This is a genomic window from Campylobacter sp. B0100352/1 (assembly GCF_020135855.1).
GTDB classification, from domain to species: Bacteria; Campylobacterota; Campylobacteria; order Campylobacterales; family Campylobacteraceae; genus Campylobacter_D; species Campylobacter_D taeniopygiae.
Window position 1 is genome coordinate 57672 of record NZ_JACHTP010000002.1, and the last position, 57671, is coordinate 115342.

The 57671-nt window shown below is 30.1% G+C and carries 63 protein-coding genes (2 of these 63 cut by a window edge); 9 read left to right on the forward strand and 54 right to left on the reverse strand.

What is annotated here, in order from left to right; translation table 11 throughout:
- From H2279_RS01075 to H2279_RS01105, 7 genes are all read right to left on the reverse strand, one after another.
- Positions 1 to 526, reverse strand: partial view of a cation diffusion facilitator family transporter gene (locus H2279_RS01075; protein WP_337195310.1) — the 5' portion only. 431 nt of this gene lie to the left of the window's left edge; the window shows 526 of its 957 coding nt (coding positions 1–526); its start codon is at positions 524 to 526; its stop codon lies off the left edge, out of view.
- An 82-nt stretch (positions 527 to 608) separates the two neighbouring features.
- Entirely contained in the window at positions 609 to 1103 is a 495-nt protein-coding gene (locus H2279_RS01080; protein ID WP_137623503.1) for a threonine/serine exporter family protein, read from the reverse strand.
- Positions 1100 to 1876: a threonine/serine ThrE exporter family protein gene (locus H2279_RS01085; protein ID WP_337195311.1), complete on the reverse strand. Its 777-nt coding sequence runs from the start codon at positions 1874 to 1876 to the stop codon at positions 1100 to 1102. The genes H2279_RS01080 and H2279_RS01085 overlap by 4 nt, the downstream gene beginning before the upstream one ends.
- Before the next feature lie 129 nt (positions 1877 to 2005).
- On the reverse strand, positions 2006 to 2233 hold the full coding sequence (locus H2279_RS01090) for a hypothetical protein (RefSeq protein ID WP_137623505.1): 228 nt from the start codon (positions 2231 to 2233) through the stop codon (positions 2006 to 2008).
- A 12-nt stretch (positions 2234 to 2245) separates the two neighbouring features.
- A complete protein-coding gene (gene omp50, locus H2279_RS01095) occupies positions 2246 to 3673 on the reverse strand; it encodes an outer membrane tyrosine kinase (protein WP_337195312.1) in 1428 nt (475 codons plus the stop codon).
- Between the two features lie 81 nt (positions 3674 to 3754).
- Positions 3755 to 4237 carry a peptidylprolyl isomerase gene (locus H2279_RS01100; RefSeq protein ID WP_337195313.1) on the reverse strand — a complete coding sequence of 161 codons (483 nt, stop codon included), beginning with the start codon at positions 4235 to 4237 and terminating at the stop codon, positions 3755 to 3757.
- Between the two features lie 9 nt (positions 4238 to 4246).
- Complete coding sequence (locus H2279_RS01105) at positions 4247 to 4954, reverse strand: YebC/PmpR family DNA-binding transcriptional regulator (protein WP_337195314.1); 708 nt, start codon at positions 4952 to 4954, stop codon at positions 4247 to 4249.
- A 108-nt stretch (positions 4955 to 5062) separates the two neighbouring features.
- Here H2279_RS01105 and H2279_RS01110 point away from each other — a divergent pair, with 108 nt between their 5' ends.
- Together H2279_RS01110 and H2279_RS01115 are read left to right on the forward strand one after the other, a co-directional pair.
- The gene (locus H2279_RS01110; RefSeq protein WP_337195315.1) at positions 5063 to 5404 is read left to right on the forward strand and encodes a DMT family transporter; all 342 of its coding nucleotides are present in this window, start codon (positions 5063 to 5065) and stop codon (positions 5402 to 5404) included.
- Complete coding sequence (locus H2279_RS01115) at positions 5401 to 5715, forward strand: DMT family transporter (RefSeq protein WP_442862182.1); 315 nt, start codon at positions 5401 to 5403, stop codon at positions 5713 to 5715. The genes H2279_RS01110 and H2279_RS01115 overlap by 4 nt, the downstream gene beginning before the upstream one ends.
- Before the next feature lie 7 nt (positions 5716 to 5722).
- Here the strand turns inward: H2279_RS01115 and argS are convergent, their stop codons facing one another.
- The 17 genes from argS to cetC all read right to left on the reverse strand — a co-directional run bounded on the left by argS (position 5723) and on the right by cetC (position 23101).
- The gene (gene argS, locus H2279_RS01120) at positions 5723 to 7315 is read right to left on the reverse strand and encodes an arginine--tRNA ligase (protein ID WP_337195316.1); all 1593 of its coding nucleotides are present in this window, start codon (positions 7313 to 7315) and stop codon (positions 5723 to 5725) included.
- A gap of 9 nt (positions 7316 to 7324) precedes the next feature.
- Entirely contained in the window at positions 7325 to 7564 is a 240-nt protein-coding gene (locus tag H2279_RS01125; protein ID WP_337195317.1) for a Sec-independent protein translocase subunit TatA/TatB, read from the reverse strand.
- 1 nt (position 7565) lies between these two features.
- Positions 7566 to 8183 carry a guanylate kinase gene (gene gmk / locus H2279_RS01130; protein WP_137623512.1) on the reverse strand — a complete coding sequence of 206 codons (618 nt, stop codon included), beginning with the start codon at positions 8181 to 8183 and terminating at the stop codon, positions 7566 to 7568.
- A 3-nt stretch (positions 8184 to 8186) separates the two neighbouring features.
- Entirely contained in the window at positions 8187 to 9695 is a 1509-nt protein-coding gene (locus tag H2279_RS01135; RefSeq protein WP_337195318.1) for a hypothetical protein, read from the reverse strand.
- A gap of 53 nt (positions 9696 to 9748) precedes the next feature.
- Entirely contained in the window at positions 9749 to 10516 is a 768-nt protein-coding gene (gene fliR / locus H2279_RS01140; RefSeq protein WP_137623514.1) for a flagellar biosynthetic protein FliR, read from the reverse strand.
- Positions 10503 to 11138, reverse strand: a complete 636-nt coding sequence (locus H2279_RS01145) for an ABC transporter ATP-binding protein (protein ID WP_137623515.1) — start codon at positions 11136 to 11138, stop codon at positions 10503 to 10505. The genes fliR and H2279_RS01145 overlap by 14 nt, the downstream gene beginning before the upstream one ends.
- An 11-nt stretch (positions 11139 to 11149) precedes the next feature.
- The gene (gene tsf, locus H2279_RS01150) at positions 11150 to 12223 is read right to left on the reverse strand and encodes a translation elongation factor Ts (RefSeq protein WP_137623516.1); all 1074 of its coding nucleotides are present in this window, start codon (positions 12221 to 12223) and stop codon (positions 11150 to 11152) included.
- Positions 12223 to 13014 (reverse strand): 30S ribosomal protein S2, encoded by a 792-nt coding sequence (rpsB, locus tag H2279_RS01155; RefSeq protein ID WP_137623517.1) that lies wholly within the window; start codon positions 13012 to 13014, stop codon positions 12223 to 12225. Before rpsB ends, tsf begins: the two co-directional genes overlap by 1 nt.
- A 115-nt stretch (positions 13015 to 13129) precedes the next feature.
- The gene (locus H2279_RS01160; protein WP_137623518.1) at positions 13130 to 14293 is read right to left on the reverse strand and encodes an SAM-dependent methyltransferase; all 1164 of its coding nucleotides are present in this window, start codon (positions 14291 to 14293) and stop codon (positions 13130 to 13132) included.
- A 122-nt stretch (positions 14294 to 14415) separates the two neighbouring features.
- Positions 14416 to 15528, reverse strand: coding sequence for a c-type cytochrome (locus tag H2279_RS01165; RefSeq protein ID WP_337195319.1), 1113 nt, complete (start codon positions 15526 to 15528; stop codon positions 14416 to 14418).
- The gene (locus H2279_RS01170) at positions 15528 to 16775 is read right to left on the reverse strand and encodes a cytochrome b (RefSeq protein ID WP_337195320.1); all 1248 of its coding nucleotides are present in this window, start codon (positions 16773 to 16775) and stop codon (positions 15528 to 15530) included. The genes H2279_RS01165 and H2279_RS01170 overlap by 1 nt, the downstream gene beginning before the upstream one ends.
- A gap of 2 nt (positions 16776 to 16777) precedes the next feature.
- Positions 16778 to 17281, reverse strand: coding sequence for a ubiquinol-cytochrome c reductase iron-sulfur subunit (gene petA, locus H2279_RS01175; RefSeq protein WP_137623521.1), 504 nt, complete (start codon positions 17279 to 17281; stop codon positions 16778 to 16780).
- 88 nt (positions 17282 to 17369) lie between these two features.
- The gene (locus tag H2279_RS01180; protein WP_337195321.1) at positions 17370 to 18635 is read right to left on the reverse strand and encodes an arsenic transporter; all 1266 of its coding nucleotides are present in this window, start codon (positions 18633 to 18635) and stop codon (positions 17370 to 17372) included.
- Complete coding sequence (gene mnmG / locus H2279_RS01185; protein WP_337195322.1) at positions 18635 to 20494, reverse strand: tRNA uridine-5-carboxymethylaminomethyl(34) synthesis enzyme MnmG; 1860 nt, start codon at positions 20492 to 20494, stop codon at positions 18635 to 18637. Before mnmG ends, H2279_RS01180 begins: the two co-directional genes overlap by 1 nt.
- A 96-nt stretch (positions 20495 to 20590) precedes the next feature.
- The gene (gene cetB / locus H2279_RS01190; RefSeq protein ID WP_137623524.1) at positions 20591 to 21085 is read right to left on the reverse strand and encodes a bipartate energy taxis response protein CetB; all 495 of its coding nucleotides are present in this window, start codon (positions 21083 to 21085) and stop codon (positions 20591 to 20593) included.
- 10 nt (positions 21086 to 21095) lie between these two features.
- Complete coding sequence (gene cetA / locus H2279_RS01195; RefSeq protein ID WP_337195323.1) at positions 21096 to 22472, reverse strand: bipartate energy taxis response protein CetA; 1377 nt, start codon at positions 22470 to 22472, stop codon at positions 21096 to 21098.
- Between the two features lie 134 nt (positions 22473 to 22606).
- Positions 22607 to 23101, reverse strand: a complete 495-nt coding sequence (cetC, locus tag H2279_RS01200; RefSeq protein WP_137623526.1) for an energy taxis response protein CetC — start codon at positions 23099 to 23101, stop codon at positions 22607 to 22609.
- Between the two features lie 244 nt (positions 23102 to 23345).
- On the opposite strand from cetC, the gene H2279_RS01205 reads away from it, so the two are divergent.
- Positions 23346 to 24722 (forward strand): cation:dicarboxylate symporter family transporter, encoded by a 1377-nt coding sequence (locus H2279_RS01205; protein ID WP_337195324.1) that lies wholly within the window; start codon positions 23346 to 23348, stop codon positions 24720 to 24722.
- Here the strand turns inward: H2279_RS01205 and H2279_RS01210 are convergent.
- Positions 24719 to 25498, reverse strand: a complete 780-nt coding sequence (locus H2279_RS01210; protein ID WP_337195325.1) for an inverse autotransporter beta domain-containing protein — start codon at positions 25496 to 25498, stop codon at positions 24719 to 24721. The two genes, H2279_RS01205 and H2279_RS01210, sit on opposite strands and share 4 nt — an antisense overlap.
- 150 nt (positions 25499 to 25648) lie before the next feature.
- On the opposite strand from H2279_RS01210, the gene H2279_RS01215 reads away from it, so the two are divergent.
- Entirely contained in the window at positions 25649 to 27175 is a 1527-nt protein-coding gene (locus H2279_RS01215; protein ID WP_337195326.1) for an inorganic phosphate transporter, read from the forward strand.
- A 42-nt stretch (positions 27176 to 27217) separates the two neighbouring features.
- Here the strand turns inward: H2279_RS01215 and H2279_RS01220 are convergent, their stop codons facing one another.
- The 23 genes from H2279_RS01220 to H2279_RS01330 all read right to left on the reverse strand — a co-directional run bounded on the left by H2279_RS01220 (position 27218) and on the right by H2279_RS01330 (position 49513).
- Positions 27218 to 28387 (reverse strand): metal-dependent hydrolase, encoded by a 1170-nt coding sequence (locus tag H2279_RS01220; protein WP_337195327.1) that lies wholly within the window; start codon positions 28385 to 28387, stop codon positions 27218 to 27220.
- Positions 28388 to 28395: 8 nt separating this feature from the next.
- The gene (locus tag H2279_RS01225; RefSeq protein ID WP_337195328.1) at positions 28396 to 29292 is read right to left on the reverse strand and encodes an NAD(P)H-dependent glycerol-3-phosphate dehydrogenase; all 897 of its coding nucleotides are present in this window, start codon (positions 29290 to 29292) and stop codon (positions 28396 to 28398) included.
- Positions 29292 to 30710, reverse strand: a complete 1419-nt coding sequence (gatB, locus tag H2279_RS01230) for an Asp-tRNA(Asn)/Glu-tRNA(Gln) amidotransferase subunit GatB (RefSeq protein WP_137623532.1) — start codon at positions 30708 to 30710, stop codon at positions 29292 to 29294. The genes H2279_RS01225 and gatB overlap by 1 nt, the downstream gene beginning before the upstream one ends.
- 92 nt (positions 30711 to 30802) lie before the next feature.
- The gene (locus H2279_RS01235; RefSeq protein WP_337195329.1) at positions 30803 to 31000 is read right to left on the reverse strand and encodes a hypothetical protein; all 198 of its coding nucleotides are present in this window, start codon (positions 30998 to 31000) and stop codon (positions 30803 to 30805) included.
- Entirely contained in the window at positions 30997 to 31677 is a 681-nt protein-coding gene (locus tag H2279_RS01240) for a F0F1 ATP synthase subunit A (protein ID WP_137623534.1), read from the reverse strand. Before H2279_RS01240 ends, H2279_RS01235 begins: the two co-directional genes overlap by 4 nt.
- Before the next feature lie 88 nt (positions 31678 to 31765).
- Positions 31766 to 32041 (reverse strand): hypothetical protein, encoded by a 276-nt coding sequence (locus H2279_RS01245; protein WP_137623535.1) that lies wholly within the window; start codon positions 32039 to 32041, stop codon positions 31766 to 31768.
- Positions 32025 to 32408, reverse strand: a complete 384-nt coding sequence (fliS, locus tag H2279_RS01250; RefSeq protein WP_137623536.1) for a flagellar export chaperone FliS — start codon at positions 32406 to 32408, stop codon at positions 32025 to 32027. Before fliS ends, H2279_RS01245 begins: the two co-directional genes overlap by 17 nt.
- A gap of 11 nt (positions 32409 to 32419) precedes the next feature.
- The gene (fliD, locus tag H2279_RS01255; protein ID WP_337195330.1) at positions 32420 to 34411 is read right to left on the reverse strand and encodes a flagellar filament capping protein FliD; all 1992 of its coding nucleotides are present in this window, start codon (positions 34409 to 34411) and stop codon (positions 32420 to 32422) included.
- A gap of 2 nt (positions 34412 to 34413) precedes the next feature.
- A complete protein-coding gene (locus tag H2279_RS01260; RefSeq protein ID WP_137623538.1) occupies positions 34414 to 34776 on the reverse strand; it encodes a FlaG family protein in 363 nt (120 codons plus the stop codon).
- Between the two features lie 155 nt (positions 34777 to 34931).
- The gene (locus H2279_RS01265; protein ID WP_337195331.1) at positions 34932 to 36737 is read right to left on the reverse strand and encodes a menaquinone biosynthesis decarboxylase; all 1806 of its coding nucleotides are present in this window, start codon (positions 36735 to 36737) and stop codon (positions 34932 to 34934) included.
- Positions 36734 to 37660 carry a hydroxymethylbilane synthase gene (gene hemC, locus H2279_RS01270; protein ID WP_337195332.1) on the reverse strand — a complete coding sequence of 309 codons (927 nt, stop codon included), beginning with the start codon at positions 37658 to 37660 and terminating at the stop codon, positions 36734 to 36736. The genes H2279_RS01265 and hemC overlap by 4 nt, the downstream gene beginning before the upstream one ends.
- Positions 37657 to 38040, reverse strand: a complete 384-nt coding sequence (locus H2279_RS01275; RefSeq protein WP_337195333.1) for an integral memnbrane protein — start codon at positions 38038 to 38040, stop codon at positions 37657 to 37659. The genes hemC and H2279_RS01275 overlap by 4 nt, the downstream gene beginning before the upstream one ends.
- Positions 38037 to 39746: a proline--tRNA ligase gene (locus H2279_RS01280; RefSeq protein WP_137623542.1), complete on the reverse strand. Its 1710-nt coding sequence runs from the start codon at positions 39744 to 39746 to the stop codon at positions 38037 to 38039. The genes H2279_RS01275 and H2279_RS01280 overlap by 4 nt, the downstream gene beginning before the upstream one ends.
- On the reverse strand, positions 39733 to 41028 hold the full coding sequence (gene hemA, locus H2279_RS01285) for a glutamyl-tRNA reductase (RefSeq protein ID WP_337195334.1): 1296 nt from the start codon (positions 41026 to 41028) through the stop codon (positions 39733 to 39735). Before hemA ends, H2279_RS01280 begins: the two co-directional genes overlap by 14 nt.
- Entirely contained in the window at positions 41028 to 41921 is an 894-nt protein-coding gene (locus H2279_RS01290) for a polyprenyl synthetase family protein (protein WP_137623544.1), read from the reverse strand. Before H2279_RS01290 ends, hemA begins: the two co-directional genes overlap by 1 nt.
- 18 nt (positions 41922 to 41939) lie before the next feature.
- The gene (locus H2279_RS01295; protein ID WP_337195335.1) at positions 41940 to 42470 is read right to left on the reverse strand and encodes an exporting protein; all 531 of its coding nucleotides are present in this window, start codon (positions 42468 to 42470) and stop codon (positions 41940 to 41942) included.
- Complete coding sequence (locus tag H2279_RS01300; protein WP_137623546.1) at positions 42470 to 42733, reverse strand: DUF2018 family protein; 264 nt, start codon at positions 42731 to 42733, stop codon at positions 42470 to 42472. The genes H2279_RS01295 and H2279_RS01300 overlap by 1 nt, the downstream gene beginning before the upstream one ends.
- A 107-nt stretch (positions 42734 to 42840) precedes the next feature.
- Complete coding sequence (locus H2279_RS01305; RefSeq protein WP_337195336.1) at positions 42841 to 43401, reverse strand: 2-oxoacid:acceptor oxidoreductase family protein; 561 nt, start codon at positions 43399 to 43401, stop codon at positions 42841 to 42843.
- Complete coding sequence (locus H2279_RS01310) at positions 43398 to 44243, reverse strand: 2-oxoglutarate ferredoxin oxidoreductase subunit beta (RefSeq protein WP_337195337.1); 846 nt, start codon at positions 44241 to 44243, stop codon at positions 43398 to 43400. The genes H2279_RS01305 and H2279_RS01310 overlap by 4 nt, the downstream gene beginning before the upstream one ends.
- Complete coding sequence (locus H2279_RS01315; protein WP_337195338.1) at positions 44244 to 45368, reverse strand: 2-oxoglutarate synthase subunit alpha; 1125 nt, start codon at positions 45366 to 45368, stop codon at positions 44244 to 44246. It abuts the gene before it with no gap.
- Between the two features lie 9 nt (positions 45369 to 45377).
- Complete coding sequence (locus H2279_RS01320; RefSeq protein WP_137623550.1) at positions 45378 to 45689, reverse strand: 4Fe-4S binding protein; 312 nt, start codon at positions 45687 to 45689, stop codon at positions 45378 to 45380.
- 89 nt (positions 45690 to 45778) lie between these two features.
- Positions 45779 to 46678: a malate dehydrogenase gene (locus H2279_RS01325; protein ID WP_137623551.1), complete on the reverse strand. Its 900-nt coding sequence runs from the start codon at positions 46676 to 46678 to the stop codon at positions 45779 to 45781.
- Positions 46679 to 46966: 288 nt separating this feature from the next.
- Positions 46967 to 49513 carry a YhdP family protein gene (locus H2279_RS01330; RefSeq protein ID WP_137623552.1) on the reverse strand — a complete coding sequence of 849 codons (2547 nt, stop codon included), beginning with the start codon at positions 49511 to 49513 and terminating at the stop codon, positions 46967 to 46969.
- On the opposite strand from H2279_RS01330, the gene mltG reads away from it, so the two are divergent.
- The 5 genes from mltG (at position 49428) to H2279_RS01355 (ending at position 53549) form a co-directional block, all read left to right on the forward strand.
- Positions 49428 to 50429, forward strand: a complete 1002-nt coding sequence (gene mltG / locus H2279_RS01335) for an endolytic transglycosylase MltG (RefSeq protein ID WP_337195339.1) — start codon at positions 49428 to 49430, stop codon at positions 50427 to 50429. The genes H2279_RS01330 and mltG overlap by 86 nt on opposite strands.
- Before the next feature lie 66 nt (positions 50430 to 50495).
- The gene (gene flgB / locus H2279_RS01340) at positions 50496 to 50927 is read left to right on the forward strand and encodes a flagellar basal body rod protein FlgB (RefSeq protein WP_137623554.1); all 432 of its coding nucleotides are present in this window, start codon (positions 50496 to 50498) and stop codon (positions 50925 to 50927) included.
- Between the two features lie 9 nt (positions 50928 to 50936).
- Complete coding sequence (flgC, locus tag H2279_RS01345) at positions 50937 to 51431, forward strand: flagellar basal body rod protein FlgC (protein ID WP_137623555.1); 495 nt, start codon at positions 50937 to 50939, stop codon at positions 51429 to 51431.
- 6 nt (positions 51432 to 51437) lie between these two features.
- The gene (fliE, locus tag H2279_RS01350; protein WP_137623556.1) at positions 51438 to 51737 is read left to right on the forward strand and encodes a flagellar hook-basal body complex protein FliE; all 300 of its coding nucleotides are present in this window, start codon (positions 51438 to 51440) and stop codon (positions 51735 to 51737) included.
- Positions 51738 to 51743: 6 nt separating this feature from the next.
- Positions 51744 to 53549, forward strand: coding sequence for a peptidoglycan D,D-transpeptidase FtsI family protein (locus H2279_RS01355; RefSeq protein WP_337195340.1), 1806 nt, complete (start codon positions 51744 to 51746; stop codon positions 53547 to 53549).
- On the opposite strand, the gene H2279_RS01360 is transcribed toward H2279_RS01355, so the two are convergent.
- From H2279_RS01360 to H2279_RS01385, 6 genes are all read right to left on the reverse strand, one after another.
- Positions 53546 to 53986, reverse strand: coding sequence for a hypothetical protein (locus tag H2279_RS01360; RefSeq protein WP_337195341.1), 441 nt, complete (start codon positions 53984 to 53986; stop codon positions 53546 to 53548). The genes H2279_RS01355 and H2279_RS01360 overlap by 4 nt on opposite strands.
- An 8-nt stretch (positions 53987 to 53994) precedes the next feature.
- Positions 53995 to 54303, reverse strand: coding sequence for a rhodanese-like domain-containing protein (locus H2279_RS01365; protein WP_137623559.1), 309 nt, complete (start codon positions 54301 to 54303; stop codon positions 53995 to 53997).
- The gene (gene htpG / locus H2279_RS01370) at positions 54300 to 56129 is read right to left on the reverse strand and encodes a molecular chaperone HtpG (RefSeq protein WP_337195342.1); all 1830 of its coding nucleotides are present in this window, start codon (positions 56127 to 56129) and stop codon (positions 54300 to 54302) included. Before htpG ends, H2279_RS01365 begins: the two co-directional genes overlap by 4 nt.
- 63 nt (positions 56130 to 56192) lie before the next feature.
- Positions 56193 to 56561 carry a fluoride efflux transporter CrcB gene (gene crcB / locus H2279_RS01375; protein ID WP_337195343.1) on the reverse strand — a complete coding sequence of 123 codons (369 nt, stop codon included), beginning with the start codon at positions 56559 to 56561 and terminating at the stop codon, positions 56193 to 56195.
- Complete coding sequence (locus H2279_RS01380; RefSeq protein ID WP_337195344.1) at positions 56549 to 57253, reverse strand: lysophospholipid acyltransferase family protein; 705 nt, start codon at positions 57251 to 57253, stop codon at positions 56549 to 56551. The genes crcB and H2279_RS01380 overlap by 13 nt, the downstream gene beginning before the upstream one ends.
- Positions 57231 to 57671: the 3' portion of an SH3 domain-containing protein gene (locus tag H2279_RS01385; RefSeq protein WP_337195345.1), read on the reverse strand. Its footprint extends 756 nt past the window's final position; only the last 441 of its 1197 coding nucleotides appear in the window; its start codon lies beyond the right edge, outside the window; its stop codon occupies positions 57231 to 57233. The genes H2279_RS01380 and H2279_RS01385 overlap by 23 nt, the downstream gene beginning before the upstream one ends.

The following is a 57671-nucleotide window of genomic DNA, read 5'->3' on the forward strand; positions in this document are numbered from 1 at the left end:
ACTTCATATTGACATTATCTAAATTTGCACCCTTAAACATCAAAAAAGTATTAAAAGCATTGACTAAAAAACCTAAAATTGCAACTACAATCATAGTTTTTGCATCTATATTTACTGGATAAAATAATTTTTCTATACTTTCATAAATAATAAAAATTGCAGATAATATAATCGTTAAAGCATTGATAAAAGCCACTAAAATTTCTAATCTAAAATAACCAAAGGTTTTTTGCTTGTCTTTAAATTTTTCAATCGCAATGATCGCAAAAAAACTAAGGGCTAAAGCAAAAACATCGGAAAACATATGCAAAGTATCGCTTAATAATGCTAAAGAATTTGAAAGTATAGAATACACAAATTGCACAAGCATCATTAAAAAAGTCATAATAAGGGATATTTTTAAAATTTTCTTATCCACATTACGCACATCCGAATGATCATGATGATCATGATGATGGTGGTGGTGATCGTGATGATGATCGTGGCATTTTTTAACTAGAGGTTTGTGCGATAGATACTTTTGCATTTTTATCCTTTTTATTTTTATTGTATAATAAAAGAATAAAAATTTAAGAAAAAACAAGCCTTTTGCAATTATTTTTTAAAATTTAATCCTGATTTGCGTGTCTTGTCATCATGAAACTTTGCTCAAAAAAGATAAGCAAAGTCACACTCACCCCTATAGCCAAAGCTAAAGTTACAGAAACAGTAGTTAAAAAATAATCAAAAAATTGCACCAAAAAATCAGTTTTAGCTTGAAGATCTTCACTGCGTATAAAAGAAATCAGATGCAAAATTGCCTTATAAGCATAAATTCCTGGGATCATCGGTATAAGTGCAGGAAATGCGATAATTTCTGCAGGAGTTTTCATAATCTTAGCCAAAATTATACCCAAACAACCTATACAAAAAGAGGCCATAAAAGTTGCTATTGCTAAAGTTTGAAAGTGAAAGTATTCTGTTAAAACAAAACGAAAGCCATGGGCAATAGCCGCTAAGAACGCAGAAGCGATCAACGTTTTTAAAGGAGGATTACAAGCATAGGCAAATCCAAAACCAGCCAAAGCAGCAAAAAACATATCTTTTAAAACAAATTCTATCATTTTAAAATTCCAAAATTTGATAAACTAAGCGTCATGTAAATTCCAAGAGCGATACAAGAAATCAAGATCGCAACGCTAATAATACGACTTACACCCATTAAAATATGATCTTTAAGTATATCAATAACTGAATTAATAAAAAAAACACCAGGGATAAGATACAAAATGCTAGAACCTAAAGCCACATCAGATGTATTAGTATAGCCCATATTAAGCCCTAAAAAAACAAAACCCGAAGAAACAAAAGAGCAAATGATGTATTGAATTCTTAAATCTATTTTGATTTTTGTCAATAAAAATCTTAAAATTAAACCCAAAAAAGTTCCAAAACACACCAAAACACCCGAACCAAAATCCCCTCCAAAAAGCCTACAAAAAGCCGAATTTGCAATAGAAACCAAAATAAGATTAACTATAAAAGAACGCTTTTCTTGATGAGTAACTTGATCAAATATAGCTTTTGCTTTTTCAAGATCATATTTATGATCATATATAGCCCAACTTAAAGCACTCAAATCCAAAATGATTTTGAAATTAATATAAGCATGATGATTAGGGATAACATAAGTTCTATGCAAAGAATTATCACTTTTATCAACAATATTTAAAGTGATGTGGTGAAAAAAGAAATTGATATTGATCTCATAACCATAAACTTCAGCGATCCTTCCTACACATTTAGCCACCCTAGATGTATAAGTTCCAGCTCCTAATAAAGTTTTAGTATAGACTATAAGAAAGTTAGTTAAACTTTGTATATCAGGCTTTTGCATATATATTTCTTTGTGATTAAAATTGATCTATTATAACAAATTTTTAAAATAAAAAATATAAATTGTAAGAAAATTTCTAAAATTTAAAGAAGTTAAAAAAAAGATAAAAGCGGCTTTAAACCGCTTTTATTATTTACCAGCAACTGAAACTTGATTTGGATTATCTGCTGCACGAGCAACCATACACTCTTTTAAAACAGCAGCGTCATTTGCATCTTTAACTTTTTTATTGATCCAACGTTCAATTTGTTTCATTGTTTTTGATTCTGGTTCTGGAGCTTCATACTTTGCCATTAAGCTAGCACAATCAGCTAAAGCAATGATAGGCAATAAACCCAAAAAAAGTAATTTTTTCATATCACTCACCCCTTAAAATTTCACATTATACATTAACATAACATTATCAGCTCTTGATTTTTCTTTCTTAGCTCCACCAAGTGGCAATCCACGATTTCCCCATTTGTTTTGGATATTGGTATAGCTTAATCTTAAGAATTGATATCTATCAAGCTGATAAATCACATAGAAGTCATTTGCTATACCTCTAGTCATTCTTATATTAAGTGGATCGTTGATGCTTGGACGGCTCATAGTATACCAGTATCTGCTTCCCCAGAAGAACTCATAACCCACTTTTAAAGCCTTAGTAAAGTCATAGCGTCCGCCTACATGCACCGCATAACCATCTTTTTCGTTAAATGCTAAAGAACTAGCCTTTCCATTTTGATTTAAAGCAGCAGGCCACCAAGCATTCGCATTAGCTCCATTGTAATACCCTAAAGACGCAAACCAGTTAAAGTCAGTTCCGAAAGCATTGTAGTTTTCAAAATGGATATTGGCAATAGTTGCATCACCTAGATTTTTAACACCTGCTCCACCGATTAAATTATTCATTATAGAATTACCAAGATCAATTGGTAAAGAGAAATCAGTCATACGTGCTATATTGAAAATAATCAAGTTATTTCCCATGCTACCCAAAGGAAGTTCTCCTTCTACAGCTGCATAGTAAAGATTTGCATCCGCATCTTGTTGATCACTCATCCAATCTCTTACTTTTCCTTCTTCATCCCATTGATAAGTCTTACCATAAGCAGCACGGATAGCTACTTTATAATCTTGTAAGCTTTCAGGTTTGTAAGTGATAACCGCAGCATCACCTAAGGCATTGATCGCTAAAGCTGGATAGGTTGATTGTCTTAAAGCATTGTTTCTAAGATTTGTTCCAGGGCCATCAGTTCCAGGTTGTCTTCCTATAGTTGCAATCCACTCAGGTGTAATGTAATAATCAAGATAAGCTCTATCTACATAAAGGATAGGACCACTTGTTCTTGTGTTTCTTCCTGCATCTAAATCATAAGGAGTTCCACCCCATCCCATTTGAGACCAGTTTTTAGCCATAGACAAGCGACCATAGAATTTAGTTTTTTCATTGATGTCTGCATTCATATTTAAATGAAGTTCCATCATCCACTTGTTATTTGCATGATAACTTGTGGTAGGAAGTTTGTAGTTTGTGTTTGAAACGGCATTTGAGAATTCAAGTCCGAATTTAACTTTGCTTAAAGCAGCTTGGAATTCATTATCATCTGCTCTATCGTTAAGATCAGCAAGTTCAGCATTAACTTCTTTGTTTTGCTTAGCTTGTGCTTCTCTTTCTTTTCTGATTTCTTTTAATTCGGCTTGAATTTTTGCAAGCTGTTTTTGAAGCTTAGTGATTTCATCATCTGTAGTTTGTGCAAAAAGTGATGATGAAAGAATACAAGCACTCAAAATAATTGAAAACTTAGTTTTCATAATAATAACTCCTTGTAAATATTTCATTGAAATAAAAAGGGTTATTTTAAGAAAAAAAAGCTTTAATTTAGATTATATTAATCATTTTTTGCTAGTAATTTCTATATCTAAAATTTTATCGCCTTGGCGTATTGAGTCTAGCACCTCTAAACTTTCTTCATCTTCTAAGTCAATTTGTCCAAACACAGTATGCACTCCATCTAAGTGAGGTTGTGGGCTATGACAAATAAAAAATTGCGATCCACCGGTATCTCTTCCTGCGTGTGCCATTGATAAAGTTCCGCGTAAATGCTTATGCTTTTGATCATCGCATTCGCAAGGAATTTCATAACCAGGCCCGCCTATGCCATTACCATAAGGACAGCCTCCTTGCACAACAAAATTTGGAATCACTCTATGAAAGGTTAGATCTTTGTAAAATCCTTCATTGGCTAGATTAGCAAAATTGCAAACCGTTTGAGGAGCTTCATCTGCAAAAAGCTCGAGTTTCATTGTGCCTTTTTCTGTTTTGATTAAAGCAAATTTATATTTGTCTGCATTAGTAGTATCGATTTGCTTAAGCATTTTTTCTCCTTATTCTATATTGGTATAAACAGCTTGAACGTCATCGTCTTCTTCAAGTTTATCTAAAAGCTTTTCTATATCGTTAAGTTGCTCTTCGCTAAAACTTAAAGGATTGTTAGCGATGTATTCAAGTCCGGCTTTTTTAAGCACCAAACCTTTAGCCTCTATAGCCGAGCTTAATTCTCCAAAGGCAGTATAATCTCCACTGATAACTAATTCTTCTTCATTTTGTTCTAATTCTTCAAGACCAGCATCGATTAGATCAAGTTCTAATTCCTCTAAATCTCCTGTAAATTTTTCAAGATGAAAAACCGCTTTTCGATTAAACATAAAGCCTAAGGATCCATTTTGCAAAATTTCTCCACCATTTTTACTAAAAATTGCTTTTACATTTGCCACTGTTCTAGTAGGATTATCTGTCATGCATTCAACGATCACTAAAACCCCATGCGCTGCTTTTCCTTCATAATGGATATTTTTTATATCCACACTATCTTTACCACTCGCACGTTTAATCGCCGCATCAATGTTATCTTTAGGCATATTATTAGCTTTAGCAGTCGCTATAGCACTTCTTAATTTTGGATTCATATCAGGATCAGGCCCGCCTTCTTTGGCTGCTACTTGTATAGCCTTAGCAAGCTTAGGAAAAAGCTTACTCATCTTATCCCATCTAGCCTCCTTAGAAGCTCTTCGGTATTCGAACGCTCGTCCCATAAGTTTCTCACTTTCTTAAAGATTTTTACGCTTGAAAGTATAAAACAAAAAGGCTGATTAAAGCTTTAAATGATATGATTTCAGCACTTAATTTTAAAAAGGATTGAAGTGATTGCAGAAAAAAAGGGACTTTTAAAAGCTTGGTTTTTTTTAATATGTGCTATTGTTTTTGAAGTTTTGGGCACAAGTTTTTTAAAAATGGAAAACGTGATTTTGGGTTATTTTTTTATGGCTATGTTTATTGGTTTTTCTTATTTTTTTCTAAGCAAAGCCATCACAAAAATTCAAATTGGGATCGCTTATGCGATTTGGGAATTACTAGGCGTGATTCTTATCCTTTTAGTTTCTTTTATCGTTTTTAAAGAGAATTTAACCTTGACTCAAATTTTAGGCATTGTTTGTTCTATTGCTGGGATTATTATGATTAATATCGGAGAAATTAAAGAGTGAAATTTTATTTTTTAATTATTATTTTATCTGCATTTTTAGACATCTTTGCAAATTTATTACTTAAAAAATCTAATGGCTTTAAACATAAATTTTGGGGAGTTGCTGCTATTTTTAGTGCTATCTTAGCCTTTTTTCTACTCTCTTTTGCTTTAAAATACGTGCCTTTAAGTATTGCTTATTCGACTTGGGGTGCTATAGGGATTATCGGAACGTGTGCTGGAGGATGGATTTTATATAAAGAAAAATTAAATAAAATAGGAATTTGTGGCGTTTTTTTAACTATAGTGGCTGTGATTTTGCTCAATTTTTAGAATGGATTTAATGATCCATTCTATTTTTTGCTTCAATCCCCATCAAAGCAAAAGCAGTTCTTATGCTTAAGGCAACCATAGCAAATAATTTTAATAAACTCTTCTCGTTTTCAGTGCCCACTACTTTATTTTCATTGTAAAATTTATGAAAACTTGCTGCTAAATTTTTTAGATAATCTGGAATTTTTTGCAAAGATCGACTCTCAAAAGCATCATTTAAAATCGCTTTTAAATTTAAAGCTTCAAAAAGCAAATTAGCCCCATCTTGGTTTAAACTTTCCAAATCAGCCTCAATCACATCTGCGACGCTTTTATTTGCCTTTGCAAAAACTTGATGAATTCTTGCATGGGCGTAATTGATATAAAAAACAGGATTGGAATTATCTTCCTTTTGTAGATCGCTCACATCAAATTCTAAATGAGTATCACATCTTTTACTTAAGAATATATAACGCAATGCATCTGCGCCAATTTCATTTAAAACATCACTCATTAAGATGAAATTTCCTGCTCTTTTACTCATCTTGTAAGGCTCACCATCTTTAAGCAAGGAAACCATCTGTGCTAAAATGATTTCAAGATCATCTGGATTAAAACCTAAATAATCCATAGCGGCTTTCATTCTAGGAATGTATCCGTGATGATCAGCTCCCCAAATATTGATACACTTATCATAAGATCGACTCATTTTATCTTTATGATACACTATATCAGCAGCTAAATAAGTTCCACGACCATCCTCGCGAATAATCACACGATCTTTTTCATCTCCTTTTAAAGAAGAAGCTAACCAAATTTTTCCCTCTTTTTCATAAATACCTTGATGCTCTTTTAAGGCTTCTAAAGTCGCATTTAAAGCATCATAATAAGATCTTTCGCTTACATAATTATCGATTTTGATTTTTGCTTGATCTAAATTTTGCTTGATTAGAATCAGCATTTTATCTTTTGCCCAATCTGATAAAGAAGGGATATTTTCTTCTTTAAAGAATTCTTTTCCAAATTCTTTATAAGCCTCTTCAGCCAAATCGCTGATATAATCGCCCTTGTAATATTGCTCTGGATACTCTACTTCTTCTTTTAAAATTTTCTCTTTTACACTCAATAAAACAGAAAGTCCAAGAAGATAAATTTGATTTCCCGCATCATTGACATAATACTCTGTATCAAATTTATAACCTAAATGCCTTGCTACTCTCGCTAAAGTATCACCAAAGATAGCTCCTCTTGCATGGCCTATATGCAAAGGACCTGTAGGATTTGCACTCACATATTCAAGTAAAAAAGTTTGAGTTTTACCCTCATCTTTGGCAAATTCATTTGGATTTTTTAAAGCTTGAGTTACAAGCTCATTTAAAAAGTTTTTTGAAATTCTAAAATTAAGATAACCATTGATGGCTTCAACTTTTTCAAAACAATGATGATTTTGAAATTTTTGTGCCAAATCATTAGCTATAATCATAGGAGATTTTTTTAACTCTTTAGCTAAAGAAAAAGCTAAAGGAGTGGCAAAATGTGCTAAGTTTTTATCCTTAGGATTTTCAAGAATAAAATCACATCCTAAAACTTTTTTAATTTCGTTAAAAATAATACTTTTCAAGAAAAAACCTTAAGCTTTTTTCGTTTCGTCTATATTTGCATCAATGCTTGTATTATTTTCTTTATTTTGCTTTTCTTCGATTTTTTGAGTATTTTTAGCTGTTTCATCATCGCTATTCATCTCATCTTTAAAGGTTTTTATACCCTTGCCTAAACCCTTTGCAAGTTCTGGAATTTTTTTCGCTCCAAAAAGCAATACAACAATTAATAAAATAATCAACCAATGACTAGGACTTGACCAACCACCCATTTTATTCTCCTTTATTCCAAGTATTTTGAATTTGATCTAGATCTTGCCCCTTTGTTCTTAACCTATGGGCGACTAAAATTGCTCGCAATGCTTCATAACTTTGATCGAGTTTATCATTGATGATCAAATAATCATACTCGCAAAGCTCTTTCATTTCATCGCTTGCATTCTCTAATCTTTTTTCTAGTTGTATTATTGTATCAGTATTTCGCTTAATAAGTCTTTTTTTTAATTCTTCTTTATCCTTTGTTGTGATAAAAACGGAAACAATTTTATCTTGCAACTTTTTTTTGGCTATTTTATATCCTTGCACATCTATATCAAGAACGACTATTTTTCCATTATTAAGCGCTTCTTGCGTGTATCGCAATGAAGTTCCATAAAAATTTTCATGCACCTTAGCCCATTCTAAAAAATAGTCATTTTTTATATCTTCTTGAAATTCTTCATGACTAACAAAATAATAATGCTCTCCGTGTCTTTCACCCTCTCTTGGAGATCTAGTTGTAGATGAAATTGAAAAATATAAATCTGACTTAAATTCTTCAAAAAGCTTTTTTAAAAGTGTGGATTTACCCGCTCCGCTAGGTCCTGACACTAATAAAATGAAATTTTTCAAATATTATTCCTCATTAAACGTAACATTAATGTTGATGTTCATATTCATACCCTTAAGAGCTGCTTTTAAGGTATTATCTTTAATACTTGAAGTGATCGCTCCTGCAATACTTTGACTCAATTCATTGACAATTTCTTCATTGTCCGTTTCTGACATCTTAGTATCTTGATCATTAGATGCTAATTCTTCGATCGTTTCTTCTTGCGTTATTGCTTCACCTAAAGCTTGTTGTATATCGCTTTCTTTAATACTATCTAATTCACTCACTGCTAAATTTGGAACCACGACTTCTTCCTCATCAATTTGTAATTCTTTTTCATCAAAAACAGGCTTGTCTTTAAAATCCTCTAAAATTTGAGGGCTATCATCTTCATCAATCTCATATTCAAGCTCATCAAGCTGGGCTAATTCTTCTTTTATCTGATCTTGAGTACTTAAATTTCCAAAATCATTGATTAAATCTTCTTCTGAAGTTTCTTCCTCTTCAATTACAGGTAAAATTTCCTCTTCTGATTCTTCTGCGTCTTCTTTGCTTTGTCCTAAAAATTCCGCATCTTCTGGAATATCATCAAAATCGACTTCTTTTTCTTGTTCTTCAACTATAGGCAATTCATCCTCAAAAGATTCTTCTTGAATATTGGTTTGTTCTGATTCTTCATCTAAATTTTCTTCTTGCGATGAAAGATCATCATCTTGTAAATTTTCATCATGATCTAAAATTTCATGATCTTTTAAAATTTCATTATCATCAATGTCACTTTCCTCTGATGTCTTTTCTTCTTCATCTAGTTCATCGATATTTTCTTCGAGTTTAAAATCATTATCGATTTCTAACTCATCTTGATTTTCTTGCGATACTTGAGAATCCTCTTTAATCTCTTCTGTTTTTTCGCTTGATTCTGCAATTTCATTTTCTTCAAGATTTTCAAAATTTTCTAATTCTTCATTTGAAGAATTTTCTTGTTCTTTAACTTCTTCAAGATCATCAAAATTTCCTAATTCTTCTTCGTTTATAGAATTTTCTTCCTTTGCTTCTTCAAGATTTAAATTTTCCTCACCTAAATTTTCCTCATCAAAATTCAAATCATCGATTTTAATTTCATCTTCACTAGATTCACTATGAGAATCTAAATTTAAATCGCCTATATCAAGTTCGTTTTTGCTAGTTTCATCATCAGAATCTTCAATAGCTGTTGTAGTAATGGTATCGTCGATTTTTAAATTTTCCCCATTTAATAAATTTAAAAAATCCGTAGGTAAAAAAGGCTTGTATAAAATTTGCGCATCAATATCAACATTTTGATTACGCGGTGCTAAAAATATCAATTTATCACATTTTTCTTTTAAAACCTTTAAGGGAGCTGGAATATCACTATCAACTACAATAACATCATAATGACCTAAATCTTCACTATAAGTATTAAGCTCTTCAAATTCATAAGACATTTTTTTAGCACTCAGACTTATCAATCTTGAAACTACAGAATTCTCATTTAAAAGTAAAATTTTCATCGCTTATCCTTAAAAATAATCACTATTCTACAAAATTTTCATTTATCCTTTGCTTAGACAAAAAAGAGAGTTTGCATATGAGTGATTGCTTCTAATATCAAATCCTTAAAATACTCCATCATCACAATTAAAATAACTATTAAAACAATAATCCCTAAAGCGATTTTAATAGGATAACCAATAACCAAAAGATTAAATTGTGGCATAGTTTTCATCAAAAGTCCAAAAATAGTATCAGTAAGCAAAGAAATTCCAAGTATAGGAAAACTCATGGTAAAACCTATAATAAAAATATTTAAAATACCCGAATTTAAATAATGCATTAAATTTTCTTGAGGATAAAAAGCCCCCAAATCAATATAACCCAAAGAATAACTTAAAAATAAAAGTATCAAATGATGTCCATTAAAAGCTAGAAAAAACAACAAAGCAATTAGATGTAAAATTTGAGATGTGATTGGCATATTTGTACCCGAGCTTGGATCTAAGACATTAGCCATTGTAAATCCCATGATAAAAGCGACTTGCTCACCAGCCATCATAATAATAGCAAAAATAATTTGCAGTATCAAACCTGCGATCATTCCAAAAATCACTTCGCTTAAAAGTTGGATCACAAAAAAAGCATCCAAATGCAAATTTTCAAGCTTTGCTAAAGGATATAAATACATAGTTAAAAATAAAGCTAAAGTTGTTTTAATAACTATAGGAATAGAATTATGAGAAAAAAAAGGAAAAAAAACTATAAGCCCACTCATTCTAGCAAAAAGAAGCATAAAAGTGGCTACATTTTTATCGCCTAGATAATTAACAAATTCCATTTGATTTTAAAGTATAGATTTGATCGCAAAATTTTGCAAGATTGTGATCATGAGTAACAAAAAATAAAGCCGCTTCATTTTCTTTAACATAACTAATTAAAAGTTCTATAACATTTTTAGCATTATCAAAATCTAAATTTCCAGTCGCTTCATCTGCAAAAATAATTTTAGGTTTTTTACAAAGCACTCTAGCTATGCTTACACGCTGTTGTTGCCCACCGCTTAATTTTCCTATTTTTTGATTTAAAAGCTTATCAATGCCTAGTTTTTCCAAAATTTTTTCATCCAATTTTTGGTGCGATAAAACACTAGCAAGTTCTATATTTTCTAAAGCAGAAAAACCCTTAAATAAATAATGTGTTTGAAAAATAATACCAAAATCATAACGACGAATTTTTAATCTTTCATTTTCATTTAAATGATAGAGGTTCTTATTTTTGTAAAAAACATCGCCTTTATTTGGCTGAAGTAAAGAAGAAAGGATATGCAAAAGAGTGGATTTTCCGCAACCACTACTCCCCTCTATAGCAATACAATCTTGAGTTTTTAAAGTTAAATTTAAATTTTCAAAGAGCGGATAATCAAAGCTATGACTTAAATTCTCCGCTCTTAAAAGTTCCATTATAATCGCTTTTAAAGTTGCGCAGCTACTTCAGCAGCAAAATCTTCAGTTTTCTTTTCTAAACCTTCGCCAACCTCAAAACGGATAAATTCCACGATTTTAATTTTACCGCCTAATTCTTTTTCCTTTTCAGCGATAACTTGCTCTATAGTTTTTTTATCGTCCATAACATAAAATTGTCCCATTAGGGTTAATTTACTATCAAGTTGAGAATTATCCGCTATAAAGCTGTTCATTTTTCCAGGAATGATATTGTCCCAAATTTTTTCAGGTTTTCCTTGTGCTTTAAGCTCAGCTTTAATATCTTCTTCTGCTTGTTTTAAAATTTCTTCACTAAGTTGTTTTCTACTTGCAAATTTAGGTATTTTAAGCTCTGGCTTATTTGGATCTTTTAATCTGCGTCTTTCTTCATTTTCTTTTTCAAGTTCAGCCACCAAAGCTTTATATTCACTCTCAACAAAAGAAAGATCTAATTCTTCATAACTTAAATAGCTTGGTTTCATCGCTGCTATATGCATACAAATTTGTTTTAAAAAATCTCTTGATTTAGAAGCGATTTCAGCACTATCACAAGCAGCAGCAATGATAACACCTATACGTCCATTTGTATGGATGTAACCATTAACAACGCCATTAGCACTTGATTTTAGAGTTGCAAATCTTCTTACAACCAAGTTTTCACCAATGGTTGCAATTTGACTTTTTAAATATTCTTCAAATTTTACCCCATTGATCATACTTGAATGAAGTTCTTCAACACTTTGTAAGCTATTGTTTTGAATATGTGCTGTTGTATCTTTAGTTAAAGAAATAAATTGATCATTCTTAGCTACAAAATCAGTTTCTGAATTGATCTCAGTGATGGTTACACTTGAAAAATCATCATTAACTTTAACACTCACTAAACCTTCAGCAGCAAGTCTATCAGCTTTTTTTGCAGCCTTGCCTAATCCTTTTTCTCTTAAAAGCTGAACTGCTTTGTCAAAATCTCCATCGGTTTCACTCAAAGCATTTTTACAATCCATCATCCCCGCGCCTGTACTTTCTCGGAGTTCTTTTACCATTGCAGCAGTAATTTCAGCCATTATTCTTGCTCCTCTTTAAAATCTTCTTCACTCATAGCTTCATCTAAAACTTCTTTTTTTTCTTCTTCTGTGATTTCTTGCTCTTGTGTAGCTGGAACTTCACCATCTTGTTCTCTTAAATTTTTTCCTTCATTGATAGCTTCAGCTATTTCTTGGCAGAAAAGTTGAACAGAACGAATTGCATCATCATTACCTGGAATAGGATAAGTTACTAAATCAGGATCACAATTTGTATCAAGAGGTGCTACAACAGGAATTCTTAATTTATTTGCTTCTTGAACAGCAATTTTTTCTTTAACTGTATCGATAACAAAAATCATATCTGGTTGAGTTTTTAAATGACGAATTCCTCCAAGATAAGCTAATAATTTTTCTTTTTTTCTTGTAAGCATCAAAGCTTCTTTTTTAGTTAAAAGTTTGATACTTCCATCTTCTTCCATTTTTTCTATAACTTCTAATTTTCTAATTGATTGACGAATAGTGCCAAAATTGGTCATCATACCGCCTAACCATCTGTGATTTACATAAGGCATACCGCATTTTTCAGCGTATTCTTTAATCGCTCCGCCAGCCTGTTTTTTTGTCCCAACAAAAAGTATAGTTTTTCCTTCAGCTGCAGCATCGCGAACGATATTGTAAGTGTATCTAAAATATCTCAAAGTTTTTTGTAGATCTATAACATAGATACCTTTTCTTTCACCAAAAATAAATTTCTTCATTTTTGGATTCCATCTTCTTGTTTGATGTCCAAAATGAACACCGCATTCTAATAAATCTCTCATGCTAACCATGATTTCTCCTTATAAATTTAGCTTTATTCCTCCGCACCCCTTAACTAAACAAGCTAAAAAGGAAGTTGGTGCGTGCGAAATGAAGTTTCGATTTTACCAAAATTAAGTTTAGTTTTTACTTATAAATATACTCTTTGGTTAGGCTTAATTCATTATTGATTTCTTTTGTAATTAGAAATTGAAACAAATCCACACTGCCCACACGAAAAGCTGAAGCACAAGATCTTAGATATAAATCCCACATTCTGATAAATTTTTCATCATATTTTTCTCTCACTTGTGGCAAAACTTGATTGAAATTTTGACTCCACATATCTAAAGTTTTAGCATAATGTATTCTTAAACTTTCTGCTAAAAGAAGGTGAAAATCCCATTCACTCATAATACTAATAACCTCTCTTAAAGAAGGTAAATATCCCCCTGGGAAAATATATTGATCAATCCAAGCATTAGTTTTTCCCTCAAACATAGATAAAATAGAATGCAAAAGCATCATTCCCCCTGGTTTCAACACTTGTTTAACTTTCATAAAATAAAGCCCTAAGTTTTCTTTACCTACATGCTCAAACATACCCACAGAGACAACCTTATCGAAATAATTTTCAAATTCTAAATCTTGGTAGTTTTGCAATCTTATTTCAACTTTATCTTCAAGATTAAATTCTTTCACTCTTTCTTTTGCTTTTTTATATTGCTCTTCAGAAATTGTAACTCCAACAACATTAACACCATATTGCTGTGCAGCCATAATGGAAAGCCATCCCCAACCACAACCTATATCTAAAAGCTTTTCTCCTTTTTTTAAATCAAGTTTTTTTAAAGTATGATTGATTTTGTTAATTTGCGCTTGATAAAGAGTATCATTTGGATTTTTAAAATAGGCACAAGAATAACTCATAGTTTCATCAAGCCATAATTTATAAAAGTCATTTCCCAAATCATAGTGGCTTTTGATATTTTTGCTCTCTTGTTTTTGTGTAATTTTGCTTAAAGCATCTTCCTTATTTTTTAAAAAATGTTTATTTGAAAAATAATACAATACCCTAGCTATCTCATCATAATTTCCTTCTATATCAAGCTTAGATTCCATATAATGTTTTGCAAAAACTAAACTTGTATCGTTAAATAAATCAAATAAAGGTATTTTCTCTTTAAAAATTAAGGTAAATTGAGAAGGTTTTTTTCCAATGATCAATTCCTCGTTATCCCAAAATATAACTTTAAAATCACCATAATTCCATTTTGAAAGAATCTTTTTAATTAATTTTTTTTCAAACATAAATACTCCAATTTAATAAAAATTATTAAACAGCAGTATTTCTCTTTTAAGTTTAAAATCTAATAAAATTGAAGATAAATTAAAAGATTTTCATCAAAGCCTGATGAAAATCTAAAAAAGGTTTAATGAAGTTTAGACCAAACTGAACGTTTCCAGCCTATAGCAAATACGCTTAAAATCGCGAAGAATATCATGATATAAATTCCTGTTTTTTCTCTTTCTTCTTTTTTGCTATCACCTACTTTTTCAATATAAGAAATAACCTTAGCTTGAGCAGATTCTGTTAAACCAACTCTTGGCATAGCAGTTCCTGGAAGTAGTTTTTGAGTATCATTGATAAAGTCGTGTAGATATTGTTCTCCACGAGATCTAATCATCATAGAAAGATCAGGCGGTATTGAGCCTAAATAAGTTTTCAAATCACTATGTTTTGAAGGAGTGAAGAAATTATCATATTTTACATCATGACAACGACCACAAGCTTCTATAAAAGTAGCCTTATCTTTAGCAAATGCAATGTCTTTATCTATTAAAGCAGTTTTTTCAGGACTATTTGCCATTTTTTGATATTTAGTTTCTATTTCTTTTTTAATTGCAGCATTTTCATTGGCTTCAAATTTAGTTCCCATTTCTTTAAGATAAGCAACCACGTTAGCCACATTAGCATTCATAACTTCTGGAGTATCTTGATAAGGAGGCATTGGGAAGGCATCTCCAAATTTATGATATACCTTTAAAGTTACAGATGGATTCATCACCAAAGCTGCTAAAAATTTATCATCAAAAATAGCCCCAGCAGAACTTAAATCAGGAGGAATAACTCCAAAAGTAGAAGAATCAGCAACTGGTGATGTGATATTGTCTTCTTTTAAGCCATGACAACCTGCACAATTTCCAGCAAAAAATTCTTTACCCTTAGCCGCATTACCTTTGCTAAGATCTATTTTTGCAACATTATCCCAAAGAGTTGTAACTTGATTTAAATCCTCTTTTGCTTTGTCAAGTTCTTTTTGAGCACTTTCTATTCTTTTAGCATCATTTGCCTTTTTAGCATCATTTAAAGCTGTTTCTTTTTGAGCTAAAATATTCTTAGCATAATTGATATCTTCTGCAGAAAAATCAAAATTAGCAGGAGCAACATGCGGTTTCATTACAGAATGAGCATAAGGTTCAACACCCCAATACACAATTCCTGCAAAAATTACTACTATTAAAAATATTTTAATTTCTCTCATTATCTAGCTCCTTTTCTTTCCATAATAGTAATTATAGGTAAGATGACTAGAAGTAATAATAAAAATACAACAGAAGCATAAAATCCTACCCAAGCATTTACACCCGTTGGAGGCAACTTGCCATAAATAGTCAAGACGATCATATCTACAAGTAAAATCCAAAACCAAATAAAAAATAAAGGTCTTTCATGAGCTGGTTTTACCACTTCACTTCTATCAAGCCAAGGAAGTAGGAAAAAGATCACTTGAGCCACACCAAAAGCCGCTAAACCGATACTAAAAGCTTTGATACCTGCTATATCAAAGAAAAATCCTCTTAAAACCTCATAACTCCATAAGAAATACCATTCTGGATAAATATGAGGTGGAGTTTTAAGCGCATCCGCTGGATCAAAATTGATAGGATCCATAGCAAATTCGAATTTAAAACAAACCAAATAAAAAAAGAAAATCATGAATAAACAAATATACATAAAGTCTTTAGATAAAAATCCTGGCCAAAAAGGAATTACTTTTGAATTTTTAGTATCGCCTGCCATATATTTTTCAGCTTCTAAATCAAAATCTAATTCTTCAGAAATTTCATTATTTACATGTGGAATTCTTAAAGAATAAAAATGGAAAGCAATGATTGAAATAATCACAATAGGAAGCAAACATACATGAAGCATAAAAAATCTTGTTAAAGTTGGATCAGAAACAGCATAATCCCCACGAATCCAAATTACAAGTTCAGGACCTATAAAAGGAATTCCTCCAAAAAGATTAGTGATAACTTGTGCAGCCCAGTAACTCATTTGTCCCCAAGGAAGCATATAACCACTAAAAGCTTCAGCTGAAAACACAACAAAAAGAAGCATACCGCTTACCCAAATCATCTCTCTGCCACGTTTATAAGAACCATAATAAATTCCAGTAAACATATGAATATAAATGATTAAAAAGATTACAGAAGCAGCTACACCATGCATATGACGCCATAACCAACCATAATCAACCTCTTGCATAATTGTTTTATTTACACTATTAAAAGCAAGAGCAGTATCAGGCTTATAATACATTACAAGTAAAAGACCTGTTACAAAAAGTACTGCAAAAAGCGTTGTTAAAATAACACCCATCGCCCAAAGAAAATTAATTTGTTTTGGGATCCAGTATTTTGCCATCAAAACATCAAATAATTTATTGACAGCTAATCTCTGATCAAGCCAATCTATTAAGCCATTTGCTTTTCTAATATGTGCCATAATTAAGCCTCCTTGGTCATTTGTTTATATTCTGGACCCTCTTCGCCTAAAACAAGTTTAGTTCCTTCAATTTTAAAAGGAGGGATATCAAGAGGTCTTGGAGGAGGTCCAAAGATATTTTTTCCACTTGTATCGAATTCCCCACCATGACAAGCACATTTAAAAATTTGCTCACTTGGATGATATGCAGGAATACAGCCTAAATGGGTACAAAGTCCTATAACAACAGTATATGCCGCATTATCAACAACAACATCACGCTTTGGATCTTTCGCCATACTAGCATCTTTTTTTAAAATAAAAATAGGTTTTTTTCTCCACTCTATCGTCCTAAGCTCTCCGGCTTGCATTCCTGATAAATCTACTGTAGTAAAACCTGCAGCTTTAACACTTGGAAGTGGATCCCAAGTTTTTTTCATTGCAACAAGCGAAAAAACACCGCCTACAGCAGCTACGGTTCCAAATGCAACTCCCATAAAGCTTCTTCTGCTTTCAGATGTAGCCATAACTCGTCCTTTCATTTTTATTTAAACAAATCATTAGTTTATCTAAAATAAAATAAATTTTTTCTTTGCTTATTAATCTCTTGTTTACTTATTTCAAAATAAGCCCCAAAAAAGAGAAAAAAAGAACGGGCAAAGTGATAAAAAAGCTAAATTTGCAATACTTTAAAAAAGAAATTTTAATACCTCTTTTTGTCAAAAGTTCTAACCAAAATAAAGTTGCTAAAGATCCTATAGGGGTAAGCTTTGAACCGATATTAACTCCTAAAAGATGTGCATATACCATATCTTTTGGAAAATCTTTCAACGCTAAATCACCGATTAAAGTCATAGGTAAATTATTAAAAATTGAAGATAATAAAGCTGAAATAAAACCTGTGCCAAAAATAGAATTGATTTCATTGTATTTCAAATTCTGATATAAATTGGATAAAATTTCACCTACTCCACATTTATGCAAAGCAAAAACAACGATATAAAGTCCAAAGCTAAAAATAAAAATACCCCAAGGCGCATGTTTAATTACTCTTAAAGCCTCTCTTTTTTTAATCCTATAAGCTATAAACCAAAAAAACAAAGATTCGCATAAAGCGATCAAGCTTTTATCCCATTGATATATTTGAGCGATAAAAAAGCTAAGTACAAATAAAATCAAATAACAAATACAAAAAAGAAAAAAAGAAGTAGAAAATTTTACCTCTTTGGCTAGTTTTATTTCAAGATAGCATGGTAGGGATCTTAAAAAAACAAAACAAACAATAAAAAGGGTAGAAAATAAAACAAACAAACTTGGTAAAAACATATTTTTTGCAAATTCTAAAAAATCAAGATTAAAATAATTAGCCGTGATTAAATTAGTTAAATTAGAAATAACCAAAGTATTAGAACTTGCATCACATAAAAAAGAAACACTCAATAAAAAAGTATTTATAATGATACTATCTTTTAAATTTTTAAAAGTGCTAAAAATCGCAATAACAATAGGAGTGATGATCAAAATAGCACCATCATTTCCTAAAAAGGCAGTGATAAAAAATACAAAAACAAGTAAAAAAAGCATTAATTTCTTAGTCGAAATTTTTTCATTTTTATTTTTAGAATAATCCAAAATTTTTCTAGCTATGAAGTCAAAAAAACCTAAAATTTCCAAAGCAAAAGAAAGTATCATAAGTGCTAAAAGAGTTAAAGAGCTTCCCCAAACAAGATCAAAAATAAAAACAATATCATTCCAATTTACAAGTTTAAAAAAATAAACAAAAAAAGCTCCGATTAAAGAAATTATCCATAAAGATAAATTCCAAGGCCTTAAAAAAATAAAAACTAAAGTGATTAAAAAAAATAAAACCGCAAGAAACATTAATTTTGTTTCTTTTGGATTTTTATATAAATTTGTAAAATATCTAAAGCCGCAGGAGTGATACCGCTAATCTGACTAGCAGCAAACAAGGTTAAAGGTCTATTAAGTTCAAGTTTTTCAATTACCTCATTGCTTAAACCACTCACACTTTTAAAATCAAAATCTTTAGGAATACGCATATCAATTAAATTTTTCATTTTTTCAACTTGTGCTTTTTGCATGATGATATAATGATAATATTTAGCTTCATTTAAAATTTCTCTTAAGGAATATTCATCCATAGTTTCAAAAATAGGATCTAGTTTTTTTAATTTTTCTATATTAAAGCTAGATCGTGCAACTATTTTTTGCAAATTAACAATAGAACTGATTTTTTCTTCACCCAAATGAGTCAAAAATTCATTATTTTGATTATTAGGTGTCAATTCTTTTTTCAAAAGAAATTTCAATCCTTTATCTAAATTTTCTTTAATATTTTCAATGAATTTATAATCCTCATCCCCTAAAAGTCCAAATTCCTTACCATATTTTCCAAGTCTAATTATGGCATTTTCTTCTCTTAAAAGTAATCTAAATTCAGCCCTTGAGGTAAACATTCTATAAGGTTCTTTTGTTCCTTTAACTACTAAATCATCGATTAAAACGCCTATATAAGCCTCATCTCGTCTTAAAATAAATGGTTCTTTTTCATCAAGAGCTAAAACAGCATTAATACCTGCCATAAAGCCTTGTGCTGCCGCTTCTTCATAACCTGTCGTTCCATTAATCTGTCCAGCGCAATAAAGATTTTTAATCTTTTTAGTTTCTAAAGTATGGTAAAGTTCTGTTGGATCAATATAATCATACTCGATTGCATAACCAAAACGTGTAATTTTAGCTTTTTCAAATCCTTTTATAGAAGAAAGCATTTCTTGTTGAACTTCATAAGGTAAAGAAGTAGAAAATCCATTGATATAATACTCAGTAGCATCAATGGTTTGAGGTTCTATAAAAAGATGATGGCTTTCTTTCTCTGCAAAACGATTGATTTTATCTTCTATAGATGGGCAATATCTTGGCCCCACTCCTTCAATTTGTCCCGTAAAAAGTGGAGCACGATAAAAATTATTTTTAATAATTTCATGAGTTTTTAAATTGGTTCTTGCTATATAACATGGTAATTGAGTGGGATTAAAATCTCTAGTTTTAAAACTAAAAGCCTTAGGGTTTTCATCTCCGTATTGAATTTCAAGGGCATTAAAATCGATAGTTTTTGCATCCACTCTAGGACAAGTTCCTGTTTTTAAACGTCCCATTTTCAAATTAGTATGAGATAAATTTTTTCCTAATTTTACAGAAGCAAGTTCTCCAACCCTCCCTGCTTCAAGTTTATTTTCTCCTATATGAATAAGTCCATTTAAAAAAGTTCCTGTTGTTAAAATAATTTTTTGAGCTTTGTATTCATTATTTAAGTTAGTTTTTACTCCAATAACTCTATCTTTGTCAAATATCAACTCGCAAACTTGTTCTTGTGAAATTTCTAAATTTTCAAGCTTTAAAAGTTTGTTACGTGCAACAATACGGTATTTATCCATATCAATTTGTGCTCTACTGCCCCTTACTGCTACACCTTTACTTTCATTTAAAATACGAAATTGTATGCCTGCGCTATCAGTAATTTCACCCATTAAACCACCCATGGCATCAAGTTCTTTAACCAAATGTCCCTTAGCAAGTCCTCCAATAGCTGGGTTGCAACTTGCCGCACCGATTTGTTCTATAAGGGTTGTTAAAAGTAAAGTTTTTTTGCCCATTTTAGCAGCAACAGCACTCGCTTCGATACCAGCATGTCCGCCACCTATGACAATAATATCGAACATATTTTTTCCTAAATAAATGAAGTTTTTTAAAAACAATGAATAGAGATTATATAACATCAAGACTTAAAACAAAGATTGTTTTAAGTCTATAAATTTTTATTTGTCTTCTTGAAGAGAGAATATTAATTCATTGTAGCTTTTACCCATGCTTTTACAGAAATCTTTTAACATTTCCACACCTTTATGAATGCTCTGTTTTTCAGCTCTTAATAAATCGTTATAAAGATTTTCTATAGTTTCTAACGCTTTACGATTTGGCATACGCCTAACAGAATAATATCCGATAATATTATTTCTAGTATCTAAAGAAGGTGTTACATTAGCAAAAACCCAATAATAATCATTATTTTTAGTTTTATTCTTTACATAAGCGAAGATTTCTTTGCCTTCTTTCATGTAATCCCATAAAAATTTGAAAACAGTTTTTGGCATATCTTGATGTCTTACTATATTATGCGGTTGATATAATACTTCTTTCATGGTATAATCCGCATATTTTAAAAAATCATCATTTGCATAAACTATTAAACCTTTTAAATCTGTTTTTGAAGTTATCAAACTATCTTTTTGTAAAAAAATTTCTTTTGACATTTAAACTTCCTTAAATTTTTAATTTATCTAAAATCTCAGTACTTTTGTGTTCTAAAACTTTTATATCATTGACAATAGTATCATATACTCTTTGATCAATATAACTTGCTTTTGATTCCTCTATAGCTTTTTTCGCATTTGATTTGATTAGTTGCTTTGTAGAATCTAATTCTTCATCCGATACAAAATGATTAATAATATTTTTGATTCTATCATCAAGACACAAATTAGAAATTGGATCCACGCTAGATAAGTCAAATTCTTGTGCTCCATTGAGATTTAAATATATATTTGATTTATATAAAATATGATCAAGTTTTATAACTGATAATGCTAATCTATTAGCAAGTTCTGAAAAATCTTTACCCAAAGTAGAACTATTTTCCTCTAAGCCTCTAAAAGCTTGAGAGAATTTTTGGATTCTTTCTTCTGATTGGCTTACGATATTAAAAACTTGCTCACTGCCATTTTGAATATTGATAAAATCTTGTTGCATAGTTTGAATTGCTATAGAAATTTCACTTGTAGATCTTTGAGTTCTTTCGGCTAATTTTCTAACTTCATCAGCAACCACCGCAAATCCTCGCCCATGCTCTCCTGCACGTGCGGCTTCTATTGCTGCATTGAGTGCAAGTAAATTTGTTTGATCAGCAATATCTCTAATTACCTCAACTACAGAAGTAATATTTTGAGAATTAGCAACAAAAGTTTGAACGGTTTCTTTACTTGAATTAACCACTTCCATTAAAGAAGCCATAGCATTTTGTAAAGAATCAACCTCGCTACCATTTTCTGTTGCTGTATGAGTGATAGAATTAACCACATCATGCACATCTTTCATAACATCAATATCTTTATTTAAAGAGACTGAAATTTGTGACATATCTTTATTTTGATTTCCAAGGCTAAGATCCATCAAAGCTCTTGATAAAGCATTTTTAAAGACAGATTTTGAAGTATTTTCCACATTAGCTAAAGCTTTATTGATAAATTCAATATTATGAGCAAAAATACCCTTAAGACCTTCAGGTAAAGCTTTACGATAAAATTCTCCTTTTTGCGAACAAGCTATAGAAGTGCTGATCTCTCTTAAATAAGCTTCAAGATTGTCTAAAGTATTATTAAGATTATCCGAAATTTCTGCGAATTTTTGACTTTTGGTTTTTATATAAACAACCCTATTTTCGAAATTTCCTTCTCTTAACTCCTTGCAAAGATCATATAGCTTATCTATCATTATTTGTTCATCTTTGTAATATATAAAAAGATAAATCATAAGCGCAATAGCAAGTAATATAATCACTGCTCCAACATAAGCATGAACAAAAATCGTTCCAAAGATACTTAAAATACCCAGAAAAATAGCCAAAAATAATCCATTTTTCATTGAATTAGGTCTCCCTTTCTTACAATAAATATTTATTTTTTATGATTTTAAATCAAAAAAAAGATAGAACTAACCTTTGTAAGATAAATTACAAAGATCTGATATATTCTACAATTATTAATATTAATTTGTCTTTAAATTTCATGCTGTAAATTAAAAATAAGTTCATTATAACTTATTTTATAAGAATTAACAATTTCCATTAAAGCTTTTACACCTGCTTGAATTCCACCTTTTTGTTCTTTTTCTCTTAAAATTTTATAAATTTCTTCTATCATAGGTAAAATTTTACGATTTGGAGCTCTGCGAACTGAATAATAATTAATAATATTACCATGTATGCCATAAGAAGGAGTTACATTAGTAAAAACCCAATAATACCTTCCATCTTTAGCTTTATTTTTAACAAAAGCAAAAATTTCATCGCCTCTTTGTATATAGTCCCATAGACATTTAAATACTGTTCTTGGCATATCTTCATGTCTTACGATACTATGGGGTCGATTTAATAACTCATCAATTGTATATCCTGCATATTTAGCAAAATCATTATTTGCATAAATAATATTCCCTCTAAGATCTGTTTTTGAAGTAATTAAAGCATTATTATCTACTATTATTTCTTCCATGACCCTAAACTCTTTCTATCACTTTTAAAAAACTTAAAAACAGCATTGGGATTTTAAAATAACCACCAAAGCATTATTTAATCTATGCTAACATAAATATATTTAATTTATTATAAAATGAGAAATTACGTAACATTATAACCCAAATGATTTTTTATAAAAGCCAAGAATTAAAATATTTAATTTCTATTTTATTCTTTGTTTGTTAAGATGTTACCAATTGAAATAAAATTAAGGAGTTTTTTTGGAAACTTTAAGTCAAACTTTTGCAGAGATAAAACCTCCCTTATACAAAAGAATCCTAAAAAGTTTAGGTTTTTGGGTAATTATAGGAATTATTGCCGGTGTTACACTTGGATATATTGATAAAGAATGGGCAATTGCAAGTAAGCCAGGTGTGGAATATTTTATAAAATCTTTAAAAGTTTTAATTGGACCTATTATATTTGTAACTTTAGTTTTAGGAATTATTAGCCTTGAAAGCTTAAAAAAGGTTGGAAGTATAGGAGCTAAGGCTGTGATATATTTTGAAGTTGTAAGCACCTTGGCTTTAGCTATAGGTATTTTTATGGCTAATGTAATGCAACCAGGCCACGGGATGAATCTAAATCCGGATCAATTAGATACTCAAAGTGTGCAAAAATATATTTCACAAACAACAGAAATTAGCGCTGGTTCAGAGATTATGCATATTTTAAAAGATGCTATGCCAACCGATATTATTACTCCTTTTACTGAAGGAAAAACCATACAAGTTTTAGTGATTGCTATTGTTACGGCTTTAATTATTTCTTTAATGAGAACAGAAGATAAACAAGCCATTCAAAGAGTTTTAGAAGTTCTTCAAAATTTTGTTTTTAAAATTCTACAAATTATAATGTATTTTAGCCCTATTGCCGCTTTTTCAGCTATGGCTGTTTTAATTGCACAATATGGCATTGGCTCTTTGATTAACCTTGCTTATTTACTTTTAGTTATGCTAATTTCTTGTTTAGTATTTATATTTGGTATTTTAGGAATAATTTGTTATTTTGCTAAGGTTAATATATTTAAATTTATGAGATTTATAGCTCGTGAAGTTTTAATCGTCTTTGCAACAAGTTCAAGCGAATCTGCACTCGCTCCTTTGATGAGAAAATTAGAAAAAGCGGGTCTTTCTAAAGCTACCGTTGGACTTGTTTTACCAACAGGCTATAGTTTTAATCTTGATTGCACTAATATTTATCTAGCTATGAGTTTGATTTTTTTAGCACAGGCCTTCAATGTTAATCTAAGTCTAGCACATGAAATCAGTATTTTAATCGTTCTTATGATAGCTTCAAAAGGTGCTGTTGGAGTAACAGGATCAGGGTTTATAGTTTTAGGTAGTACCCTAGCCGCTTTAGGAAATATGGAAATATCTGAAGCAAATGCTACTTTAGCAGAAGTTCTACCTGTTGCAGCTATAGGAATACTTTTAGGCGTTGATAAATTTATGTCAGAAATGAGAGCTGTGGGAAATCTTTGTGGAAATAGCGTTGCAGCCTTAATTGTTTCCATTTGGGATAAACAAATTGATTGGGAAAAATTCCGTTATGCTATGGATAATCCAGAAAAATTCCATAATGCAGGGATGAATTAATAAATTCTCTCCAAGAAATCATAACGATTGATTTCTTGGAAAATATTATCTTGTTTATGAAGTTGTCTTGAGAAACTTTTATCAAAACTAAAATTAAATCCGATTTGAACTGCGATATCATTTTCATTTGTATTAGCATTAAAAATGCGACGAGATATATTCAAATTTAAAATACTATAAGGAGAATAAATTAACTGGTAATTAGTTTTTTCTTCATCTTTGATCACATCAAATGTAAATTTATTATAAGCAGGATCAATAAAACTAATTCCTAATTGAAAACTTTTATTAATTTCATCTAAAACATAATAATTACTATAAGCTTTAACAAAGTCACCATAACCAAATTCGGCTCCAAAACTTTTAGCATTTTTTTGCTCTTCTTGTTTATCTACAAACCCATTAAAACCAAATAAAAAATTATCTTTTTTATAACGATTGATTAAGCCGCTAGAATAATTATACCCATCTTGAGCGATAAAAAGTTCTTTTTGAAATAATAAGGAATCATTTTCTCCTTCGTAAATTGAACTTAAATTTTTAACGCGGATATTTTCATTTTGAAAATCTAAAACACCATCGGTTGTATCAATACCATTTTCATTTTCTAAAGTATTTGATAATAAACTATTTAAAGCTTTTTGAAAATCTAAATTTTCCTCTTGAATTTTAGGAGCCTTTTTAACAGCTTGAAAATCAAATTGATGCCATGAACAATTTGTTTCACTTGCATTAAGTAAAGAAAATAAGAGAAATATACAAAAAGCATTTTTCATTGAATCAGCTTTTCCTAACTACATATTTAAGTTTAAAAATATTATAAAAAAATAAAATAAATACTATATCAACTCAAGATAAAATATTTGCAATTTTAAAATTATAAGGTATAATTAAAAGCAAACTTAAAAATTTAAAAAAGGGTTTTTATGCAAAAAGATAATATTATAGCTTTTGTTATATTTATCATAAGCGTTGCGGCTTTTATTATTTGGGGATTTGGTTATATATCTCAACACCAATTAATACTTTTTATACTCGCCTCGATTTTTGGTATATTTATGGCTTTCAATATTGGTGGTAATGATGTTGCTAACTCTTTTGGGACAAGCGTTGGGGCTAAAACAGTTACTATAAAACAAGCTCTTCTTATTGCTGCAGTTTTTGAATTAAGCGGAGCTATTTTTGCAGGTGCAGAGGTTACTCAAACCATACGTAGCGGGATTGTAGTTTTTCCTAAAGAATTTAATCCTATGCTTTTTGTTTCCATTATGCTATCCGCTCTTCTTAGCTCTGGACTTTGGATCTTTATAGCCACTAAAAAAGGTTTGCCAGTATCAACCACGCATAGTATAGTAGGTGGAATTGTCGGCGCAAGTATCATGATGGGGCTTTTAAAATTCGATGGTTCTCAAACTCTTTCTATGGTTAAATGGAGTGAAATTGTAAGAATTGTTATATCTTGGATTGCCTCTCCTTTGCTTGGAGGATTGGTTGCTTATTTGATTTATTCTTACATTGATAAAAAAATACTCAAACCTTCTGAAAAACTAAGTGAAGATTTAAAAAATATAAAAAAAGAAAAAAGAAAATTTAAAGAAAATTATTTTCTAAATCTTAAAAATAAATCAACTGAAGAACAAATCAAAGAGCTCTCAGCAATTGCTCTAGATGATGAAGAGCAAGAAAATAATTTTTACAAAAATAAAATTAAAGAATTTAAAGAAAGAGAAAAAAATATAGATATATATTCTGTCTTAAAAACTCACATGCCTATAGTTGCATGTATCAGTGCAGCAATCATTGCAGCGATGTTTTTATTTAAAGGCTTGAATAATGTAAGTACTTTAGATATTTTACAAAATTTTTGGATTATGGGAATTTTAGGAATAATTAGCTATGTTATAACATTTGCTATTGTAAAAATTGTCAAGAAAAATGAGTTAAACAAAACAACCGACAGACTTTTTTCATGGTTTCAAATTTTTACCGCTTCAAGTTTTGCTTTCTCTCATGGAGCCAATGATATAGCTAATGCTATTGGGCCTTTTGCGGCAATTTTAGATGTTCTTAAAAATGCTACCATTAATGCTAATTCACCTATACCTTTTGCAGCAATGGCTATGTTTGGAGTTGCTTTAGTTGCTGGTCTTTGGTTTTTAGGAAAAGAAGTGATCGCTACAGTAGGATCAAAATTAGCCACCATTAAGCCAACTACAGGCTTTAGTGCAGAACTTGGTGCTAGTATCGTTATACTTTTAGCGACTCAATTTGGAATTCCGGTAAGCTCTACTCATATTTTAATTGGTGCGATCTTAGGCATTGGTGTGTATAATAAAAATGCAAATTGGGCTTTAATGAAACCGATAGGCTTAGCATGGATTATCACTTTACCAGCTGCAGGAATTATGGCTGCGATTATATTCTTAGGATTTAAATTTATTTTAGCAATTTAATAAATTGCTAAAATAAAAATTTATTATTTAAACTAATATTGATTAAAGTTTTACACCTTTAATTATATGCATTTTAACTTTTGCAAATAATTTATCATTATTATAAAGAGGACTCTTTGGAGTAGAAATTTCTTCATTTTCATCAACAAGTATCAAATTGGCATCTTTTCCTACTTCAATAACTCCGGCATTTAAACCTAACAATTCACTAGGATTTTTACTGGTAAAATTACAAAGTTCTTTCCAAGTTAAAAAACTATTTTTGATGAAAAAAGTATAACAAAGACTTATAAAATCAGATATTCCATCAATTCCAAAAGCCGCTTCATCGAAAGCCAAATCTTTCAAAGAAGAAGATTTAGGGCTATGCATGGAAGTTAAAAATTGAATTTTTCCCTCTTTTAAAAAAGTTCTTAAAGATTCTTTATCTTGAGTACTTCTTAAAGGAGGGTTTAGTTTAGCTGCTGTATTAAAATTTTCACAAGCACTATCATCTTTGATCAAATGATGAATACTCACTAGCTTAAGATCATCTTTATCTAAAATTTCAATAGATCTTTTAAAACTCAATAAATCAAAAACAATCTTAACTCCATAAAATTGAGCAATTTCCTTCATCTTTGCTACTTCGCTTGTTTCAGCAACTAAACTCATTCCTATAAGACCTAAATTAAAGCTAGTTTCGCAATCATTCATCACCCCTCTATCATCAAAATCACTATCATTGCAACGAGTAAAAACGAAACTATCTTTCATTAAAGCATATTGCATAACTACGCGTAAAATATTCGTATCGCTAGAACTTTTAAGCTCTAAAGCATTAGCTCCTTTATTTAAAAGTGTGGCTAAATTTTTAATTTTTCCTTGAGAATCTAAAGCACGTATATTTGGAAAAATTTTTATTTTTTTAAAATTTAGATTTTGTAAAAAAAGTGAAAAAATCTCTTCATCAAAATCCATACAATCACGCAAGACAACAGCGCTAAAACCATTTTCTATACACTCTTGTTCTAAAGATGATAAATGATCTAAGGAAAATTTATCGTCTTTTAAACTAACGCCTAAATCTACAAAAGAAGGTAATAAAGTCATTCCTTTAGCGTCTAAAATTTCATCGCCTTCTAAGTTAGTATCTATTTTTGCGATTTTTCCATTTTGAATTAAAACATCTTGTAATTCTTGACCATAAATTTTAGCATTTTTAATAAGCATTTTAACTCCTATTTTTTAGCTTTTAATAGTTCCTGCACTGCTTTTTTTACATCTTTTCCTTGTAAAATTTGTACAACTTCACGTACTATAGGCGTATAAATCTGATTTTTTAAAGCTATTTTTTCTATAGCATAAGCTGTTTTAACTCCTTCAGCGACTTCGCCTAGATCTTTTAAAATATCATCTAATTTTTGATTTTTAGCAAGTGCTAAACCTACACGATAATTTCTAGAAAGCTGACTTGAAGCAGTTAAAAACAAATCTCCTGCGCCACTAAGCCCTAAAAAAGTTTCTTCTTTCGCTCCAAAAAAATTTCCAAAACGATGCATTTCTATAAGTCCCCTTGAAATAAGTGATGCTCTTGCATTATTACCCAAGTTTAAACCATCGCTCACTCCACTAGCAATAGCTAAAACATTCTTATAAGCTCCACAAATTTCTGCACCCCTTACATCATTGCCTACATAAGTTTTTATAAAATCAGGGAAAAAAGCTGCAAATTCTTCACAAATTTTAAGATTAAAACCACTAATGACTAAAGCACAAGGCAATTTCTCCTCAACCTCTGCTGCAAATGAAGGGCCACTTAAAACGCATACTTGATCTTGACTGACAAATTCTAAAAAAATTTCATCTAAAAATTTACAAGTTGAAGTTTCTATCCCTTTGGAAGCGATTAAAATTTTTTGGCCTTGATTTTTAAAATGTTCTTTAAGCCACTTATGAATTCCTTGAGAACTTAAAGCAAAAACGAGATAATCACATTTTAAAGCAGTATCTAAATCAACAAAATGAGTTAAATTTCGCTGCGAACGAGAAGTGATTAGGCAAGTATTTTTAACATTGAAAGCATGGTATAAAGCACTGCCCCATTTTCCCGCTCCAATAACTGCAATTTTACTCATTAACCTAGCTTTGATTTTAAGATTTCATTCACTTTTGAAGGATTAAAGGCTCCTTTACCCTCTTTCATCACTTGACCTACAAAAAACCCAAAAAGCTTATCTTTACCGCTTTTATATTCTGCAACTTTATCATCATTTTCTTTTAAAATTTTTTCAATAACTGCTTCAATTGCAGAATCATCACTTACTTGTTTTAAGCCTAATTTATCAATGGCTTCATCAATGTTTATTTGAGTATTTTCAAACACATAGGCTAAAACCTCTTTACCTGCTTTAGCACTAATAACGCCTTCTTCTATGCGTTTTATTAGATTTCCAAGTTTTTGTGCATCTACTGGAGAATTTTCTATAGTTAATTCTCCCTTTAAGAGTCCCATTAGTTCTGTATTTAGCCAATTAACACAAAGTTTAGGATTTAATTTTTGAGTAATTAAATTTTCAAAAAAACGACTCATCTCAAGCGAACTAATAAGAACTTCTGCATCACTCTCTTTAATGCCTAATTCTTGCATATAACGTTTTTTCTTTTCATCAGGCAATTCTGGAATTTTAAGTTCTAAAAATTCATCTTTAAGCAAGACTGGCAAAAGATCAGGATCTGGAAAATAACGGTATTCTGCAGCTTCTTCTTTTCCTCTCATTGAGCGAGTGGTTAAACTACTTGTATCAAAAAGTCTTGTTTCTTGAACGACTTCTTTTTCATAGGTTCCATCTTCCCAAGCCTCACTTTGACGCTTCACTTCATAATCGATCGCTTTTTGTATAAAACGAAAAGAGTTAAGATTTTTAATTTCAACCCTTGTATAAAGTTTAGTATCTCCTTTAGGACGAATACTCACGTTTGCATCACATCTAAAACTTCCTTCTTGCATATTTGCATCTGAAATATCTAAAAAACGTATGATAGAATGAAGTTTTTTAAGATAAGCGACCGCTTCATCACTGCTTCTTAATTCAGGTTCGCTTACAATCTCAAGCAAAGGAGTTCCTGCACGATTTAAATCCACTTTTGAAAAATTGCTTTCATGGATGTTTTTTCCTGCATCTTCTTCCAAATGTGCCCTAGTAATACCTATACGTTTATTTTCTCCATTTACATTAATAAAAAGTTCCCCATTTTCCACTATAGGAATATCAAATTGAGAAATTTGATAAGCCTTAGGTAAATCAGGATAAAAATAATTTTTACGATTAAAAACACTTTTTTTATTGATAGTGGCATTTACAGCTTTTCCAAAAAAAATCGCTTTTTTAACTGCTTCTTCATTTAAAACAGGTAAAGCACCTGGCAAAGCTAAGCAAGTAGGACAAACATTAGTATTAGGAGTTTCCCCAAAAGAAGTTGCACAAGAGCAAAAAATCTTTGTTTTAGTATTAAGTTGGGTATGAACTTCAAGTCCTATAACTACTTCAAACATTAAATTTCCTTGATACTTAAATTATCTTTGGTATTATTTTAACATTATTTTCTTTCAAAATGACTTTAAAAAATAAAAAGTAAGATTAAATATTAATGAGAAGTATTATTTAACTTATTTTTAAGTTGGTAATTTTCTATCAGTAAAATAAAAATTAGAGTTAAAAGCAAACCCGGAGTAAGCCCTAGACATAAATATACATAAGAATTAAATTTAAGAAACATCAAAAATGCACCAAAAAGCATTAAAGCCAAGGATGCACCTTTGAAAAATTCTAAAATATAAATCAATGATCTTCCTCTATCTTAACAGCACCTGCTAAATACACATAGGTTAAAATCATAAAAATAAAGGCTTGTAAAAATGCCATAAAAGTTAAAAGTACGTAAGCAGGAAGTGGTGCCACATAAGGAACAAGAGCTAAGATAACCATTAAAAATAAATCATCGCCTTTGATATTACCAAAAAGACGAAAAGATAAAGAAATCACTCGAGAAAAATGAGAAACAATTTCAATTGGAAACATCAAAGGAGCTAAAAATTTAATAGGCCCCATGAAATGAGAAAAATATTTCACCACGCCTTGAGTTCTTATTCCTTCAAAATGATAATAAACAAAAACAATAATAGCCAAAGATAAAGTTAAATTTAAACTTGCTGTTGGTGAATGAAAACCAGGGATAATACCTATAACATTACTAAAAAATATAATAATACCCAAAGTAGCCACTAAAGGAAGGTATTTTCTAGCACTTTTTTCATCTCCTAAAGTATCACGCCCCATAGAAAGAACGCCTTCTAAAAAAGCTTCTCCTAAATTTTGCAAACCACGAGGGATAAATTGCATAGAACTAGTAGCTCTATAAGCAATGATTACTGCGATAAAAGCCACTAAGCCTAAATGAAAAAAATAAGAAAAAGTATGACTTGAATCAAATAAAGAACTGAATAAAAATAAATCTTTCATAATTTCCTCAGAATTTTTTATAAAAGCTTATTCTAGCACTGTCTTGCTTATAATTTAATGAAAATAAATTTTATTTTAATCCTTAAAATTAAGAATTAAAATATTTTAAAGCTTTTTGAAATTTTTGAATATCATGAGCTTTATTGTCTTTTTTTGCTATGATTAAATTTGTAGCTTCTTGCAATAAAGCTTGAATTTGAATTAAAGTATCATTTATATTTTCTCTAAGCTCGTCATCATTTTTGGATTTTTTTGCTGCGTTGATTGCAAAGCCTTTTAAATCTAAATCATCTAAAAGGCTTTCTAAATTTTCTATATTTTCTTGTATTAAAGCGAGTTTAAAATCATCAAGCCATTTCTTCATTGCTATGCACATCTCTCCAAGCTTCCAATAAGCCTTTGGTTACATTGATAACCTCATCGATTCTTGCTTCATTATTTTCTAAATTTGCCAAAGATAGAAGTTGAATTTCTCTCGTATAAAGCCCACTTAAATAATGTGCCACTTCTCCGCCTTTTTCATAATCTAAGGTGTTGATTAATTCTATAAAGATAGCTGTAGTTCTTTTAATAAAATAAACTCTTTGCTCTATATCTTCATTTTTAATAGCTACTTTAGCTCTAGCACAAAAACGTAAAATGCCCTCATAGAGCATTTCAATCAATTTTTGAGAAGATTCTATCCCTACTTGATTTTGGGAATAAGCATTATAAGCTAAACTATTTTGCATCGATCTTTTCCTTAATTATTTGAATTATTTGCAGCATTAATCATATTTGTAACTGTGGTTAATTGCTGATTAAGTTTATTTAAAATACTTTCATATTGCAACCACTGATTTGCCATAGTATCATATCTTGCATCAATCATATCTTGAGCTGATTTTTTTGACTCATTTAGAGATTTAGTATCATTAGTCAAACTTTCATCATATTTAGTTAATGAACCATTTGTTCCTGTCATTCCTTGAAGAGTTGCCTTAAGTTGAGAAAAAATACCCTTACCTTCGATAGGCTTTGCAGCAATCGTTGTCTCACTTAAACCAAATATCTTAAGAAAATCTTTATCTCCTTTGATAGCAAAATCAGATCCACCATCGCCGCTAAAATTAAGTTTAAAACCTTTTTCATTATTTTTATCATATTCTTCAACTTTAACTTTTAATCCATCAATATTAAGACTATTGATATGACTGGCCAAATTTTTAAGCATTTCTTCTTCAGTTTTACCTGTAAGTACAAAATTTGTCCCATCTGTTGTTTTTGATAGATCATAGGTTTGACCATTATAAACTATGCTAAATTTTCCAGATTCGAATTTAATCCCTTGATTTTCTTCTCCATCTCTTGTTTCAGCATCTTCTTTAGTTAAATATTTATCTAAACTACCTTGTTTAATCAAATCTCCAGTATGAGAAATATCTTGATATTGCGTGATACCTGAAAAAAAGCTTTCCGCAAAATCAGGATTTTCTTTTACCTTGCTTTCAAATTTAGAAGAATCAAAACTTAAAGTTCCAGCATCATTTAAAGTTAAACCAAAATCTTGCATAGAAAGCATAACCGTAGTGCTAACTTTATTACCATTTTCATCTTCAACAGTTCCACTAACTGATTGAGAATCAAATAAAGCTGAAATGATACTTGAGCGTATAGAGTTAACTTCAGTTACACCTTGTAAAGTTCCTTTAGTTCCTGTTTCAGCATTATAATCTGTTGCAGCATTAAGATTGGTTACTAAATCATTATAAGCATCAACTAATTCTTGCATAGCTTTAGTTACAGCTTCATTATCTTGCTGAACATCAAAATCAATTTCTCCTGTTTTATTTAAAGTCAAAGTTAAACCAACGCCTAGATCGGTTACGGTATTGCTTTGACGTATCATTTTGATTCCATCAAGGGTAAATTCAGCATTTTGTGCTTTTTGTATATGTAAAGGATTATCTTTATCATCCTTAATGCCATATCCTTTGAAAGTTTCTGGATCAAGAGTAAGAACATAGTTTTCACCATCTCTACCCGCAGTATCTGATAAAGGTTTATCTAACTCCCATCCAAGATTTGAAAAAAGTTTAGAGGCATTTTGATCAACTACATATCTTCCTTTATCATCTTTATATCCATCAAAGAAACTAATAGCACTATCTTCTCCGGTTTCTTTACTGGTTAAGGTTAAACGATAAGGAGCATCTTTTTCTCCCGTATTTACAATCTTTGCAACGATCTCACCACCCGTAGCTTCATTGATCTTATCGGCTAAGTCCCTATAGGTTGTGTTTTTATTATAAGTAATAGTATATTGCTTTCCATTTTGCATAAGAGTAAAAGAAGCATCACCCTCTAAGTTAGAATCAACATAACCTCCATCGTTTGCCAAACCTTTACTTTGATAAACATCTTTTTGTGCGAGTTGAGTTACATTGATCTTCATACTTTGTAAAGATACCCCACTATCAGCAGTTAAACTCGCTGGAGGATTTGTAGTCACACTCGCACTTACTTTTCTCTTTGCAAAAGCTGTTGCATCCGCCAAAGAAGAAACTGCGGTTTGGAATGTAAGCAATTTTGTTTTTATTTCAGTTAAATCTTTTTGTTTAGTTGTATTTTCTTCGATTTTTTTTGTATAAGGATCTACTCTAGCTTTTTCCTCTGCCTGTTTTAACTTATCCAAAGTATCTTGAGTTAAAACTCCAGATCCAAAACCCAAACTTGATAAACTACCTAACGCCATTTTCAACTCTCCTTATCAAAAATCATACCGATTACATCTTTAAAATATTCTGCTAATCTCATAGCCTCTTCACTAGGAATTTTACGAATTTCTCTTCCTGTGCTTTTTTCAGTTACGCTGATATACATAGAACCAGTTTTATCACTATAACCAAAACGAACATTGGTATCCAAAGAATCCATTTGTTCATTTAATTTTTTCGTAACATCTGCTAATTTATCATTCAAATTTTGCTGATTATCATCGCCTCCTTGGCTTTGTTTTTCAGCGTGAATATCCGAACTAGCTTTTTGCGCCTTATCTGTTCTTTGACTCATTTGAGTCAAAACCATATCCATTTTTTCATTTGCCTTCGAAATTTCCATTTTAAAATCCTTTTTAAAATTTCTTCTATTGCTAGTTAAACTCTACATCGGCAAAAAAATAATTTTATGAATACTTTTTTAATAAAAATTTTAAAATTTTTACTTAATTTTTTATAAGCAAAAAGTGTGCCAATTAAAAAACAAACTTATTTTTCTTAACCCATAATTTCAAATTTTTTAAATAACTGCGGATCATTATCTAAAATATTACGCAAAATTAGATCTTTTATAACATTTTCATTGCAATCAGTTTGCCGAGGCCAAGCTCTTGTATAATCTTCAGTTTCATTTTTAGCACTCGCATCAATAGCTAATCTATCCTCTTTTATAAATAAATCTCTTTTTGCATCGATATTATTTACTACTCGCCACACTAACATGTATGGATTTTCTAATTTATTGTTTGTATCTAAAAAGACTAAAATTCTAAAATGCTTTTTAAATTTCAATAATCTTTCAAAAACTTGAGAATTTCTTTCTTTTTTATCAAGTAAAATACAAACTATAGGACTTTTACATTCTTTATAAAACTGCTTTAAAGCAAAAAGCTCTACTTCAGAATTAAAAAGTTCAAATAATTTTTCATCCTCTAAAATTTCAAGCTCTTCTATCTCATTTTTATCACAAGCATCAAGTCCTGCTTTTCCACCAAAACAAGAATTAGGCGACGCATGATCAAGCTGATCGCAAATTCCTTCGCTTATAAGTAATTTTTGCACACAAAAACGATTGAGAATATAAGGAATTAGCGCATCATAATCATCTAAACTAGGTGCATCTTTATCAACAAAAATTGCATGTTTAACAAAACTCATTTGCCCCACGCCCCAAAAAGCATGCATGATCTGCTGTGCATGTGCGGGGTATTTTGTATCAATTTTAGCTAAAATTAGATTGTGAAAAACTCCATTTTCAGGCATTTTATAATCGATCAAATCCGGAACAGAAGTTTGCAAAAGAGGCAAGAAAATACGTTCGGTTCCAAGCCCCATAATCCTATCTTCTAAAGGAGGTTTTCCTACAACGGTTGCTTGATAAATCGCGTCTTTTTTGGCATAAATTTTTTCAACTTTCATGACTGGAAAAAGTTCTGCAGGAGTATAAAAACCCGTATGATCGCCAAAAGGACCTTCTATTTTAAATTCCTCCAAATCCACATAACCCTCTATAACAATATCACTATCAAAAGGGACAAAAACACCATTATCGCAAGGTGTCAATTTAGCGGGAGTTTTTTTGATAAAACCATAAAGTAAAAGTTCAAAAATTCCTTTTGGTAGTGGAGCTTGAGAGCACCAGATATAAAGCGGATCTCCACCAATAGCTATACTAACGGGCATTTTTTTAAAACCTGCTTTTTTATACTCATGATAAAAATTAGCGCCATCTTTATGGATTTGCCAATGCATTAAAAGTTCATTTTCACCGCTTACTTGCAAACGATACATTCCAAGATTATTTTGAGTTTTATCTAAATTATGAGTATAAACTTGCCCCATAGTGATAAATTTACCTGCATCATCCTCCCAAGTTTTAAGTATAGGAAGTTCTTTAAGAGAATTTAAAATTTCATAATTATAAAGTGCCTTATTTACGCCTAATCTTTTAGGTGGGACATTTTTAAAACTCAATAAATTCATAAAAAAATCAATTTTGGCTCTAAAATTAGTAGGAATATGAAGTTTGGTTAATTTTGAAATTTCATCAGCCACTTCATTAAAATCTCTTCCAAAGGCTAAATTTAAAGCTTTTTGATTGCAAAAAGTATTCATTAAAACCGGAAATTTGTATTTTTTTTCTAATTTTTTATCAACAGGATTTTTAAAAAGCAAAGCCTTACCATTTTCTTCTTTTTTTGCCTCAATATAAGCTAAATGTGCGATTTCAAGATCTACATCCACAGGCTCTTCGATAATTTTTAATAAATTATTTTCCTTTAAAACTTGGATAAAATTTTTCATATCATATCCTCTGCTTTTTTTAATAGTTCTTTAGCTCCTTTGCTTATAAATTCTTTAGCTAAAATTTCACCAAATCCTTTAAATTCATTTTTCTTGATCATTCTCTTATCTTTTAAAATTTCACTCCCATCAGGCAAACCAAGTATAGCACGGACACAAATCATATCTCCATTAAGTTCAGCATTGATCCCTATAGGAACTTGACATCCACCCTCTAAAGTAGCGATAAATTCTCTCTCTATAGTCGTTTCTATTAAAGTATTTTCATCATTTAAACATTTTAATAAATTTAAAATTTTTACATCTTCAATACTCTCTATACCTAAAGCGCCTTGAGAGGCTGCAGGAATGAGTTCATCCTTGCTAAATTCATAGATAAAATTAACCTCTTTGTCTAATTCCAAACGTTTAATACCTGCTAAAGCAAGTATAATAGCATCAAAATCACCTTTTTTTAATTTTTCTATGCGAGAATTTACATTTCCACGTAGAGAAATAATCTCTAAATCAGGCCTTAATAACAAAAGTTGCATTTTTCGCCTAAGACTTGTAGTGCCTATTTTTGCTCCTTTGGGTAAAGAGAGAAAATTTTCATATTTTTGACTCAACATGGCATCATTACTTTTTTCTCTTTTGCTAACTCCTGCTAAAACCAAACCTTTTGGAAAAAAACTCGGGACATCTTTTAAACTATGCACCGCTAAATGCGCTTCATTTCTAAGCATACTCTCTTCAAGTTCTTTTGTAAAAAGCCCCTTACCACCAATCTTAGCCAAAGGAGAATCAAGCAAAATATCCCCTTTTGTTTTAAACCCTTGCAATACAACATCTATATTGTGTTGATTTTTTAAAATTTGCGCGATGTGCTCACTTTGCCAAAGAGCTAAAGCGCTTTTTCTTGTGGCTATGATTAATTGATTCATTTTCCATCCTCTATAATTTCAACATCAATGATTTCTTCACTCGAATTTCGATTTTGTTTATGGGTATATTTTGTTTTAGTAGCTATTTTTAAAAAAATGCCAAATAAAAAAACTAAAAACCCTAAAAAACTTGTTAAAACTCCTGGAAAAACAAGTAAAAACCCAGCAATAACAAAAGAAAATTGTGTTAGCATATTTTTAAAGCCTAAAATTTGAAATTCAAGTATATTTTTCCAAAAAACCCCTAAAAGTATTACACCAAATATCATACTTGCTAAAATAAAAATTAAAAAATTTCCAAAACCAAAAAAGACAATAAATAATAGGCTGAAAATAATTTCTACAGCAAATAAAGGACTTAATTTAAGCTTATAACTCATAATATTTTCTTTTTTATAATTTCTACAATATGTTCTGTTTTAATCACTTCTTTGCTTAGATTTTTTCTTTGTATGAGTTCTATTTCATTGTTTTGCAATCCTTTGCCGATCACTAAGGCATAAGGAAAACCCATTAATTCAAAATCATTCATTTTCACACCAAAACGTTCATTTCTATCATCAAGCAAAACTTCGATACCCAAATCTTGCAATTGATGATAAATTTGATGTGCAAATTGACAAGCTTCTTCATCTTTTATATTTGAAATGATGATATCGATAACAAAAGGAGCCAAAGTTTGATTCCAAATACAACCTTTTTCATCATGACTAGCCTCAATAGCAACAGCTACTAAACGAGAAACTCCAATTCCATAACATCCCATATAAAATGCTTGAGTTTTTCCATTTTCATCTAAAAAATGCGCATTCATAGCCTTAGAATATTTTTGTCCTAGTTTAAAAATATGCCCTACCTCTATACCTTTACTTTTTCTTAGCTTTGCACCACATTTTAAGCAACAATCATTTTCTTTAACCTCTACTAAATCCTTAAAACGATCTTTATTGAGATTAACAACATCAATTCCTACCAAATGATAATCTTTTTCATTAGCTCCAATAATCATTTGTTTTTCATTTTCAAGCTCTTGATCAAGATAAAAATCTATATCTTTTAGGCCTACAAATCCAATAAAACCAGGAACTAATCCCGCATTAAGTAATTCGCTTTCATCCGCATCAATAAGCTCTAAAGCCTTACAAGCATTTTGCGCTTTAACCTCTTGCAAATCATCACATCCACGTATAAAAAATACAACCAATTTACTTTCATTTTCATAAATAGCTTTTTTTACAACCGCCTTAACAGTATAAAATTCATCTATCCTAAAAAAATCAGCCAATTCTTTAATACTTTTAATATTAGGGGTGTGAAATTTACTCGCATAACTAGCTTCTGGACGCTCTTTATCACAAGTTTTTTTAGCTCTTGTTGCTGCTTCAATGTTTGCAGCATAATCACAATTTTCACAAAGCAAGATATCATCTTCCCCATTTTTTGCCAAAACCATAAATTCTTTAGAGCCGCTTCCACCTATTGCTCCACTATCAGCCTCAACAGCCCTAAAATCAAATCCCATTCTTTTTAAGATACGAGAATAAGTTTCATACATCAAATCAAATTCACGTGTCAAATCTTCTTCATTTTTATGAAAGCTATAACCATCCTTCATTAAAAATTCTCTACATCTTAAAAGCCCAAAACGCGGACGTGCTTCATCTCTAAATTTCCAACCGATTTGATACAAATGCAAAGGAAGTTGCTTATAGCTTGTAATTTTATTTTTCACCAAAGAAACCATCGCTTCTTCATGAGTTGGCCCTAAAACAAAATCATTTTCTTTTCTATCTTTAAAACGCAAAAGTTCTTTTCCAAAAACATTATAACGCCCACTTTCCTGCCACAAACTAGCTGGGGTAACAAAACTAAGATTTACTTCTTGTGCCCCAGCTTTATCCATTTCTTCTTTAACTATGGCACGAATTTTGTCTAAAACTCTTTTCCCTAAAGGCAAAAAATTATAAAGCCCACTACCAATTTGTTCAACAAAACCAGATCGAACTAAAAAAATATGACTTGGCAAACTTGCATCTTTAGGCGTTTCTTTTGTGCTTGGTGCATATAATTGACTAAATTTCATCATTATTCTCCATGTTAAAATCGCATTTGTATTGATTTAAACCCTCAAGATTATTTTTCAAATCAAAAACATAACGCATAGCATTAATCACTGTATCGCTTTGAATTTTTCCTTGAAGGTGTTTTAAATTTACAGTTGGATTGTGTAAAAAAGCTTTAAAAACTTGATGGATCAGTTTTCTTGCTTCATTCTTATCTGAATGTTTTAAGTAACCTTTCTTTAAAGCAATGTCAAGTTGTTTATCTGCACACTCTTTTGCTTTTAAACGTATAGCTTTAATAATTGGATTTAAAGCCAAATCATTTAAATATCTAAAAAAATCCGATGTTTCTTGCCCTATAATGCTATAAGCCATACGTGCTTCATTCTCCCTTAAGGCTAAATTTTTTTGGACAACAGCTTGTAGATCATCAACGGCAAAAACAAAAATTTTATCATTTTCTTTAATATCAATATCACGTGGCACTGCAATATCAAAAAAATATCTTTTATGAGGAACTTCTTCGATTAAAGCATTAGTAATAATAGCATGAGTCGCATTAGTAGCTGAAAAAAAGAGTTCATACTGGTTTAAATACAATTTTAAATTTTCCAAACTATCGTATTGATGCAAACCCTCTAATTTTTCACAAAGTAATTTAGCCTTTTGCATATCGCGATTTAAAATAATAATCTTAGCTCCACCAGCAATCAAATGCTTAGCTGCAAGTTCAGCCATTTCTCCAGCTCCTATAACCACAGCCTTTTTTTGACTTAAATCTAAAAGTTCCTTTGCTTTAGCCACAGCAACACTAGCAACTGAAATAGGATTTTTTGAAATTTGAGTTTCTGTTCGGACTTTAGCAGCACACTTAAAAGCACAATGCAATGCCCTTGAAATATGAGTTTTACAAAATTCATTCTTTAGAGAAAATGAAAAAGCATCTTTAATTTGTCCTGCAATTTGAGTTTCACCCACAACAAGACTATCTAAAGAACTTGCTACTGAAAAAAGATGGTGTATCGCTCCGCTATCCTCAAATATATCAGCTTTTTTTAGTAACTCATCCTGATTGACACCACATAACAAAGCTAAAGTTTTAATAATATATTCTGAACAAGCATTTTTAACAAAAGCAATAATCTCCACACGATTACAGGTACTAATTATCAAACTTTCTTCAATATTTTCATGTGCATTAATCATGCGTAAAAATTCATACTTTTTTGTTTCATCTGTAAAACTTAATTTTTCCCTTAAAGAAAGATCGGTATTTTTATGAGTAAAAGAAACGCAATAATACATTAAAAATTCCTATCTATCATTGCTTTAACAATATCTTTTAATTTTTGATTAGAATATTCTTCTATAGCATCAATTGCTCTTTTGGCGTATTCTTTAACCTCCAAAATTGATTTTTCCAAAATTTCTTTTTCTTTAAATTGAGTATTTATCCATATTTTTTCTTGCTCGTTTAAATCTTTTTTAAACATTGATTTTAATTGTTTTTTTCCTTCTTCATCTAAACTTTCAAAAAGATATATATAAGGCAAAGTAACCTTTCCTTCTTTAAAATCTGCCATAGAAGGTTTTCCTAGTGTTTTTTCATCTCCTTTAATATCTAAAATATCATCAATCATCTGAAAAGCAAGTCCTAAATTTTTTCCATATTCTCCAAAAGATTTTTCATCCAAACCAGCTAAAATAGCTCCGCATCTTGCACTCGCTTCAATTAAAACTGCTGTTTTATTATAAATCATACTTAGATATTTATCTTTATCGGTGTTAAAATCCTGACTTAAATTAACATCCATAAGCTCACCTATAGAAAGCTTGACAACTGCATCAGAAATAATGTTTGCAAATTGAGTGTTCATTTGACTTAATTCATAAAAAGCTTTAGAGTATAAAATATCTCCTAGCATTAAAGCATTTTTTGTCCCAAATTCTGAATTAACGGATTTTACCCCTCTTCTTAACTCGCTCTCATCAATAATATCATCATGCAGCAAACTTGCTAAATGTATAAGCTCAATAGTCGCACAAATGCTTATTGCCTCTTTACTTTCCCCTGAAATGGCTAAAAGTAATTTAGAACGCAATTTCTTCCCTGATTTAACATGCAAAAGCATTTCTAATATAGGTTGATAATTTAGCTCTTTTAAAAATTTTTGTATCAAATCATCTATTACTTGCACACTCAATTCCTTTTTTTGCTATTTATCCCAACTTGTCAATGGTTTAACTTGTGGTTGGTTAAGATCGATCATAGGGACAACTTGATTATTTTGCGGTGGATTTGGAAGTGGTGTTTTTCTCGGATCTAAAAATTCTACCATCACACGAGACTCCTTATCTTCAATATACACTGTAAAAGTTGCTAAACCCTTATTATAACCACTAAATTCTAAAATAAGCCTTGCTCTATCTATATGTGGATTTGTATAATCAGGAATTAAAGTTTGAGTAACCCAATCCAAATTTCTTCGCAAACTCATCACAAATTGCCTTGGATATTTACGAAATTTAGATTGAACGATGATGTTTGTATTATCAAATAAAGTCCAATAAAAATCAAAATTTTGAACCTTATCCTCATAGCCAACTTCTTTAATTTGCACACTTGCTCTTTGATCTTTTTTAAGAACAAATTTATAAGTATATTCAAAGACTGGAGCCGCGTTTAAATGACTCTCGTGCGCCAAAATAAACAATAAGACAAAAAATAATTTTAACAATCTTTGCATTAACCCTCATGTCCTAAAATTTGGGCACCCAAATCTATGTAAATATCATCTAATCTCTGTTTAATTAAATCTCCATTTTCAAGTATAAAATTTTTAACATCTATTTCATTTAAGCCTTGTTTCTCCAAAAGCTCAATCATACTTATATATTCAGCGAAAAAATTTTCAAATACTTTTTCTAAGGCTCCCAAATTACCATTTTGTATGATTTCTAAAAATTTTTCTTTAGGGGTTTTATTAAACATTTCATCAAAGATATCCATTATTTTCCTTGAAAATAGTAAGTTTTTGATTATAAAATTTTAATCGTTAAAAGTAGCTAAATTGCAAAATTTTTAATTAATAAAATTTGGGGTAAAACCCCAAAAAACTATAATTGAACAGACTTACTCTCTTTGGCGTATTTAACACCTAAATCAAAAGCTTTTGAATTCGCATCGCGAGTTTTTGGTGGAACCATATGCAACATTGTTTCTTTTAAAACATCCAAATCAATACATTTGCTCATATAAGCAGCAATGGCTAAAGCTACAACAGATTGCGTTGCAACATTCCCTACCTCATCTTTAGCTATAGTAATAATTGGAATTTCAAAAATCTGCCATCTTTTATAGTCTTCATTTTCAGGATGTACCAAATTAGGTTCTACAACAATAATCCCTCCTTCTCTTACACCACTACGAAAACCCTTATAGCCCTTATCAGCAGTTGAAAGCATAAAATCAACTTCTCCTTCTACAGCATAAGGAAAAAGAATTTCTTTATCATCTATAATAATATCTACTTTTGTAGGACCTCCTCTTACTTGAGAAGTATAAGTTGATGCTTTAAAAGCCTGACGTCCTTCCTTAATTGCCGCTTCAGCTAAAATTTCTCCTGCAGTGATCACTCCTTGTCCGCCTTCACCGCCAAATCTTAATTGATATTTCATTTTAAAGCTCCTAAATCAACCATTCTTTTTTCTTTGGCTGCACGACGCACTTCTTCATAAGCTTGACAATATTCTGGTTGAGAATTATCTTCATGTAAAACCCCAGTTGGAAATTTATCTTTTCTTTCTTCAAAATCCATACTTTCAAATTTAGCTTTTTCTACAACACGATTTTTAATCCAATCAAGCATTGCAGTTGCTTCTCCCATTTTATTTTTTCTTCCTAGATTGATATGACAATTTGAAAAAACATCGACAAAGCTGTAACCTTTGTGCGCTAAAGCTTTATAGATTAAATTTTCAAGCTTATTTGCCTCTATCACATTTCCTCTTGCAACAAATGAAGCTCCTGCAGCTTTTGTTAATTCACAAGCATCAAAATTTGGATCAATATTTCCAAATTGCGCAGTTACGGTATAAAAACCTTTTGGTGTGGTTGGAGAAGTTTGCGAATTGGTAAGACCATAGATAAAATTATTGATCACTATATGTGTTAAATCTATATTTCTACGACAACCATGTATAGTGTGGTTTCCACCAATTGCTAAAGTATCACCATCTCCACTGACCACAATTACATGTTTAGTTGGATTTGCTAATTTTATTCCCGTTGCATAAGCAATAGCTCTACCATGTGTAGTATGCACAGTATTGCAATTGACATAAGAACTCATCCTGCCACTACAACCAATCCCTGAAACAAGACATACATCATCCATGCTCCAACCAAGTTTTTCAATTGCACGGATAATACATTTTAAAACAACACCATCTCCACAACCCCAACACCATTGAGTTGGAAGTTTATCAGTTCTTAAATATTCATCATAATTAAATGCCATTTATATATTCTCCTTCACTTTAGCAATAATTTCACTAGGGGTGATAGGACGGCCATTTGCACGATGCAAACTGATAAAATCACGGCGTAAGCTCACCCTTTCAATCTCTTCAAGATATTGACCCATATTTAATTCCGTAACCATAACTTTTTCAAATTGACTCACCACTTTAGCTATTTTTTTCTCCGCTACAGGATAAAGAGTGATAGGACGAAAAAGACCTACTTTAATTCCTTCTTCCCTAAGTCTTTGGATGGCTTCTTTTGCTGATCGACTTACGCTTCCATAAGCTATGATTAAAAATTCAGCATCATCAAGCATATACTCTTCATAAGTACAAATATCTTCACGATTGTTATTAATTTTACCCATAAGTCGCTCTATATTTTTTTTCACTATGGTGCCATCTTCTGTTGGAAAACCAATATCACCATGATGAAGTCCTGTTACATGATAACGATAACCTGTAAAAAAAGGATTAAGCGTTGCAGCTTCATTTTCACCAGCCGCATAAGGTTTATAATCTTTCTTATCGCCTTCAAATTTTTTGCGATTATAAATTTTAATATCTTTTAAATCAGGTAATATCGCTTTACCATTCATATGCCCTACTGTTTCGTCCATGAGTAAAAATACAGGTGTCATATATTTTTCAGCCAAATTAAAAGCTCTAATAGTTTCTAAATAAGCCTCTTCAAGCGAAGCAGGTGCAATAGCTATGCTTGCAAAATCCCCATGAGTTGGAGCCTTTGCTTGAAACAAATCCCCTTGCGCTACGCGAGTTGGTAAGCCCGTTGAAGGCCCCCCACGCATAACATTGACTATCACTAGTGGAATTTCAGCTATAAATGCAAGTCCGATTTGTTCTGCTTTTAAAGAAATTCCTGGGCCACTACTTGCTGTCATAGCTTTTACCCCACTCATTGCCGCACCAATAGCAACGCTTATCCCTGAAATTTCATCTTCCATTTGTATAAAAGTTCCATCATTAGCTGGGAGTAGATGACTTAACTCATGGGCAATCTCACTACTTGGTGTAATAGGATATCCTCCAAAAAACTTGCAACCACAATCAATGGCAGCCTGCGCAATTAAAACATTACCTGTTGCTATAATTTCTCTCATTATTTTTTCCTAAGCTAATTTTTTATATTGATTATTTCTAACCGCTAAAGCCCTATCTTTAGCTTCTGGTGTAAGTTTAGCAAATTTAAATTCATCTCTTTTAGCCACCATAATAGCAAAATCAGGACAATGCGTTTCACATTCAGTACAACCTATGCAAGATTCTGGATGCACTACCTCTATCATTTGTCCTAAAACAGCATGCACATCATCACGCATGGCTAAAACTCCTGCTGGACAATAACTTACACAAATATTACAAGCTTTACATCGATGCTCATCTACCCATACTGGAGTATCTTTTGGAGCTTTTATATTCATTATTTTTCCTTTTTTAATTTTTATTCTTGATTTATTATATCCAAAATAATCCAAACTCAACTAAGAAATTTCTAAAATCACTTTTAATTTTATTCCCTATAATGATGCTTAAGTAAAGATAATTCTAATTTTTGTTTTTCCTTGGCACTTAATTCAATATCCATAATCTCAACCACGCCTTCAAGACTTAATCTCGCCATCATTCCAAAAGCTTTATTTTTAATCCCAAATTTCGCATCTAAGATTATACTCATAGGCAGAAATTCTCCACTTCTAATCGATTCTATCATTCTAATACAAGCACTAGAAGGAGCTAAATAGGCCGAAGTTTTAAGATATTTAATAACCTTGGCTCCGCCTGTTTTAACTTCATTTTCTAAATCTTCAAATTCTTCTTCATTTAAATACTCGTCTATATTTTTACCATTAATTCTTGTATGAGATTTAACTAAAACCATATCATCATTATGAAAACCTATGAGTTTGGTGTCTATACTAGGCATTTTAACATTTAATTTTTTAGCCAACTCGTATTTAAAACGCGCATTATCCAAAACTCCCGCCATGGCAATAATTTTTTTAGACGAAAAAAGATTGCTTTGATATAAAATATTAAGCAATAAATCTACCGGATTAGTTAGAATGATAAAAAGGGGATCGGGATTAAATTTTTTAATCTCTTTTGCGCAAGTGAGTAAAATATCAGAATTAAGTTTTAATAACTCTTCTCTACTTTGCCCTTCTTTTCGAGTAAAACCCGCACTAAAAATAACTATATCAGAATTTTTAGTATGTGCATAATCTTGAGTGCAAACTAACTTAATATCTAAATTAAAAGCAGCTATGCTTTGAGATAATTCTAACTCCTTTGCGATCAATAACTCTTCATTGATATCAATCATAACAATTTCATGAGCTAATTCACGCAAAATCAAACCATAAGAAAGACTTGAACCAATGTTTCCTGAACCGATAATTGTAATTTTCATTTTCATCCTAATTTTATATTGTGTATATTTTTAATTAATTTTTAATTTTTGAGTAATTTTGTAACATATAGATTTTATTTTAATCTACTTGATAAATTAAATAATCTTAAATATAAATAAAAATTAAAATAAAAAAAATTATAAAAATGCGTGATAATAATTACCAAAAACTTATATAGAGTATAGTTTTTAAATAGTTATTATCTTTAGCTATTAAAAGTATATTATAAATAGAAAAAATTGCAAAGATATATTTAAAGTTTATTTTCATTTAAAAATAAACTTTAATTAGTCGAATAAATTTTTAGGCAATTGTATAATATTTTTAATCAAGTTAAATGGGGTTTTTAAAGTATCACTTAAAATTTGAGTATGAAATTTTGGATCATCGAGCTTTCCATCCACCTTGATATTTGTACTTATTTCTTGATTTTTTCCCAAAATAACATAATTTAAAATTGGAACTTTTGAAATAGTTTCAGAAGCTGATTTTAAAGTTTTTAACTCCAAATTTAAATCTATAGTATCAAGACGTAAATTAGCACTACCTAATCCATAAATATCAACACTATCTCCATTTAAATTAATAGCACTAAAACTCAATAAATCTTTTTTTCGGTTAAAAATAACTTTTCCATTTTGAAATTTTAAACCTTTTTGATTGAAGGTTGGAGTTTTAAACATCAATAAACTAGGAACCGTATCTATAAATGATATCAATTGATTAACACCTTTTAAATCCTTCACAAAAGTATTTTTAAAATCAAATTCTCCATCAAAATAATCAACTCCACTTCCAACAACACTTAAATTAAAAATTCCATCTTGCACTGCTTGTTTTTGTAAAAATTCATTTAAATATTGATCGTTTATGTTTTTAACAAAAAGCTTTAAATCATCCGGACTATAGTAAAAATTTAAATTTGTACCTCCTCTTGAACCTTGCACATTTAAAACACTTGCATTTAGATCTGCTTCTAATTTATCAAAAGCTAAAGTTTTATTCATATCAGCCAATACTAAAGCGCAATTAGCCCCACCAAAAATAATATTTTGTTTATTTTTACTGATATCAAAACTATTTGAAGAATCTTTTTCTTTCTTATAAACATAAGTTAAATTTTTTACCTGTATTTCTTTTTTAAGTGAAGATATTGTAGCACTTATAAGATCACTTTGAGTATTAATATATATAATATCATTTTTTCTTACAACACTAAAACTATCTTTATTATAAGGTGTTTGATTATTGATAAATAAATTATGATTAAAACCTACATCTTGGGCTTGCAAATCAAAATCTTTAAAATCTAAAGTTTTAAAATAAACACTTTTAGCCTCGTTAAAACCAAAATCCTTAAGAACTTTAGAATAGGAAATTAAAATATTGGGATTATTTAAATTAATTTCTAATCCATTTTTAAAATTAGCTATCAAACTCCATTCTGGTATAGTCAATACGTCTTGATTAAAATCCAAATTAAGAGTAATATTTTGATTTTTAATATCCAACAAATCATCATCAAAATACAATTTATAAAGCTGAGTATTAAAAATTCCTTGTTTTTCTTTTAAGTTGATTTTGGCATTTATATTGGCTTTAAAGTGCTGATTTTCCACATCGGCATTTTCTATACTTAAATTATCCTGCACTAATCTAATCAACCCTCTAGAAATATTCATATCGGCTAAAGATATATTGGCATTATTTAAATAAAAAATTCCATTATGAAGAAATTGACCCTTATCATGAAAATCGATTTTAAGCTCTAAATCGGTTTTAATGGATCCACTTTTTTGATAAAAAGGCAAGTTGAGATGATAATTTTGCAAAGCTTTTTCAAGTTTTTCATCTAATTTTAAATTATCTGATTTTATGCGCAAATAAATTCCAGCCTTTTCTTTATCAAAAAAATCATACAAATAAACTTCACTTTTACTCAAATCTGATCCATTGTAAGAGGCCTTATTAAATTGAAAATCCAATTTTTGCTGACTCAAATTTAAATCAACTCTTGGAATTTCAATAGCATTCATATTATCTTCTAAACGAACTTTAACTTTATTAACATATCCTAAAGCACTTATATTGTCTAAATAATAATTATTTTGTTTAAAATCTATAAAGCCTTGCAAAAAATCCAAATGATAAAATTCCCCAACAGCATTTTTAAATATCCAATGATCTAAAGTTTTATTTAAGGTAAAATCTTTTCTAATCATAGTCGCTATATTTTGTATATTTGTTGCATTAAGATCATTAATTTTGTAAAGCAATTTATTATCTTTATAACTGATTGTGCTTTTAAAAGTCAAATTATTGCCACTCGCATTTAAATTCAAATTATAAAAATTACTTTTTGTTTTTATTTCAAAAACACCATTTAAATTCAAATCATATTTTTTAAGTTTTAAGGAATTAATCATTCCTAATAAATCACCCTTATTCACAGTGAAAGAAGCTTTCAAAAAAAGATCGTCGCTATCTATAAAATAATCACCATCTTTAAATAAAATTTTTAATTTTTGATTCTTAAAAGATAAATTCTCAATATTCACCTCTTCAACAAAATTATATAAATATTTTAAATTTTTCATTACCTTTAGTAAGGTTTTAGAATCAAAATCAGAATTATCATTTGAAGTATCATTAATATTTAAAACAATATTTTTTGCTCGAAAAATAAGTTTTTTATCTAATTTAATATATAATTGCTGAACTTTTAAAAAATCAAATTGGATACTAGAAATGAATATTCCGTTTTTCAGCACTAAAAATATAATTGATAATAATACAAATAATACTGCTAGTGTATATAATATTTTCTTTTTCATGCGTAACTTCTTATTGATATTTATTTTGGGAATTTGTTATTATTTAACTCAACCTTTAAAAAGCGATTCTGTTATTTTTATACCAAAAGGCTCTATTACTCAGATTATATCATATCTTAAAGAAAAAAAATATGAAATGAGTATTATTGACAAATATATTTTATTTTTTTTAGGGCACCCACAATCTGGATGGATTAATATGAGTACGCAAAAACTAAACAGAATAGAATTTTTATACAAATTAACCGTAGCTAAAGCTGCACTTGAAACAATCACTTTAATCCCTGGAGAAACAAGCGTTGTTTTTTTAGATCAAGTTTCCAAAAAATTAGGACTTAATAAAGAAATACTTTTATCCGAATTTCAAAAACAAGCTCCTTACTTAGAAGGAGTTTTTTTACCAGAAACCTATGAAATTCCAAAAGGAATTTCAGAAAGCTTATTGATAAAAAATTTACTTGCTATTTCTGAAAAATCAAATCAAACCACTTCTAAAAAAATTTTTGGACAATATAATCCCAAAAAATGGCATCAATATATCATCACAGCTTCTGTTATTCAAAAAGAAGCCGCCAATGAATCAGAAATGCCTATAGTTGCAAGTGTGATTTATAATCGTCTTAAAAAAGGTATGAAATTACAAATGGATGGAACTTTAAATTATGGTATTTATTCTCATGAAAAAGTTACACCTCAAAGAATCAGACAAGATAAAACCTTTTATAACACCTATAAATTTGAAGGTTTGCCAAAAGAAGCGGTTTGTAATGTTTCTTTGGCTGCAATTCGTGCGGCTATTTTTCCAGCAAAAACAGACTATTTGTATTTTGTACGCGATAAAAACACTGGAGTTCATATTTTTACAAGCAATTTAAACGATCATAATAAAGCCATTAATTTACAAAAAAACAGATAAAAATTTGAAAAGTTGGAACGATATTTGCTTGTTAATTTGTAAAATTATAAATAAAAAGGATAAAAGATGATTGATCCATTTAAATCAAAAGAACTTGTTACTAGTGCTTTAGCAGGTAGAAATCTTAGAAATCAATTGATCAATGCTAATCTTGCAAATGTCGATACTCCTTTTTATAAATCAAGAGATATAGAATTTGAAACTGCTCTAATACATCGTGCTAATGAAATTTTTAAAAAGAGTGATGATAAAGAATTAAAATTAGCCGTAACAGAAAAAGGACATCAAGAACCTTGGAAATTTCCAGATCCTAATAAATCAACCATTTATTTAAGAGATGGACACTTAGCAAGAAATGATGGCAATACTGTAGATTTAGATGTTGAAACTACAGAAATGAGTAAAAATACAGTTATGATTACAGCTCTTGATGGAGTTTTAAGAAAACAAAGTAGTATATTTAGCTCCATACTTGATGCAAGTTCTAAATTAAGTTAAAGGTAAATTATGGCATACTTAAGTGATTTTGATATCAGCGGATATGGTTTAAGTGCTCAACGTTTTAGAATGAATGTTATTAGCTCTAATATAGCTAATGCAAATACAACTAGAACAGCAGAAGGCGGACCTTATAGAAGACGCGAAGTGATCTTTAAAGCGACAGATTTTGATAAACTTTTAAACGAACAAATTAGCAAGGATAATAATTTTTTAAAATATGAAAATCCTTTAAACGATCCTGACTCTCCAGAAGAAGCTAAACCAGCTATTCAAAGTGTAGTCGTGGATAAAGTTGTAAGAGATGATAAAGATTTTAGAATGAAATACGATCCAAGTAATCCTGATGCAAATGCTGAAGGTTATGTGGCTTATCCTAATATTAACCCTGTAATTGAAATGGCTGATTTGATTGAGGCAACAAGAGCTTATCAAGCCAATGTCAGTGCTTTTACAAGTGCAAAAACTATCGCGCAAAGTGCAATTGATTTATTAAGAGGATAATAACGAATGAATAATATTAATGATCTAAGATTAAATAATATTTCAAAAACAAATTCAAACCAAAATATACAACAAAATAATATTGGCGATGAATTTGCCAAAATGCTTAAAAATGAAATTGATGATTTAAATAAAACTCAAAAAACCGGTGAAGCTGCTATGACAGATATTGCCACGGGACAAGTTAAAGATTTGCACCAAGCTGCTATTGCCATTACTAAAGCTGAAAGCAGTATGAAATTTATGTTAGAGGTTAGAAATAAAGCCATTAGTGCCTATAAAGAAATTACAAGAACTCAAATTTAAATTTCTATGCAAGAAAATAAAAAAAATCGCGTTTCAAAAGTCGCCTTTGCCTACTGCATGGCACTTTTGTTTATGATTATTTTTTTAAGCTCAACCTTTATACTCACTTCTAAACGCCATATTCCTAATACTGAAAAAGATCAATATTCTTTAGCTTTGCGTGGCAATATTATCACAAAAGATAATTTTACCGTTACAACCTCGAAGCAAATTTATCGTGCTGAAATCGATCTAAGGAGTATCGATAGAGATAAGTTTGATCTTTTTTTAAAACTTTTTCAAATCTATAGTGGATTTAGCGATAAAGAAATTACAGACATAAAAAAAAGGATGCAAAATCAAAAAAAACGCTCTTATAATTTCATCCTTTCTCAAAATTTAGACTCCAAACAAGCCAACTATCTTAAGGATCTTGCAAAAAAATTATACATACAAGGATTTTTTAAAGCATTTACTAATAGTGCCGGCAAGGTTGAAACCAGAGGTTTAAATATTATCGAACATGAAGAAGATAGAATTTATATGTCACACGATGCACTCACTCCTGCCATAGGCTATACAAAAGTTGTCTTGGATCCAGAAAGTGGGATTTTAAAAAATATCGGTGTTAAAGGCTTAGAAAAATACTATGATCAATGCTTAAGCCCCTTGCAAAATGAAAAAATTCAAGGTTTAAAAGATATCGGCGGAAATATCATTTTAAATTTAAAATCACTACAACAAAAAAAAATCAATGGTTGTGATTTGTATCTTAATGTTTCTTTAAAACTTCAAAAAAGTATTGAAAAAGCCATCGATGAACGCAATGAAGATTTAAAAGCTAATGAAATTATCGTAGGGGTTATGGATAGTAAAACGGGAAAAATTTTAGCCCTAGCAAGCTCAAGACGTTACGATCCTGAAAATCGCAGCAAAGATTTATCGGTATTAAATGCTAGCGCTATTGAATACGGCTATGAAGCAGGATCGGTAATCAAACCTTTTATTTTTATCACCGCATTAAGACTTAATAAAATAACTCTTGATGAAATCATTGATACTTATGGCGGATCCTATAAATTAGGACGATTTACCATTAGAGATGATCACAGAATGGATAAAATGACCGCTGAGGAGGTTATAAGATATTCTTCAAATATAGGAATGATTCAAATTGCGCAAAGACTTAGCAATTTAGAAATTATCACGGGTTTAAAAACCTTCAATTTTGGAGATAAAAGCGGTATTGATCTTCCCTATGAACAAAAAGGAGAAATTCCAAACCCTAAACATCTAAGAGAAATAGAAAAATCGGTATTAAGCTATGGCTATGGACTTAAGACTACTTTTATGCAATTACTGGCTGCGTATAATGTTTTTAACAATAATGGAGTTTATATTACTCCGCGTTTGGCAGAAAAATATTATCAAGATGGGCGTTTTGTTAATTTAGATAATGATATAAAAAAAGAGGCTATTTTAAATCCACAATCAGCTCAACTTATGCAAAGAATATTAATCGACGTTATCGAAAAAGGAACTGGAAGAAAAGCTTTCACAAAAGGAGTTACTTTAGGAGGTAAAACAGGAACAGCTAGAATTGCTGAGAGGCAAGGTTATACCTCAAACCGTTATAACGCTTCATTTTTTGGTTTTGCCAATGATGCTACGCACGCTTATACCGTAGGAGTTTTAGTGAGAAATCCTACTAAGCCTTATAGTTATTATGCGGCTCAAAGTGCTTTGCCAATGTTTAAAGATGTGGTTAATATTTTAATCAATGAAGATTTTTTAAAACCGGTACTTGATAACAATCAAACGACTAAAAATTAATCGTTTGATTTAGATTTTAATCTTTGGAATTCTTGCATTAAGAATTCTCTTAAATCTTCTGCTTCCTCTTTGCCGTTTTCTAAAAAATGAATCAAAATATTTTCTAATTTTTCTAAAAATTCAAAAAGCTCATTTTCCCAAATATTATTATTTTTATTACTCAAATTCATTGTCTGGATAAAGGTAAGTTCTCTACTTGCATCACTAAGTTTTTCTAAAAATTGATCTTTATCAGTCTGATTTTTCAATTTTATTTCTTCTATGCGATCCTTAAAAGCTCTGATTTTATCATTAATTACTTCGCAAAATTCTGGATAAATATCCATCTTTATAGGCTCCAATAACGCTTTTTTATCAACATTTAAAATTAATTTTTTCACAGCAAAATAAAGAAATAAAAAAGACAAAGCAGCTATTAATAAATATATCCCTATCATTGATTTCCTTAAAGCGCTAACATTCCGCCATCTAAATTCACGCTATCTAAACCAAGTTGATCTTTAACATACTGTGCAGCTAACATACTTCTATGGCCACTACGACAAATAAAAGCTATTTTTTTATCGGATTTTTGTTTAGCTTGAAATTCTTGCAAAAAATTTTCATTTAAAAATCCTTTATGATCATAAAATGAAACGCACTCGGCATTAGGTAATACACCTTCTCCCCATTCCAAAGGAGTGCGAACATCAAAAATTTGATATTCGCTTAAATCTTGTTTTGTCCAAACACTAGCTGGAATATTTTCTATCATGAAAAAGCCTTCGTGATGATTTTAGCCAAACTTGCATTAAATTCAGAAGCATTTTCAATTCCCATGCCTTCGCTAAGTTTAGCCATATTTAATACCAAAATTGCAATATCGCTATAGAATGTTTCATTATTCTTAAGTCCTGAAAAAATCGCATGTTTTGGATTGATCTCTAAGATAGGCTTTATATTTTGCTCTTGTCCCATTTGCTTTAAAAGCTGCTGCATAGCAAAATCAGGTTTATTTTTATCAAAAACAATACAGCTTGGACTATCTTTTAAACGACTGGTTAATCTTACATCTTCAACTTCATCTTTTAAAAGTTCTTTAAATTTAGCCACAAGCGGAGCATATTCTTTTTTCTCTTCATCACTTAATTCGTTTTTATCTTCAACTTGATTAATGGCTACAAATTTTAACCCTTCATACTCTCCAAGCATAGGAGTAACCAAAGAATCAATCTCATCATCCATTAAAAGTACTTCTATATTTTTTTGTTTATACTCTTCCAATAAAGGTGAATTCCTAAGTAGGCTTTCATTATTTCCTGTAATATAAAAAATTTCTTTTTGATCTTTTTGTAAGTCATTTTTATATTCTTCCAAGGAACGTAAATTTTCATCTTTAGTACTCTTATAAAACATAAGTTTTAATAAACTCTCTTTTTCTGTTCCAAAACCGTAAAGCCCTTCTTTTAAAACTTTTCCAAAGGTTTTGAAAAAATCTAAATATTTATCTTTGTCTTTATTTTTTAATTTTTCAAGTTCGCTAAGTATTTTTTTAACACTCGCTTCTTTAACTGCTTTTAAAATTTGATTTTCTTGCAAAATTTCACGACTTACATTCAATGGTAAATCTTCAACATCAATAATCCCTCTAACAAAACGCAAATAAGTCGGTAAAAGTTCTTTATCATCATCGCTAATAAAAACACGTTTTACGTAGAGTTTAAGTCCGCTTTGATAATCCACTCTAAAAAGATCAAAAGGAGCATTTTTTGGAATGAAAAATAAAGAACTATATTCTAATTTTCCTTCGCTTTTGGTATGAAGATATAATAAAGGCTTATTAGAATCATGGAAATTTTGTTCATAAAATTTTTCATAATCTTCGGCTTTAAGGCTTGTTTTTTGCATTCTCCAAAGAGCATTAGCTTTATTAATTTGAGTGATTTTTACTTCACTCTTTCCTTCTGTTTCGCCCTCTTTAGCAGGGATATACTCTTCTTTTTCCATAAAAATTGGAAATTGTATATGATTTGAATATTTTTCTATAATGCTTTCAATTTTATAAGAATTAGCAAATTCATCATCTTTTAAATAAAGTGTGATTGTGGTTCCTTGCTCTTCTTTTTTAGCATCTTCAATTTCATAACCATTTGCATCAGAAGTCCAAAGATAAGCTTTATCATCCAAAGCTTTTTTACTTAAAACTTCAATTTTATTTGCCACCATAAAAGCAGAATAAAATCCAACACCAAATTGCCCTATAAGTTGAGAATCTTTCTTAGCATCACCGCTTAAATTCTCTAAAAAGCTTTTTGTGCCACTCTTTGCAATGGTTCCTAAATTATTAATCAAATCTTCTTTATTCATACCTATACCATTATCACTAATGGTTAAAGTTTTTTTATCTTTGTCTATTGTAATTTCTATTTTAGGATTAAATTTTAAGCTCTTATAAGAATCATCGCTAACGCTTAAAAAATTCAATTTATCTAAAGCATCGCTAGCATTAGAGACGATCTCCCTTAAAAAAATTTCCTTATTTGAATATAAAGAATGAATCATCAATTGTAAAAGTTGATTAACTTCAGTTTGAAATTGCATTTTTTCTCCTTTGTATTTTTCAAATGCGTTATTTTAGCAAAAAATACATAATTGTAAAAAAATTTATTTAAAAATTACAAAACCAAGCCAAACTGCCAATAAACACAAAATGACATTAAAAACAATATTAAGAAAAAGATGAAAATAATTTCCATTTTGCAAAAGCATTAAATTTTCATAAGAAAAAGTAGAAAAAGTTGTAAAAGCTCCTAAAAATCCTATATTGATAAAATTTTTAAGTAATGGCGATAAACCTTTATTTTGTGCATAAGAAAAACAAAGTCCTATAGCAAAAGAGCCAAAAATATTTACAAAAAGAGTACCAAAACTAATAGCATGTGGAAAAATTTTATTGATAAAATTAATACTTAACATTCTAAATACAGAACCCAAAAAGCCACCTATGCCTACAATTAAAATCATATTGAGCATGATTTCATTCTTTCTTGATCTAATATTTCTTGCATTTTTTTTCTAGTATTTTCAAGCCATCTCTCATCGCTAGTATCCACTAAATCCATGCAAATAATCTTTAAATTTCCACCACTTCCCACGCTAAAACTTTTCGTATCTAAAATTTTAGCAGAATCTACCATCAAAATAGGCTGAACTTTTAAATTCAACTTTTCAGTTAAAACTTTAGCTCCGCTTTGAAATTTAAGCATTTTTGCTGTTTTTGAACGCGTTCCTTCAGGAAAAATGGCTAAAACTCTATCTTCATTTAGCCTTTCTTTAGCTTCTTTTAATACACGCACTAAATCTCTTGGATTTTTTCTATCAATACAAAGCAATTTTGGCTTTTTTATAGTGATTTTAAAAAGTGGAATTTCTCCAAGTTCTTTTTTTGCAATCCAGCATAAATTTTTAGGGTATAATTCCTCTAAAGCAATAATATCCAAGGCACTTTGATGATTCATTAAAATCATATTTGCATTGGGATTAAACTCACCCACAAGCTCAGTTTTGTAAAAAATAGTATATTTTTGAAATTTAGCCCAAATTCTACGAATTTTCCAAAGGGTATTTTGCGAATTTACAAAACAAAAGCAACATACTACAATTAAAATACTAAAAATAAAAAAAAACCAAAAATATAAAGCTTTAATTTTTTTGTAAATCTTCACGAAGTACCCATCCTATTTGGCCATTTTCAAGAATTACTTTAATATAATCTAATCTTTTTCCTAAAATTTTAACTTTTTCATTAGAAAGAGCTGTATAGAAAAAAGTTGAAGGCTCTGTTGGCAAAATTCTTGCTCTTGAACCTGCTTTTAAAATACCGCTTTTTACGCTTGTATCTATGAAAAAACTCAATACAAAACATACTATTGCTAAAACTAAAATGATATAATTTTTTCTCCACACAAATACAAGTGCAAAAACAAATGTAAAAAACCAAAGTGCATATTGTTTATAAATATTAAAATCTTTATTGGTAGGATTTAAATCACTTTGAGTGCTAATTTCATCATCACTAATGACAAGTCTAAAACTCATATTTTCAAGACTTTTAGTATCTTTATTGAAATAAGAAAAATCAAA

What these genes read in the sequence shown, in the direction of transcription:
- H2279_RS01080 (WP_137623503.1), bottom strand. Translation starts at nt 1,103, where the DNA reads ATGATAGAATTTGTTTTAAAAGATATGTTTTTTGCTGCTTTGGCTGGT.
- H2279_RS01085 (WP_337195311.1), bottom strand. Translation starts at nt 1,876, where the DNA reads ATGCAAAAGCCTGATATACAAAGTTTAACTAACTTTCTTATAGTCTAT.
- H2279_RS01090 (WP_137623505.1), bottom strand. Translation starts at nt 2,233, where the DNA reads ATGAAAAAATTACTTTTTTTGGGTTTATTGCCTATCATTGCTTTAGCT.
- omp50 (WP_337195312.1), bottom strand. Translation starts at nt 3,673, where the DNA reads ATGAAAACTAAGTTTTCAATTATTTTGAGTGCTTGTATTCTTTCATCA.
- H2279_RS01100 (WP_337195313.1), bottom strand. Translation starts at nt 4,237, where the DNA reads ATGCTTAAGCAAATCGATACTACTAATGCAGACAAATATAAATTTGCT.
- H2279_RS01105 (WP_337195314.1), bottom strand. Translation starts at nt 4,954, where the DNA reads ATGGGACGAGCGTTCGAATACCGAAGAGCTTCTAAGGAGGCTAGATGG.
- H2279_RS01125 (WP_337195317.1), bottom strand. Translation starts at nt 7,564, where the DNA reads ATGGGTGGTTGGTCAAGTCCTAGTCATTGGTTGATTATTTTATTAATT.
- H2279_RS01135 (WP_337195318.1), bottom strand. Translation starts at nt 9,695, where the DNA reads ATGAAAATTTTACTTTTAAATGAGAATTCTGTAGTTTCAAGATTGATA.
- fliR (WP_137623514.1), bottom strand. Translation starts at nt 10,516, where the DNA reads ATGGAATTTGTTAATTATCTAGGCGATAAAAATGTAGCCACTTTTATG.
- H2279_RS01145 (WP_137623515.1), bottom strand. Translation starts at nt 11,138, where the DNA reads ATGGAACTTTTAAGAGCGGAGAATTTAAGTCATAGCTTTGATTATCCG.
- tsf (WP_137623516.1), bottom strand. Translation starts at nt 12,223, where the DNA reads ATGGCTGAAATTACTGCTGCAATGGTAAAAGAACTCCGAGAAAGTACA.
- rpsB (WP_137623517.1), bottom strand. Translation starts at nt 13,014, where the DNA reads ATGGTTAGCATGAGAGATTTATTAGAATGCGGTGTTCATTTTGGACAT.
- H2279_RS01160 (WP_137623518.1), bottom strand. Translation starts at nt 14,293, where the DNA reads ATGTTTGAAAAAAAATTAATTAAAAAGATTCTTTCAAAATGGAATTAT.
- H2279_RS01165 (WP_337195319.1), bottom strand. Translation starts at nt 15,528, where the DNA reads ATGAGAGAAATTAAAATATTTTTAATAGTAGTAATTTTTGCAGGAATT.
- H2279_RS01170 (WP_337195320.1), bottom strand. Translation starts at nt 16,775, where the DNA reads ATGGCACATATTAGAAAAGCAAATGGCTTAATAGATTGGCTTGATCAG.
- petA (WP_137623521.1), bottom strand. Translation starts at nt 17,281, where the DNA reads ATGGCTACATCTGAAAGCAGAAGAAGCTTTATGGGAGTTGCATTTGGA.
- H2279_RS01180 (WP_337195321.1), bottom strand. Translation starts at nt 18,635, where the DNA reads ATGTTTCTTGCGGTTTTATTTTTTTTAATCACTTTAGTTTTTATTTTT.
- mnmG (WP_337195322.1), bottom strand. Translation starts at nt 20,494, where the DNA reads ATGTTCGATATTATTGTCATAGGTGGCGGACATGCTGGTATCGAAGCG.
- cetB (WP_137623524.1), bottom strand. Translation starts at nt 21,085, where the DNA reads ATGTCAAAAGAAATTTTTTTACAAAAAGATAGTTTGATAACTTCAAAA.
- cetA (WP_337195323.1), bottom strand. Translation starts at nt 22,472, where the DNA reads ATGAAAAATGGATTATTTTTGGCTATTTTTCTGGGTATTTTAAGTATC.
- cetC (WP_137623526.1), bottom strand. Translation starts at nt 23,101, where the DNA reads ATGGAAGAAATAATAGTAGATAATAATGCTTTAATTACTTCAAAAACA.
- H2279_RS01210 (WP_337195325.1), bottom strand. Translation starts at nt 25,498, where the DNA reads ATGAAAAATGCTTTTTGTATATTTCTCTTATTTTCTTTACTTAATGCA.
- H2279_RS01215 (WP_337195326.1), top strand. Translation starts at nt 25,649, where the DNA reads ATGCAAAAAGATAATATTATAGCTTTTGTTATATTTATCATAAGCGTT.
- H2279_RS01220 (WP_337195327.1), bottom strand. Translation starts at nt 28,387, where the DNA reads ATGCTTATTAAAAATGCTAAAATTTATGGTCAAGAATTACAAGATGTT.
- H2279_RS01225 (WP_337195328.1), bottom strand. Translation starts at nt 29,292, where the DNA reads ATGAGTAAAATTGCAGTTATTGGAGCGGGAAAATGGGGCAGTGCTTTA.
- gatB (WP_137623532.1), bottom strand. Translation starts at nt 30,710, where the DNA reads ATGTTTGAAGTAGTTATAGGACTTGAAGTTCATACCCAACTTAATACT.
- H2279_RS01240 (WP_137623534.1), bottom strand. Translation starts at nt 31,677, where the DNA reads ATGAAAGATTTATTTTTATTCAGTTCTTTATTTGATTCAAGTCATACT.
- H2279_RS01245 (WP_137623535.1), bottom strand. Translation starts at nt 32,041, where the DNA reads ATGAAGAAATGGCTTGATGATTTTAAACTCGCTTTAATACAAGAAAAT.
- fliS (WP_137623536.1), bottom strand. Translation starts at nt 32,408, where the DNA reads ATGCAAAATAGTTTAGCTTATAATGCTTATTCCCAAAATCAAGTAGGG.
- fliD (WP_337195330.1), bottom strand. Translation starts at nt 34,411, where the DNA reads ATGGCGTTAGGTAGTTTATCAAGTTTGGGTTTTGGATCTGGAGTTTTA.
- H2279_RS01260 (WP_137623538.1), bottom strand. Translation starts at nt 34,776, where the DNA reads ATGGAAATTTCGAAGGCAAATGAAAAAATGGATATGGTTTTGACTCAA.
- H2279_RS01265 (WP_337195331.1), bottom strand. Translation starts at nt 36,737, where the DNA reads ATGAAAAATTTTATCCAAGTTTTAAAGGAAAATAATTTATTAAAAATT.
- hemC (WP_337195332.1), bottom strand. Translation starts at nt 37,660, where the DNA reads ATGAATCAATTAATCATAGCCACAAGAAAAAGCGCTTTAGCTCTTTGG.
- H2279_RS01275 (WP_337195333.1), bottom strand. Translation starts at nt 38,040, where the DNA reads ATGAGTTATAAGCTTAAATTAAGTCCTTTATTTGCTGTAGAAATTATT.
- H2279_RS01280 (WP_137623542.1), bottom strand. Translation starts at nt 39,746, where the DNA reads ATGATGAAATTTAGTCAATTATATGCACCAAGCACAAAAGAAACGCCT.
- hemA (WP_337195334.1), bottom strand. Translation starts at nt 41,028, where the DNA reads ATGTATTATTGCGTTTCTTTTACTCATAAAAATACCGATCTTTCTTTA.
- H2279_RS01295 (WP_337195335.1), bottom strand. Translation starts at nt 42,470, where the DNA reads ATGCAAAGATTGTTAAAATTATTTTTTGTCTTATTGTTTATTTTGGCG.
- H2279_RS01300 (WP_137623546.1), bottom strand. Translation starts at nt 42,733, where the DNA reads ATGGATATCTTTGATGAAATGTTTAATAAAACCCCTAAAGAAAAATTT.
- H2279_RS01305 (WP_337195336.1), bottom strand. Translation starts at nt 43,401, where the DNA reads ATGAAATATCAATTAAGATTTGGCGGTGAAGGCGGACAAGGAGTGATC.
- H2279_RS01310 (WP_337195337.1), bottom strand. Translation starts at nt 44,243, where the DNA reads ATGGCATTTAATTATGATGAATATTTAAGAACTGATAAACTTCCAACT.
- H2279_RS01315 (WP_337195338.1), bottom strand. Translation starts at nt 45,368, where the DNA reads ATGAGAGAAATTATAGCAACAGGTAATGTTTTAATTGCGCAGGCTGCC.
- H2279_RS01320 (WP_137623550.1), bottom strand. Translation starts at nt 45,689, where the DNA reads ATGAATATAAAAGCTCCAAAAGATACTCCAGTATGGGTAGATGAGCAT.
- H2279_RS01325 (WP_137623551.1), bottom strand. Translation starts at nt 46,678, where the DNA reads ATGAAAATTACAATTATCGGTTCAGGAAACATTGGTTCAAGTCTTTCT.
- mltG (WP_337195339.1), top strand. Translation starts at nt 49,428, where the DNA reads ATGAATATTCCGTTTTTCAGCACTAAAAATATAATTGATAATAATACA.
- H2279_RS01330 (WP_137623552.1), bottom strand. Translation starts at nt 49,513, where the DNA reads ATGAAAAAGAAAATATTATATACACTAGCAGTATTATTTGTATTATTA.
- flgB (WP_137623554.1), top strand. Translation starts at nt 50,496, where the DNA reads ATGATTGATCCATTTAAATCAAAAGAACTTGTTACTAGTGCTTTAGCA.
- flgC (WP_137623555.1), top strand. Translation starts at nt 50,937, where the DNA reads ATGGCATACTTAAGTGATTTTGATATCAGCGGATATGGTTTAAGTGCT.
- fliE (WP_137623556.1), top strand. Translation starts at nt 51,438, where the DNA reads ATGAATAATATTAATGATCTAAGATTAAATAATATTTCAAAAACAAAT.
- H2279_RS01355 (WP_337195340.1), top strand. Translation starts at nt 51,744, where the DNA reads ATGCAAGAAAATAAAAAAAATCGCGTTTCAAAAGTCGCCTTTGCCTAC.
- H2279_RS01360 (WP_337195341.1), bottom strand. Translation starts at nt 53,986, where the DNA reads ATGATAGGGATATATTTATTAATAGCTGCTTTGTCTTTTTTATTTCTT.
- H2279_RS01365 (WP_137623559.1), bottom strand. Translation starts at nt 54,303, where the DNA reads ATGATAGAAAATATTCCAGCTAGTGTTTGGACAAAACAAGATTTAAGC.
- htpG (WP_337195342.1), bottom strand. Translation starts at nt 56,129, where the DNA reads ATGCAATTTCAAACTGAAGTTAATCAACTTTTACAATTGATGATTCAT.
- crcB (WP_337195343.1), bottom strand. Translation starts at nt 56,561, where the DNA reads ATGCTCAATATGATTTTAATTGTAGGCATAGGTGGCTTTTTGGGTTCT.